Below are 57671 nucleotides of genomic sequence, written 5' to 3' on the forward strand. Positions count from 1 at the left end.
TCTACCTGTTCAACCACAGATAATTTAAAGGCCATTGGGTAATCACGCTGCGAGCGTCTGCGTCGCTTGGGCTCTACCTTTTCCATAATAGGTCTCCAATGTGTAAACCTATTTCAGGACGGGTCATTTCTTGAAAAAAAGCCCCTTAGTACTCTAAGGGGCTTTTGCTTTCTGAGCTAAAGGAGATTAGCGGTTTTCTTCAACCACCAATTTGTAGGGTTTGGTATCGGAGAAGATCTCATCTTTAAGCGGGTTGAGCTTGTGCTTGCGGATTTTGTAGAACTGATACACGAACAGTGCCACGTTCGCCACAAGAGCCACAAAGCTGGCAGCGAAGAACGCATTTGGATCGCGAGTTGCTGGAACCGGTGCAATCACATCAACAAACTGCGGTACGGACATAACAAACATGATCCACAGAGCTAGAGTGGCCGCGCGGTGCTGTAGCCACGCCCCTTTCTTAATAAAGAAGGCTGGGATAGTACAAGACAGCAATAGAACCACGCCGGCGTAGAAGGAGTGATCGGTAATGCAGTTGTAGGTATAAGCAAAGTTCCAAAGATCGTAAGCGATAATCCAAGCCCAGATCATATCTGGCCAGATCATATCTTTAGATTTATCTTTGGAGATCATAATACCAGCCCATCCGCAGATGGTAATAATATTAAGCAGACCAGCAATGCCGTTCATGATATTCCAAGAGCCGGACATCAGCCATAGGTTGTCAATTACTTCGCCATCCCAGGCTGCAAAAGTATAAACCTGGAAGTCTCGAAGGCAGGCTTCAAAAATATTTAAGGCCAGAATAAAGGCTGGGAACGCGAGCGCCCACTTATTTTTTTGCAGACTGGGTATGTAACGGATGGCCATGAAGCCCAGCGCACCAGCGAGAGCAGAATAGGTTTTCACCCAGTTAAACCAGTTGCCTGTACCGTATTCGTTGCCGGGAGCGGCGGTGGTAGGCCAAACGTAGATGGTTAATCCGATGGGAAGAATAAGGAATAGCAGTAAGCCACCCCACATGGTGGTACGGCCAAACTCATTGAGCGCCATCAGGGCGACCAAGACGGCAAATGCGATTGCCCAACCCTCAATACCGGGGACGTTATAGAAAAAACCCATAACTATTATCTCCAACTGTAAATGATGAGCCGCAATCATTTAAATATGGTTGAGAGAAATTAATCACTCGCGATAATAGTGAGTAATTAATAAGTTAGCCATATTTAGCGCAAGCGTACCCGCAATGGTGTGCCCATCGAATATATAACAATGTGTCGTGCTTCAAGTAAATAAGAAACCAAAGTGTTTCTTCGAATAATATTTAAGTTTTCAGGCGTTATAAAACTCTCAATTTGGTCATCCGATTCCGCATATTTAAAGTACGCTTGTTTGGATTATTTTTTATTGTGGCCGATCACATTTTTTACAACGAATAGAGTAATTGCTCTAGTTGTTGTGGTTCGACGTCTTCAACCAGTGCAGAGTTCTTCGGGGAGGCTCTTTGCCAGTGATTCCTTTCAACAGGGGCACCGAAGCGCAAAATCTGATACCTTAGCGCCCGCAATCCCGAGCCTTGTTGGAACCTCATGATTAAGATTTTGTTTGAAGATGAGCACCTAGTTGTGGTGCATAAGCCATCCGGATTATTGGTGCATCGAAGTTGGCTGGCTAAGCGAGAGACGGAGTTTGCCATGCAGATGGTGCGCGATCTCGTGGGCTGTCATGTATTCCCGCTGCATCGACTGGATCGGCCGACGTCAGGCATCTTGGTATTTGCAAAGTCGTCTGAGATCGCCAAATTGATGCAGCCCCAATTTACTGAACGAGGAATTGATAAGCATTATTTGGCGTTAGTGCGAGGGTATGTGAATGAGGCTGGGCATCTGGACTATCCGCTGAAAGAGGAGTTGGACAAGATTGCCGATGCACGGGCGGATCAGGACAAGGAACCGCAAGAGGCGGTGACTGACTATTGGCCGTTACACCAAGTTGAGCTGCCTTTTGCTGTGGGCCGTTATCAAACCAGCCGCTACTCTTTGGTGGCCATGAAACCGTTGACGGGACGCAAGCATCAACTTCGGCGGCATATGGCACACCTTCGCCATCCGATAATCGGTGATACCACCCATGGTGACGGTCGACACAATAAGTTTTATCGAGAGCAGTATCAGAGTCAGCGTTTGTGGTTGATTGCCAAAGCGCTCTGTTTTGATCACCCGGTCAGTGGTGAACGTATCTCTATCGAAACTGATTTAGAGCAGGAGTGGATCACCCTGTTCGAGCAGTTTGGATGGTCCACCGAGCAGTCTGGCTATCAAGTGTTGAAGATGGGGCTAGCTGGGCTCTGAACGGATGCCGATAATTTTACGCACTTTCGGCTGATGTTCTGAGCTGAAGTAGCTTAAACGCCTGACTCTCTGACGCTTTAGATGGAATTTGTGGTGCTGGCGACGTGTGCGTTGGCGATACTGCATTTGGGCTCCCAAGAGGTTCGTATTGCGCCGTTACGGGGCATACAGTAAGGTGGAATTTGGATTTTATCAAGTCATTAACAGGTAAGTTTTTATGGCGAAAATCAGCCTTGTGGTTGGCTCCGTTTACGGCGGCGCAGAGGCGGTTGCTCAGCAGCTGCAATCGGCATTAGATCAGGCAGGACATCAAGCATCCATCAGTGATGCACAAACGGCAACATCACTGGTCTCTGAGGCGGCCGACGCTTGGTTGGTCGTCACTTCCACCACCGGCAGCGGTGATCTCCCTGATACCATTTTGCCGTTATTTCTGTCGTTGCAGTCCGAATTTCCTATGTTGCCTGACTTAAAGTACGGTGTGGTTGCTTTAGGAGACTCGAGCTACGGCGACACCTTTTGTGGTGGTGGCCGCCAATTTGGCCAACTGCTGGAAGAGCTGGGCGCAAAGGAGTTGTGTCCGCTTTTGACCATCGATGCTTGTGAGCATTTTGATGGGGCTCCGGTTGCGCTAGAATGGCTTCCGAATTGGTTAACTCAACTACAACAACAAACAACCAAAGTATAATTTTATGCCTCAACAGTGGTTCCCGAACCTTCAACGCATCGGCAAAGCGCTGATGGTGCCAGTGGCGGTACTGCCAGCCGCTGGTTTGCTACTCGGGCTGGGAACCAGTCCTCTTGAGTTCTTTCCTGATCTTCTTCAAGGGGTGATGTTACAAACCGGTACCGTCATCTTCCAGCTTCTGCCGATGTTGTTTGCCATCGCACTGGCCCTCTCTTTCTGTTATCACGACGGCTCCGCGGCCATCGCGGCGGTGATAGGTTACGGAGTGCTGTTGGCAACCATGTCGGTGTTCGCACAAGCCTATGATTTTGAAACTCAGGCCCTACTTGGGTTTGACACCCTCAATACGGGCGTCATTGGCGGGGTGCTCAGTGGCGGATTGACTGCGCTGGTGTATCGGCGCTTCTATCGAGTTGAGTTGCCGGAGTGGCTGGCGTTTTTCTCTGGTCGCCGCCTCGTTCCTATGGTTAACGTTATCGCAGCGATTGCCCTTGGGGCTTTGCTGTCTCAGCTGTGGCCTTGGATGGAAGTGGCCCTTGAGCAGTTCTCTCATTGGGTACTCTACCAACATCCAAAGTTTGCATGGATGGTTTACGGCATGGTGGAGCGATTGTTGATTCCGCTGGGGCTGCACCACATCTGGAATGTGCCGTTCTTCTATGAGGTCGGGCAGTTTACGACGAACACTGGTGCGGTCATACAAGGGGAAGTTGGGCGCTTTCTCGCCGGAGATCCGTCAGCGGGCCATCTGGCTGGTGGTTACTTTATCAAGGTGTGGGGGCTGCCTGCGGCCGCCCTCGCGATGTGGCGCAGCGCCGATACCAAACAGCAGCGGCAAACCGCAGGAGTGATGTTGTCGGCAGCGCTAACCTGTGCCATTACCGGGGTAACCGAGCCGGTTGAGTTTGCGTTTCTGTTTGTAGCACCGCTGTTGTATCTGCTTCATGCGGTGTTGACTGGGGTGGCCTACTTGATTGCCATCAACGTTGAGTTTCATCATGGCTTGGTATTTTCTCAAGGATTATTAGATTTCTCCCTGTTCTATCACTTAAGCCGAAACACCCAGTTCTTTTGGATTCTAGGTCCGTTCTATGCCGGTATCTATTTTCTGGTATTTCGGTTTGCCATCATGCGCTTTAACCTACCAACCCCTGGGCGCACATCCCATCGCCCAACTTCACCAACCAATGCCAGTCAAATTGTCACCGCTTTGGGAGGTCGAGAGAACTTGTTAGAGATTGACGCCTGCCTGACTCGTTTGCGGATGAAGGTGAAAGACGTGGAACTGGTACAGCAGCAACATCTGATTGGCCTTGGGGCGAAAGGGGTCGTTGTGATTGGCAAGGGCGTTCAAGTGGTCTTTGGCCCCAAAGCGGAACGCCTTAGAGCCGAAATCATGTCTTTATCGTCCGTAGACCGAGTGTAGCGGGGAGTTTACTCCGTGTACCACACTTCGTATTTTGGCTGAGTCATGGCGATATCGGTGATGGACACTTGTCCTCGATAGTAGCGAGTTCGCACGTAACTGGAGATCTTAGTTGCACCATAGCTTTCTGCGAAGCTGGCGACGTCTTCCCCATTACAAACTAGCTTGGGTAATACCCGATATGGGTTGACTCGATAAGTTCTCATTGCGTTCCTAAATTGCACTTTGCTGTTGGTGAGCGATGCTTTACAGGTTTCAATTAGTGATTGTTCCATTGCTGGAGTGAATTTCGCTTGAGCAGGGAAGGCAAACAGTGCCGCAACGGCAAGCGTAGTGAGCATTTTCATAGTGACGTCCTTAGTGGCTAACGTGATCAAGGATCGTCAATAAGCATGGCGGAGCTTGCCGAAGAGGAAGGTAACAAAGGGTTAGAGAGTGTGTCTCTGAGCTTTGGGATGTTTAGCTCAAATACTAAGGCTTGAATCGACGGGCGTTTAAAATGCTTAAATGTGTCTATGCTGAAACAAAAACGGCCGCACTGCGGCCGTTTTCTGGTGTAGCGGCTTACTCTGCGCTACGTAGCAGCTCGTTGATGCCAACTTTACTGCGTGTCTTTGCATCCACCTTTTTCACGATGATTGCGGCGTACAGGTTGCAGTCGCCACTGGAGGATGGAAGGGTGCCCGATACCACTACGGAGCCTGCTGGTACGCGGCCGTAATGAATCTCACCAGTCTCACGGTCGTAGATGCGGGTGCTCTGGCCGATGTAAACGCCCATAGAGATCACTGAGCCCTCTTCAACGATTACCCCTTCTACCACTTCGGAGCGTGCACCGATAAAGCAGTTGTCTTCGATAATGGTTGGGGCTGCTTGCAGTGGCTCTAATACGCCACCGATACCAACACCGCCGGACAGGTGGACGTTTTTGCCGATTTGAGCGCATGAACCAACGGTGGCCCAAGTGTCTACCATGGTACCTTCATCAACGTAGGCTCCAAGGTTAACGTAAGAGGGCATCAGTACGGTGTTCTTGCCGATAAAGGCGCCTTGACGAACGGTGGCAGGCGGAACCACTCGGATGCTCTCTTCGCGGAAGCGAGCATCGTCATAATCGGCAAATTTCATCGGTACTTTGTCGAAGTAACGGGTTTCTGCACCATCCATGACTTGATTGTCGAACAGGCGGAATGACAATAGCACCGCCTTTTTCAGCCACTCATTGACCACCCATTTACCGTCTTTCTTTTCAGCAACACGGGCCTGCCCTTTATCTAGCATGTCTAGCGCCTGTTTTACGTCGGCGATAAGCTCGGCGTTGGCGTTAGCAGGGGTAATGTCAGCACGCAGTTCAAATGCAGCCTCAATCCGTTGTTGCAATTCGGTCATCGAATGAATCCTCAGAGTGTTAGTCAATATCTAATGCTTGGGTCAGGTTAGTTCTAAATTCCTGTTGTTGGCTTTCCGATAGTGCAGTGCCGTCGCTGTTGGCGAGTAGGAACAGATCTTCCGCTTTCTCACCGACGGTGGTGATCTTGGCGGCGTGAATGGTTAATCCACAACTATCGACGACTTGACCTACGCGCGCCAGCAAACCGGGGGAGTCTAATGTCAATAATTCGACCATAGAGCCCTGTTTACGCTTACCGGGGAGGAAATTAACCTGAGTACGAACCTTAAACTGTCGCATACGCCTTGGCAATGGCCGTGAGCGCAGTTTTGTTGGTGCAGGGGACAGCAGGGTGCGAATCAGGCTATTACGTATGCTGTTGATGCGTGATGGGTGATTCACCGGGCTGCCATCCTGCTCTAGGATGATCAGGCTATCGAGGGCAAAGCCATCCTTAGTGGTGAATAACTGAGCGTCATGCACTTGGACGTTTTTACCATCAAGTAGCGCCATAATGGCGGCGAATAAGCCCGGCCGGTCAGGGCAGTAGATAAACAGCTCAGTGCCGCCGCTGACCTGATGATCGGTGACTTCGATGATGGGCTGGTTGTCAGAACGCTCCATCAGCGCTTGGGCGTGCATGCTGATCTGCTGTGGGTTAAACCGCAGGAAGTAATCGGCACTTAGGTGCTCCCAGATGGGGCCGATGTTTCCATTGTCTAGCCCTTGCTTAGCCAACAGACTGAGGGCTTTGTTCTGGTTTTCGCGGATTTTTGCGCGGGTATCCACTGGTTTTTCAAGGCCATTGAGTAACATCCCTCGGGTGCTCTGATACAACTGGCGCAGCAGGGAGCCTTTCCAGTTGTTCCACAGGTTGTCGTTGGTGGCGCAGATGTCGGCGACGGTCAAGCAGTAGAGATAGCTTAGGCGAGTGCTGTCGCTGACCACTTCAGCAAAGGCTTTGACCACATCAGGGTCGTTAATGTCTCGCCGCTGAGCGGTGACTGACATGATGAGGTGATTGCGTACCAACCAGGCGACTAGTCGCCCATCGTGGTCATTGAGGCCGTGCTGCTGGCAAAATTGCAAGGTGTCTTCTGCGCCCAGTTCACTGTGGTCACCACCTCGTCCCTTGGCGATGTCGTGGAAGATGGCGGCCAGCACCAGCAATCCCTTTTTCGGAAGTTGGTCGATAAGCACGCTACCAAGAGGGAAGATCTCTTTATGGGCTGGGTCGGCAAAGCGCTCAATGAACTGCAGCAATCGATGGGTGTGTTCGTCCACGGTGAACGCGTGGAACAGATCAAACTGCATCTGGCCAACAATCTTTTTCCACGGCTTAAGGTAACTGGCCATGATCCCATGACGGTGCATCAGTGATAGGGCTTTGATGCCGTTGGGGTGGCGAAGAATCAGCATAAATTGACGTCGGCACTCCGGCAGATCGCTCAGAGGGTGCTTCAATTTGCGGCGAAGGTTCCGCAGCAAACGTAGGGTGGGGGCAGCCACGATGGTGATTTCTGGATCCGATGCCGCATGAATAAACAGCGTGAGGATGTTCTGCGGCTGTTCGAAGACGCCATCGTGTTTGGCGTTGATGTAGCGACCGGCTTTCTCAAAGTGGTCATCGAGCTCGACGACCATGTCATCGTTGACCATTTGTGGCAGCGCACTGCGCTTAAACAGTTGCAGTAGCATCTGATTCAGCTCTCGTACCGCACGAATGGTGCGGTAATAACGTTTCATCATCTGCTCTACGGGCAACTGAGTGCCTTGTTTATACCCCAACAGTTCCGCCACCTTGGGCTGGTGATCAAACAGCAATCTGTCTTCGGCACGACCGGCGGTGAGATGCAGGGCGAATCGAACTCGCCATAAAAAGTCGCGACAGGCATTCAGCTCCTCAAGTTCCTCTTTGGTCAAGAAGTCGTGGGAAACCAACTCAGCCAAACAGGAGGCATTGAAGTGACGCATTGCCACCCAAGTGATGGTTTGTACGTCTCGTAAACCGCCGGGGCAAGATTTGAGGTTGGGCTCCAGATCAAAGGCGGAGGACTTTTGATGTCTGGCTCGTTGTTCGTCTCGCTTGGCGACATAGAAAGGCTCCAGCGGCCAAAAGTCAGGGACGTCCAAGCGGGCCAACAGTTGTTGATACAGGGCGGCGTCACCACAAACCAGCCTCGATTCCAGCAAGTTGGTAGCGATGGTGATGTCACCCATGGCCTGCTCAAAGGTCTCTTCGACGGTTCGAACTGAATGGCCCACGTCCAATTTGCAGTCCCATAAGATGGTCAGAAGTTGCCCTAGTGCGGCTTCGGTCTCTTGAGAGCATCGCTCTTCAGTCAGTACCAGCAGATCGATGTCGGAGTTTGGGTGTAGCTCGCCTCGGCCATAGCCGCCAACCGCTACCAATGTGGCGGAGCACTCCCCCAGAGCTAGGTGCTGCCAAAGCTGTTGAAGTAGGGCGTCGATCTGTCCGGCACGTTCGGCCAACAACACGCCGATGCTTTCACCATCGATAAAACGCTGTTGCAGTTGTTGTCGATGTTGTTGTAACTGCTGCTTGAGTTCAGCTGGAGAGGGAAGGGTAGTTGAAGGCTTCATGCCGAATGCTGTCCTAATAAAAGGGCTCGCCAAGCGAGCCCCAATTTGAATTAGCTGTGAGAGATTACGCGCTCTAAGGTTTCATCGCTGCGAAGGGTCAATACCTCGACGCCATCCTCGGTTACCAGCAGAGTGTGTTCCCACTGAGCTGACGGTGCACCATCTTTGGTGGTCACGGTCCAGCCGTCTTTCTTATTGAGCTTACAGCGGTAATCGCCGGCGTTGATCATCGGCTCAATGGTAAAGCACATGCCCGCTTTCAGTTCTAGGCGAGCGCGATTGCGATAGTGAACAATCTGTGGCTCTTCGTGGAACTTCTCGCCAATGCCGTGTCCGCAGTAGTCGCGAACCACTGAGAAACCCTCTTTTTCAGCCATTGGCTGAATGATGGCGCCAATTTCGCTCATGCACAGGCCAGGGCGAATCTGGCGAATGGCGGCGTACAGGGATTCTTGAGCCACCTCAACCAGCTTCTTGTTGCGCGGTGGCGTCTGGCCAACGATGAACATCTTGGAGGTATCGCCGTGGAAGCCATCTTTAATGACGGTGATGTCGATGTTAACGATGTCTCCCTCTTTCAGTTTTTTATGGGAAGGGATGCCGTGGCAAACCACTTCATTTACTGAGATGCAGGTGGACTTCGGGAAGCCGTTGTAATTCAGTGGCGCTGGAATGGCGTCCTGTACTTCGGTGATGTGTTTGTGGCAGATGGTGTTTAGCTCTTCAGTGGTCACGCCCTTCTTTACGTGAGGGCCGATCATCTCAAGTACTTCTGCAGCCAAACGGCCTGCGACGCGCATCTTTTCAATCTGTTCCGGAGTTTTAATTACAATGGTCATTGGTCTACTCTGTTATACGAATTTGGTGTGCTGAGAACCGGGCGCAAAGTTGAGCTTTGTAAGCCAGTATGGTATAAAGCGCGCCGACTCCGTTGTCTCGTGAACGAACTCGTGGCTTTAAGGCTTTCGATTCCCAAGCGAACAATGGGGCTTATTATATCGTTAATTTGTATTTAAACCACACACGTATCGGCACATGGTCCGGGGTGCCCCTCGGGGTCGGATTATGGGATGCGTGGAGGCTTAACCCCAAACATTATTGAGGAATATCATGGCAACTGTATCCATGCGCGACATGCTGAAGGCCGGTGTGCACTTCGGTCACCAAACCCGTTACTGGAACCCAAAGATGAAGCCTTTCATCTTCGGTGCTCGTAACCGTGTACACATCATCAACCTAGAATCTACCGTTCCTATGATGAACGACGCTCTGGCTTTCCTGGGCAACGTTGCTTCTAAGAAAGGTAAGATCCTGTTTGTAGGTACTAAGCGCGCTGCTGGTCAGAGCATCAAAGAATCTGCTCTGAAATGTGACCAGTTCTACGTTGACCACCGCTGGTTGGGCGGCATGCTGACCAACTGGAAAACCGTTCGTCAGTCCATCAAGCGTCTGAAAGATCTGGAAGCTCAGAGCCAAGACGGTACCTTCGAAAAGCTGACCAAGAAAGAGGCGCTGATGCGTACTCGTGAAATGGTTAAGCTGGAGAAATCTCTGGGCGGTATCAAGAACATGGGCGGCCTGCCAGACGCGATCTTCGTAATCGACGCTGAGCACGAGCACATTGCTATTAAAGAAGCTAACAACCTGGGTATCCCAGTTGTTGCTATCGTTGATACCAACTCTAACCCAGATAACATCGACTACGTTGTTCCTGGCAACGACGATGCTATCCGCGCTATTCAGCTGTACACCGGTGCTGCTGCTGAAGCTGTTATTGAAGGCCGTGGTCAAGACCTGGCTGTTCAAGCTGAGCAAGACGGTTTCGTAGAAGCTGAATAAGCCATAATAAGGCGTGAGTTTACTCGCCCCTTATTAACCAAAAAGTTATTGGTTAACAGGGGCCTTTGTGGCCCCTGTTTTTTTACGCATTTAGACGCAAGTCATAGAGGAATTGGACATGGCAATTACCGCTGCCCTGGTAAAAGAGCTGCGCGAGCGCACTGGCGCTGGCATGATGGATTGTAAGAAAGCCCTGGTAGAAACCAACGGTGACATCGAGCAAGCTATCGAGAACATGCGTAAGTCTGGTCAAGCGAAAGCCGCTAAGAAAGCTGGCCGTATCGCTGCTGAAGGTGTGATCATCGTTAAGCAAGAAGCTGGCCTGGCTGCACTGGTTGAAGTGAACTGCGAAACTGACTTCGTAGCTCGCGACGAAAGCTTCCTGGCTTTCGCTAACAAGGTTGCTGAAGTTGCTCTTGCTGGCAAAATCACCACCGTTGACGCTCTGAACGCTGCTGACCTAGACGGCATCACCGTTGAAGAAACCCGTGCTAACCTGGTTGCTAAGATCGGTGAGAACATGGCTGTACGTCGTGTTGTTCTGGTTCCTGGCGAAAACCTGGGTGCTTACATCCACGGTGGCAAAATCGGTGTTGTTACTTCACTGGTTGGTGGTACTGAAGAACTGGCTAAAGACATCGCAATGCACGTTGCTGCGTCTAACCCACAGTTCGTTAAGCCTGAAGACGTAGACGCTGAAGTTGTTGCTAAAGAGCGTGCTATTCAGGTTGAGATCGCTGTTAACTCTGGCAAGCCTCAAGAGATTGCAGAGAAGATGGTTGAAGGTCGTATGAAGAAGTTCACCGGTGAGATTTCTCTGACTGGTCAGCCTTTCGTTAAAGACCCATCCATGAACGTTGGCAAGCTGCTGAAAGACGCTGGCGCTGACGTAGCTACTTTCATCCGTCTGGAAGTAGGTGAAGGTATCGAGAAAGCTGAGGAAGATTTCGCAGCTGAAGTTGCAGCTCAAATCGCAGCAGCTAAAAAGGCTTAAGCCTTAGATAACCTTTGATACAGACCGCGGCTCTCGTCGCGGTCTTTTAGCATTCAGGATAGAGAAAATATGAGCACCAATCCAAAACCTGCATTTCGTCGCATTCTATTGAAACTCAGTGGTGAAGCTCTTCAAGGTGAAGAGGGCTTCGGCATTGACGCCAAAGTACTGGACCGTATGGCCCAAGAGATCAAAGAACTGGTAGAGCTGGGTATCCAAGTTGGATTGGTAATTGGTGGCGGTAACTTATTCCGTGGCGAAGGGCTGGCAAAAGCCGGCATGAACCGCGTAGTGGGCGACCACATGGGCATGTTAGCCACCGTGATGAACGGTTTGGCCATGCGAGATGCACTGCACCGTGCGTATGTGAACGCCAGACTGATGTCTGCCATCCCACTAAATGGCGTGTGTGATAACTACAACTGGGCGGAAGCCATCAGCCTGTTGAAACAGGGCCGAGTGGTGATCTTCTCTGCGGGTACCGGTAACCCATTCTTCACTACGGATTCGGCGTGCTGCCTGCGCGGTATCGAAATTGAAGCCGATGTGGTACTAAAGGGAACCAAAGTGGATGGGGTTTATTCCGATGACCCGGTTACCAATCCGGACGCCGTGAAGTATGATAAAATCACCTACAATGAAGTTCTTGAAAAAGAACTGAAAGTGATGGATTTGTCGGCCTTTACTTTGGCCCGCGATCATAATCTGCCATTGATGGTCTTTAACATGAATGAACCTGGTGCATTGCGCCGGGCGGTGATGGGCGAAGCCAACGGCACCCTGATCACCAACGAGTTGTAAATTAATCGAATTCGATTGAATTGAGTTGACACCGTAAGGAAGTTCACCGTGATTAACGATATTAAAAACGACGCCGAAGCGCGTATGCAAAAAAGCGTAGAAGCGTGCCGTAGCCAGATGGCTAAGGTTCGTACTGGACGCGCACACCCAAGTCTGCTGGACACCATCGTGGTTTCTTACTACGGCGCTGACACACCGCTGAAGCAGGTCGCTAACATTTCGACTGAAGATTCACGTACTCTGGCGGTAACTGTATTTGACCGCACCATGATCCAAGCCGTTGAGAAAGCGATCATGGCGTCAGATCTGGGTCTGAACCCTAACTCTGCCGGTGCGACCATCCGCATTCCTCTGCCACCACTGACCGAAGAGCGTCGTCGCGATTTGGTTAAGGTAGTGCGCGGTGAAGCGGAAAACGGTAAAGTGGCGATTCGCAACATTCGCCGTGACGCTAACTCTGACATCAAAGACCTTGAGAAAGAGAAAGAGATTGGTGAAGACGACGCTCGCAAGGGCGAAGATGAGATCCAGAAGATCACCGACAAGTACGTTAAAGCGGTTGACGTTGTGCTGGCAGAAAAAGAAGCCGAGCTGATGGAGATCTAAGCAAACGCCTTAGTTTGCTAGTGAAACAACGCCGCGTTTAGATATACTACGCGGCGTTTTTAATTTTTAAGAAGTGGGAAAAGTTACCTCTATGTCCGAGCTATTGGATCTACCACCGACCTCAGTGCTACCAAAGCACGTTGCTATCATCATGGATGGTAATGGCCGCTGGGCAGAGTCAAAGGGCAAACCACGAGTGTCTGGTCACCGTGCTGGCGTAAAGTCGGTTCGTGAGGCTGTGGCATTTTGCCGAGAGCAAGGGATTGAGGTATTGACGCTGTTCGCATTTTCCAGTGAAAACTGGCGCCGCCCCGAGCGGGAGGTCGCATTGTTAATGCGACTGTTTATGACAGTGTTGTCCCGTGAAGTAAAATTGCTACAAAGCAATGATGTGCAATTGCGAGTCATTGGTGACGTTTCAGGTTTTAGTCCGAAATTGCAATCTCGTATCGAAAAAGCACAACAACAAACCAAAGATTGCCAAGGCCTTGTCCTAAATGTCGCTGCTAATTATGGCGGTCGTTGGGATATGGTCCAAGCCTGTCAGCAGGTGGCTCAGGCAGTAAAGTCTGGGCAGATGGACATTGAGCAGATTGACGAGCAAAGCGTCACTCAGCTATTGACCATGTCCGATCAACCGGAGGTTGATCTACTCATTCGAACTGGTGGCGAACAGCGCATCAGTAACTTTGTGCTGTGGCAAGCGGCTTATGCTGAGCTGGTATTCAGCTCCGTGCTGTGGCCCGATTTTGGTCCAGAGGCATTCAGTCACTGCGTGACCGAGTTTTGCAGTCGCCAGCGTCGTTTTGGCCAAACCAGTGCACAAGTTGAGTCCTAACCGACACAAAATAATAACGAACACTAACTAGAGGCTTTTTTTTTGCTTAAGCAACGAGTTTTAACTGCCGTCTTACTCCTTCCCGCAGCCTTGGCTGCCATTTTTTTGTTGCCGCCTTTGGGCTTCGCAGCAGTGATTGCAGGAGTGATGTTATTGGCCGCGCGAGAATGGGGCAGCTTTATTCAGCCTAATCAGCCTCTGGTGTCTTTCAGTTTTACCCTCTCCATTGGTGCTCTTATTGCCGCACTAGGATTCATTCTTCCCATCGATACGCTTTGGCATCAAGGCCAACTTCACCCTCTCGCTAAGGGCATTCTGCAGGTCGGCGCTGTGTGGTGGGCCGTGGCGCTGGGTTTGGTGATTACTTACCCGAAAAGCCAGTCAATATGGCGACAAAATCAGATGTTAAAGGCGGTCTTTGGCCAACTCACTTTGATCCCTGCTTTTGTCGCTATGGTAGTGCTGCATAGCTTCCCTGAAGGTAAAGGCATCAGCGGTGCGGCCTTAGTGCTCTCTGTTTTCCTAATCGTTTGGGGAGCCGATACCGGCGCGTACTTCTTTGGTAAAGCCTTTGGAAAGCACAAGATGATGCCTAATGTTAGCCCAGGCAAGACCCTTGAAGGTCTGGGGGGCGGACTTTTGGTGTGCGCGGCACTGGGCGTTGCCGGTTGGCATTACCTGCCGAATAATGGTCTAGCCGTCGTGATTGCCGTGGTGCTTATTACCGCCCTCTCTTCGGCATTGGGTGACCTTTCTGAGAGCATGTTTAAGCGCTGTGCCAAAATTAAAGACTCTGGAAGCTTGCTGCCAGGGCACGGCGGAATTTTAGACCGAATTGATAGCATTACCGCTGCGATGCCGGTATTTGCTCTGCTTTACCTTTATTGGTGGATCTAACTATGCAGCGACTGGCGTTGTTTGGAGCGACTGGCTCTATTGGTTCCAGTACTCTGGATGTTGCCCATCGTCACCCTGAGCACTATCAGGTGGTTGCCGTTACTGCCCACAGTAACTGGCAGGCGATGGTTGATATCTGTACCAAGTTTTCGCCCCAGGTGGCGGTGATGGTAGACGAGCAGGCTGCTAAACAGCTTGAAGCCGCTTTGGCTGGAAAGGTGAACACTCAAGTCTTAGCCGGTGAGGCCGCCTTGATTGATGTGGCCGAAATGCCGGAAGTAGATACCGTGATGGCGGCCATTGTTGGCGCCGCAGGGTTGAATTCGACCCTGGCTGCAGTTCGTAAAGGTAAACGTATTTTACTGGCCAACAAAGAGGCGCTGGTGGTGTCTGGGCGCATCTTTATGGATGCGGTCACCGAACACGGAGCCACTCTGCTTCCGGTGGATAGTGAACATAATGCCATTTTCCAGAGCCTGCCTGACGCGGTTCAGGCAAGCCTTGGGCACTGCAATCTGGCTGCTAATGGTGTGTCTCACTTGCTGCTGACCGGCTCTGGCGGTCCGTTTCGTACTCGAGACTTAAACACATTTGACCAGATCACCCCTGCCGAGGCCTGCGCTCACCCTAATTGGAGCATGGGTCAGAAAATCTCGGTCGATTCCGCCACCATGATGAACAAAGGGTTGGAGTACATCGAGGCTCGCTGGTTATTTAATGCGGCTCCCGAGCAGATTCAAGTGGTGATTCACCCGCAGAGCGTGATTCACTCTATGGTTCAGTACCATGACGGTTCGGTTTTGGCTCAAATGGGGCAGCCAGACATGCGAACGCCCATTGCCCACTGCATGAGTTACCCCAATCGAATTCACTCTGGTGTGGAACCTTTGGATTTCCTCAAGGTCGGACAATTAACCTTTGAAGCGCCAGATTTTGCTCGTTACCCCTGCCTACAGTTGGCAATTGAAGCCTGCAATCAGGGACAGGAAGCAACCACTGTGGTGAACGCGGCCAACGAGCAAGCTGTAGCGGCATTTCTCAAGGGACAGATACGATTTACGGATATCGCACGGGTGAACCGCTTCTGCTTAGAACGCGCTGAGTTGGCTCCACAGACGGAGTTGGCGGCGTTGGCAGAACTGGACAAGCAAGCTCGTGCCTTGGCCGATGGCTGGATTGCTAGGGGAGCATAATGCTGCAATTTTTATGGAGTCTGGGTGCGTTCGTTGTTGCACTTGGGATTCTGATAACTATCCACGAATATGGCCACTTCTGGGTGGCCAGACGCTGTGGCGTCAAGGTGGAAAAGTTTTCCATTGGCTTTGGTAAAACCCTGTGGAGTCGCAAAGACAAACAGGGAACGGAATACACCTTAGCGCTTATCCCTTTAGGTGGATACGTTAAGATGCTGGATGGCCGAGTGGACGATGTGCCGCCGCAGTTGGCTAACCAGGCGTTTAACAACAAAAGCGTGTGGCAACGTATTGCTATCGTCGCAGCTGGTCCTATCGCTAACTTCCTGTTCGCTATCTTTGCCTTCTATCTGATGTTTTTGATGGGCGTGCCATCCGCCAAACCGGTGATTGGCGAGATTCTTCCCAACTCCGTGGTATCGTCGGCACAGGTGGAGCCTAAGAGCATTATCACCCACGTGGGCGATCGCCGCACTCAGGATTGGGAAGCGGTAAACCTGTCGATGGTGGAGTACATCGGCAATGAGTCGATGTCGCTGACTTTGCAAACGCCTTCGGGCCAGACACAAACGCTTCAATTGGACCTGAACCAGTGGCAGGTAGAACCGGATAAAGAAGCGCTGTTTGTCAGCCTTGGCATCCAGCCTTGGCGCCCGGCGATCACCAATGAGCTGGCTCAGGTGATTGAGGGCGGTGCAGCAGCTAAGGCCGGTCTTCTGGCGGGCGATAAGCTCATTGCCATTGATGGTAAGCCATATCACAGCTGGGAATCACTCGTAGCTCAGGTGGAAGCCAGTGCCAACAAGCCGATGGTATTTACGGTTCAGCGCGACTTTAATAGCCTAGATATCGACGTCACCCCGAAACCTGGCGAAAATGCTTCGGGTGAAACCGTTGGGCAGGTCGGCATTGCGCCATTGATGGAAGCCTATCCAGATAAGTATCGTATAGACCTGCAATATGGCCCTATCGATGCGGTTGGACCTGCGCTAAGCCGAACCTGGCAACTCATGGAGTTAACAGTAAAAACTATCGGCAAGCTGTTTACTGGTGACCTTTCGGTCAGTAACCTAAGTGGTCCTATCTCCATCGCTCAAGGAGCGGGGAGCACCGCAGGATTTGGTTTGGTGTATTTTCTGGGCTTTTTGGCTCTGATCAGCGTCAACCTCGGAATTATCAATCTTTTGCCTCTACCTGTATTGGATGGCGGGCATTTGATGTACTTTACGGTGGAGTTAATCACCGGAAAGCCGGTACCAGAACGTATTCAAGATTTTGGTTATCGCATTGGCTCGGCCTTGGTGTTGATGCTGATGATAATTGCTATCGTCAATGACGTAGCGCGACTGTAGGCCCAAGGAATAATAAGAATCTTCGTCTATGAGACTGAATAAAGTTATGGCATCGATGGTCTTCATCGGTGCAGCCGTATCGGCACAAGGGCAAGCTGCGGGCTTTGATGCATTCGTAGTGGATGACATTAAAGTGGATGGATTGCAGCGAGTGGCGCTGGGGGCAGCGCTACTGAACTTGCCTATTAAGGTCGGCGATCAGGTGGATTCCGTAAGCCTGCAGCGTGCGATTAAATCTCTTTACGCTTCTGACAACTTTGAAAATATTGAAGTGCTTCGCGAAGGCGACACACTGATTGTTAAGGTCAAAGAGCGTCCAACCATTAGCAGCATTGTCTTTGATGGCAACAAAGATATTGAAGATGAGCAACTGCAAGAGAGTTTGGATGCATCTAGCATTAAGACCGGCGAACCCCTTGATAGAACTCTGTTGACCGAAATTGAAACCGGCTTGCAAGACTTCTATTACAGCGTTGGTAAGTACAACGCTAAGGTGGAGGCTCAGGTGGTTAACCTGCCTCGTAACCGCGTTGAATTGAAGCTGAAGTTCACCGAGGGTGATGCCGCGGAAATTCACCAGATCAACATTGTTGGCAACACCGTGTTTTCTGATGAAGAGCTCATCGAACTGCTGGAGTTAACCGACTATGTTGCTTGGTGGGATTTCTTTGGTCAGCGCCGCTACCAAAAGCAGACGCTAGAAGGTGACCTTGAGTCGCTAACCTCCTATTACAACGATCGCGGTTACCTGAAGTTTAAGGTGGAATCCACTCAGGTGGCCATGACTCCAGATAAGACCGGGCTGTACGTTACCATCAACGTCGATGAAGGCGAGCAGTACACCGTCAAAGGCGTCAACCTAACTGGCGATCTTCTGGGTAAAGAGGAGACGTTGGAAACGCTGGTACCGATCGAAGATGGCGAGATGTACAACGGCGGTGAAGTGACCTTTACCGAAGAGTTGCTGGGCAAGTTCCTTGGTCGTTATGGTTACGCCTACCCACGGGTAAGCACCTATCCTGAGATCGATGAAGAAAACAAGCAGGTTACTCTAAACATCAATATCGATCCGGGTAAGCGCATCTATGTGCGTAACATCGGCTTCGAAGGCAACACCGTTACCAAAGATGAAGTTCTGCGTCGTGAGATGCGTCAGATGGAAGGGGCATGGCTAAACAGTCGTTCTGTCGAGCTGTCTAAAGAGCGTTTGAACCGCCTAGGCTTCTTTGAAACCGTTGAGTCTGAAACCACGCCAGTACCGGGCAGTGATGATCTGGTCGATGTGGCGTTCAAAGTGAAAGAGCAGCCATCGGGTTCATTCAACTTTGGTGTGGGCTACGGCACCGAAAGCCAGTTGAGCTTACAGCTTGGCGTAACCCAGAATAACTTCTTGGGTACGGGTAACAGTGTTGGTATCAATCTGAACAACAACTCATATCAGAAAGACGTCAACCTTTCCTATCGTGACCCCTACTTCACCAAAGACGGGGTGAGTGCCGGTGGTAACATCTACTGGTCCGAGTTTGATGCAGACGAATATTACCTAGAGTCCTATAAGAACAACTCTTATGGTATTGGTTTTGATATGTCTTGGCCGGTGAATGAATACAACCGCTTGGGTCTGGGCATCTCCTACCGTCATAACGAACTGTCGGAAGTGTCTCCATACCAGCAGGTGATCACCTTCTACAGCATTTATGGCGACCCAACCAACTCTGGCAGTAAAATTGCCTTTGATAACTTTGAGCTGAGCGCCAACTGGACTCGAAGCACTTTGAACCGAGGCATGTTCCCAACTGCGGGTAACAATCAGAAGTTGTACCTGAAAGCCACGGTACCAGGTTCTGACATCCAGTACTTTAAGGCCAGTTTCGATACCAGCTACTACTACCCGTTTGATCGCAACCATAATTGGGTGTTCTTGACTCGAGGTAAGTTAGGTTATGGTAATGGCTATGGTGACTACAAAGGTCAAGAGAACGTGTTGCCGTTCTGGGAGAACTTCTACGCCGGTGGTTCCACCGTGCTGCGTGGCTTCAAAACCAACTCCGTTGGCCCTCGAGCATTCTACCTGACCGGTGACGGTACGCCTTGTATTCCAGATCCAAATGGTGGCTTTGGGAATTGTAATCTGCCTGGGAACCCTGATACGGTAGCCATCGATACTGGTAGTTCCATTGGTGGTAATGGTATTGCGACCATCAGTGCAGAGTTGATCGTACCGACCCCATTCTTGGATGAGTCGTACAAGAACTCGGTACGAACCAGCCTGTTTGTGGACGCCGGTAACGTTTGGGACACTGAGTTTGATTACGACAGCTATCGGACACTGCCACAGACTGAGTTTGATAAGATTCAGGATTACAGTGACCCGATGCGGATCCGAGCTTCGGCTGGCTTGTCGGTTCAGTGGGTTTCGCCTATGGGCCCTATGGTATTTAGCCTAGCGAAACCACTTAAGAAATATGATGGAGACGAAAGTGAAGTGTTCTCCTTCAATATCGGACGTACTTTCTAAATCAATAACCAAAACGATTGGCTATTAAAAAAATAGAGGATAGACACTTGAAGAAGTTAATAACCGTAGCGTTGATGATGGCAGCAATGGCGCCTTCCGCTTGGGCAGAGAAGATTGGTGTGGTTGATATGCGTGCGGTAATGTCTCAACTGCCTCAAGCTGAGGCGATGATGCAAGGCCTGCAAAACGAGTTCTCTGAGCGCGTTGCAGCGGTACGTAAAATCGAAACTGAGCTGAAGTCTCTGGCTGAAAAGCAGCAAAAAGACGCGCTATTGATGACCGACGATCAGAAAACAGAACTGAGCCGTCAGCTTGAAAGCCTGAATGCAGATTACCAGTTGAAAGGTAAAGCACTGCAGGAAGACATGAAAAAGCGTCAAGCTGAAGAGCAGCAGAAACTGCTGATTAAAGTAGATACCGCCATCAAAGCGGTAGCGGCTGCGGGTGAGTATGACGTTATTCTTCAGCGTCAAGCCGCCGTGTTCGTTAAAGAAAGTGCTGATATTTCTGCTAAAGTTGTTGAAGAAGTAAGCAAAGGCAACTAATTAAATGACCTACAAAACCCTCACGGAGCTGGCGGAGTTCGTCGGTGCCACCGTGAAAGGGGATGGTGACACTAAGGTGGCCCGCGTGGCCACCTTAGAAAATGCCACTCCAGAACAGATCGCATTCCTTGCTAATAGCAAATACCGCCATCAGTTACAGCACACCGCCGCAGGGGCGGTGATTTTGTCTGCAGCGGATGCCGAAACCTACGGCGGAAACGCCCTCATTGCAGACAACCCTTACGTTTGCTTTGCCAAAATTGCCCAACTGCTCGATATTACCCCCGCTCCCGCAAGTCAGATCCATCCTAGCGCCGTGGTCGATGACACCGCGGAATTGGGACAGGGCGTGAAGTTGGGTGCCAATGTGGTAGTGGAAGCTGGGGCAGTAATCGGTGACCACGTGGAGATTGGTGCTGGCAGTGTTGTCGGCCAAGGTGCTCGCATTGGTAAAAACAGCCGCCTTTGGGCTAACGTAACCCTGTACCACGGAGTTGAACTGGGCGAGCAGTGCATCGTTCATTCCGGCGCCGTGATCGGCTCTGATGGCTTTGGCTATGCCAATGAGCGAGGCACTTGGATTAAGATCCCTCAGATTGGCAGCGTTATCGTCGGCAACCGAGTCGAGATTGGTGCAAACACCTCCATAGACCGAGGTGCCATCGACGACACCATTATCGAAGATGGGGTTATCATCGATAACCTGTGCCAAATTGCCCACAACGACATCATTGGTGCCAACAGTGCCATTGCTGGCGCCACGGTAATTGCAGGTAGCACCAAAATCGGTAAGTACTGCGTCATTGGTGGTAACACCGCCATTGCTGGACACATCGAGTTGGACGACGGCGTTCAGGTTACCGGCATGAGCCGAGTGACTAAAGGCTTGAAAGCTGGGGTTTACTCCTCAGGCTCGCCAATTGAAGACAACAAGTCTTGGCGTCGTAACTCTGTTAGAATGCGTCAATTGGACGATATGGCGCGACGCCTAAAGGCGTTGGAAAAGCAACTGCCAGATCCGAAAAGTAAGTGATTTGATTTGGAGACTACCTTGTCTGAGCAACTAAATACTATGGAGGTCAATGAGATCCTCCAACACCTTCCCCACCGCCACCCTTTTATGCTGGTTGACCGGGTACTGGACTACACCCCTGGTGAGGTACTGCATGCTCGCAAGAACGTCACCTACAACGAACCCTTCTTCCCAGGGCACTTCCCAGCTGCCCCGATTATGCCGGGTGTACTGATTCTGGAAGCCTTGGCCCAAGCGTCGGCCATTCTGGCGTTTAAGACCTTTGGTAAGAAGGAAAACGAACTGTACCTGTTTGCTGGTGTGGATAATGCCCGCTTCAAGCAGCAGGTGGTACCCGGTGATACTTTGGATCTTCATGTGGAGTTCATCAAAGATCGTCGCGGTATTGGATTTTATAAAGCGCATGCCAAAGTGGACGGCAAAGTGGTTTGTTCTGCCGATCTGATGTGTGCCAAAAGAGAGGCAAAATAACGTGATCGATTCTCAGGCGATAGTTCATCCCGACGCCGTTATCGGTGAGAATGTGACCATTGGCCCATTCAGCGTCATCGGTGCAGGTGTGGTGATCGGTGATAACAACTGGATTGGGTCCAACGTTGTGATTAAAGGGCCGACAACCATTGGTTCTGGCAACAAGTTCTTCCAGTTCTCCTCCATCGGTGAGGAGTGTCAGGATAAGAAATACGCTGGTGAAGCCACTCGCTTAGAGATTGGTGACAACAACGTATTCCGTGAGTGTTGCACCGTGCACCGTGGCACCATACAGGACGAGGGTCTGACCAAGATCGGCTCTGGTAACCTGTTTATGGCATACACCCACGTGGCTCACGATTGTGTGGTGGGTGACAACGTCATTCTGGCCAACAACGCTTCTATTGCGGGTCACGTTCACGTTGGCGACCACGCCATTTTGGGTGGCATGACCGGCGTACACCAGTTCGTAAAAATTGGTGCCCATGCCTTTACTGCCGGTTGTTCATTGGTGCTGCAAGATGTGCCTCCGTACGTGATGGCCTCTGGCCAGAGCGCGGTGCCTCGTGGTATCAACAGTGAAGGCTTGAAGCGTCGTGGTTTCAGCAAAGAAGCGGTGTCGGCGATTCGCAAAGCCTATAAGCTGTTGTATCGCAGCAGCTTGACCACTGTGGAAGCGCTGCCGCAACTGCGTGAGTTGGCTGAAGAGCATGACGAAGTGGCTTTCTTGGCAGACTTTGTTGAGCAGTCCAGCCGTGGCATCGTGCGCTAACGATGCCGAGTCGGTGCCACAGCCATTTGAGGCGGTGGCACCGGTTTACGCCGTTATTGTCTCTTTGATTGCGGCGACACCCTGTTCCCCTAACTCCTCAAATTGACACTGTCATGGCTACCCAAAGCACCCAAATCTCAACCACCCCCCTAACCATAGCCATTGTCGCTGGAGAGCTTTCTGGCGATATCTTAGGTGCCGGCTTGATGGTCGCCATCGTAAAGCAACATCCAAATGTCGAGTTCATCGGCATCGGTGGCCCCAAAATGCAGGCCATCGGCATGGAAAACCTAGCCGATATGGAAGAGTTAGCGGTGATGGGATTGGTGGAAGTGCTGGGGAATTTGCCAAAAATCCTGAGCATTAAACGCAATCTGGTTGCCACCTTGAGTGAGCGAAAGCCGGATCTCTACATCGGTATCGACGCTCCAGACTTTAACCTGCGAGTTGAAGCACCGTTAAAGGCCAAAGGCATTCCTACGGTGCACTACGTCAGCCCGTCGGTGTGGGCATGGCGCCCTAAACGTATCTTCAAGATTGCCAAAGCCACCAATCTGGTGTTGTCACTGCTGCCATTTGAGAAAGCCTTTTACGATGAGCATCAGGTGCCTTGTCACTTTGTTGGCCATACCCTTGCCGATGAGGTGCCACTGCAAAGTCCCCAAGCTGAAGCGAGAGAGGCGCTGAGTATTGCCCAAGGGCATCAAGTACTGGCGCTGCTGCCAGGAAGTCGCGGCGGTGAGATGGGGCGACTGTCCCCCGAATTTCTGAAAACCGCCGAAGGCCTCAAACGGCGCTTCCCTGAGCTGGAAATTGTGGTGCCACTGGCTAACCAAGCCCGCCGGCAGCAGTTTGAAACCATTAAATCAGAATTGGCCCCAGAGCTAGAGCTGACCCTAGTGGATGGTCAGTCTCGCACTGTGATGGCCGCCAGTGACGTGATTATGCTGGCATCGGGCACCGCGACGCTGGAGGCGATGCTGGTGAAGCGTCCAATGGTGGTGGCGTACAAGTTGGCGCCGCTAACCTATCGTATCGCCAAACGGTTGATGACCATCAGCCGTTACAGCTTGCCAAACCTATTGGCGGGTCGAGATCTGGTGCCAGAGCTCATTCAAGATGAGTGCACCGCAGACAACCTGATTACTCAGGTGAGTCACTTCCTAGAGAGTGACAACAGTGAATTGATTAATACCTTTACCCAGATGCACCAAGAGCTGCGTCTGGATGCCTCCAAGCAAGCAGCGAAAGCCGTGCTGGAGCTGATTGGAGTGAACTCATGATTGAGATGATTGCAGGCGTTGATGAGGTGGGCCGCGGCCCATTGGTTGGTGATGTGGTCACCGCCGCTGTGATTTTGGATCCCGACAACCCCATTGAGGGGCTGCGCGATTCTAAAAAGCTGTCTGAGAAAAAGCGCGAAGCCCTGTTTGTGGAGATTCAAGAGAAAGCCTTGGCTTGGCATGTTGGCCGCGCCAGTGTGGCAGAGATTGATGAACTGAATATCCTCCATGCCACCATGTTGGCGATGCAGCGCGCCGTGGCTGGCCTAAACGTGACGCCAACCTTAGTGAGGGTAGATGGAAATCGCTGCCCAGACTTTGGCGGCTTAGCCGCGGAAGCGCTGGTCAAGGGCGACGACAAAGAGCCCGCCATCAGTGCCGCCTCAATTTTGGCTAAAGTGGTTCGCGACCGAGAGATGTTGGAGTTGGATGCTCAATTTCCCGATTACGGCTTTGCCCAGCACAAAGGCTACCCAACCAAGGTGCACCTAGAGCAGCTAGCAAAACTTGGCGCCACCCCACATCATAGAACCAGTTTCAGACCGGTGCGCCGCGCACTGGGGTTGGAGTAATCCCGTACCATGGCCGATCCTAAATTTGTGCACCTGCGGGTGCATTCTGATTTCTCTATGGTGGATGGCATGCAGAAGGTGGGGCCCATTGTGGCTCGGGCCACCGAGATGGGCATGCCTGCCATTGCCATCACCGATCAGACCAACCTGTGTGGTTTGGTGAAATTCTATGGTGGTGCTCATAAGAGCGGCATCAAACCAATTATTGGTGCCGACTTTTGGCAGATCTGTCCCGAACTGGATGACATGCAGTGCCGCCTGACGGTGCTGGCGATGAATAACGAAGGTTATAAGAACCTGACGCTGCTGATCTCCAAAGCTTATCTGCGTGGGCATGTGAATCATCGTCCGGTATTAGACCGCGAATGGCTGGCAGAGCACGCCGAGGGACTCATTTTGCTCTCCGGCGCCAAAGATGGCGATATCGGTCAGGCGCTGACGAAGGGCAACACCAAGGTAGTGGATCTGCTGGTGGAGTTTTATCAGCGTCATTTTCCTGATCACTACTACCTTGAGCTGGTTCGAACCGGCCGTGCAGGGGAGGAGACCTATCTGCACCGTGCGGTGGAGTTAGCTGATCAGGTTGGCTTACCTGTGGTGGCCACCAACGAGGTGGTGTTCTTAGATGAGATTGACTTTGGTGAGCACGAGATTCGGGTCTGTATTCACGACGGCTTTACTCTAGATGATAGCCGCCGGCCTCGACTCTACTCAAAAGAGCAGTACCTGCGTAGTGAAGATGAGATGTTGGAGCTGTTCTCTGACATCCCGGAAGCGCTGGAAAACAGTGTTGAGATCGCTCGGCGCTGTAACGTCACCGTACGCTTGGGCGAATACTTCCTACCGGACTTTCCAACGGGCGACCTTAAAATCGAAGACTACCTGATTAAGGTGTCTGAAGACGGCCTTGAGGAGCGTCTGGAGTTCCTGTTCCCAGATGCTGTCGAACGTGCTGAAAAGCGCCCTGAGTATGACGAGCGTCTTAAGGTCGAACTTGAAGTAATTAACAACATGGGGTTCCCTGGTTACTTCTTGATCGTAATGGAGTTTATCCAGTGGTCTAAGGACAACAACATTCCGGTAGGTCCTGGGCGAGGCTCAGGTGCCGGTTCTTTGGTGGCTTACGCGCTGAAGATTACCGATCTGGATCCATTGGAATACGACCTGCTGTTCGAACGATTTTTGAACCCAGAGCGGGTATCCATGCCCGATTTCGACGTCGACTTCTGTATGGATCGACGGGATGAGGTGATTGACCATACCGCCGAGCTCTATGGCCGTGATGCGGTATCTCAGATCATCACCTTCGGTACCATGGCGGCCAAGGCGGTGATTCGAGACGTAGGTCGAGTATTGGGCCACCCATACGGTTTTGTGGATCGTATCTCCAAGCTGATCCCGCCGGATCCCGGCATGACGCTGGCCAAAGCCTTTAAAGAGGAGCCTGCACTGCCTGAGCTGTACGACCGCGATGATGAGGTGAAAGCCCTCATTGACATCGCCCGTAAGCTAGAAGGGGTTACCCGAAACGCCGGTAAACACGCTGGGGGCGTGGTAATTGCCCCAACCACCATCACTGACTTTGCGCCGCTGTATTGTGATGACACCGGTGGCAACCCGGTGACCCAGTTCGACAAGAACGACGTGGAAACCGCCGGTCTGGTGAAGTTTGACTTCTTGGGCCTTCGAACCCTGACCATCATCCAGTGGGCGCTGGATATGGCCAATCCGGCGTTGGCGGCCGAGGGCAAAGACCCAATTCGCATCGAAAGCATTCCTCTGGACGATCAGCCATCGTTCGACATGCTGCAGCGCTCGGAAACCACCGCCGTATTCCAGCTGGAATCTCGCGGCATGAAGGATCTGATTAAGCGCCTGCAGCCGGACTGCTTCGAAGATATGATCGCACTGGTGGCCCTGTTCCGTCCGGGGCCGCTGCAATCGGGCATGGTAGATAACTTCATCGACCGTAAGCATGGCCGAGAAGAGGTGTCCTACCCAGATGCCGAGTATCAGCACGAGTCGTTAAAAGAGATTCTTGAGCCCACCTACGGCATTATTCTGTATCAGGAACAGGTGATGCAGATTGCTCAGGTTCTGGCGGGCTACACCCTGGGTGGCGCAGATATGCTGCGTCGAGCCATGGGTAAGAAAAAGCCTGAGGAGATGGCCAAGCAGCGGGGCACCTTCCGAGAAGGGGCGGAAAACAACGGTGTTGACGGCGATTTGGCGATGAAGATCTTCGATCTGGTGGAGAAATTCGCTGGATACGGATTTAACAAATCCCACTCCGCTGCCTATGCTTTGGTGTCCTACCAGACTCTGTGGATGAAGCGGCACTATCCGTCATACTTTATGGCGGCGGTGATGTCGGCGGATATGGACAACACCGATAAGGTGGTGACTCTAGTGGACGAGTGTGAGCGCATGGGACTGACCTTGCTGCCACCGGACGTCAATATGGGCCTGTTCAAGTTCAACGTTAACCAAGATAAAGAGATTGTTTACGGCATCGGTGCTATCAAGGGCGTGGGTGAAGGCCCGGTAGACGCCATCTTGGAAGCCCGTGAAGCCGGTGGCGAGTTCAAAGACCTGTTCGATTTCTGCAACCGGGTGGATCTGAAAAAGGTTAATAAACGCACGATTGAGAAGCTGATCATGGCCGGCGCCATGGACAACTTAGGCCCACATCGCGCCGCGATGATGGCCACTCTAGAGCAGGCGGTAAAAGCGGCGGGACAAAACGCTCGTAACCAAGCCCAAGGGATGATGGACCTGTTTGGGGATTTGACCCCTGAGCCGGGACAAGCGGATCACGCCTTTGTGAATGTGCCCCATTTCCCTGATAAAGTTTGGCTGGACGGTGAGCGGGAAACGCTTGGCCTCTACCTAACAGGACACCCGATCAATCAGTACCTTAAAGAGATTAAGGGCTGGACCTCTGGTAGGCTTAAAGATGTGGTGCCTACCGGTCGCGGTAAAGTGACGAGAGTAGCAGGGTTGGTGATTGCGGCGCGGGTAATGATCACCAAGCGCGGCAGTAAAATGGGCATTCTAACCCTGGATGATAAGAGCGGTCGCCTTGAGGTGATGATGTTCGCAGAAGGGGTAGAAAAGTACCAAGATCTGTTGGTTAAGGATAAGATATTGATTGTTGAGGGAGAGGTCAGCTTTGATGATTTCTCCGGTGGCAATAAAATGTCTGCCAAAGAGGTACTCGACATCAGCCAGGCCCGAGAAAAGTGGGCCAAAGGGGTGACCTTGACGCTGGATGCCGAGCAGCTTAACGAAACCAAGCTTGAGAAGGTTCGAGCCCTGTTAAGCCAACATAATCAAGGCAGTTGCCCTGTACAGATAGCATTCAATCGCTCCGATGCCACGGGCACCTTGCAGTTGGGGAGAAACTGGCAAGTGCGCCCCGATGATGAGCTGTTGCTGGAGTTAGCAACGCTATTCGGAGCAGATAAAGTAACCATGACCTATTAACGAGTGCCAAGTGGCACCGAGCGGTGAACCTATTATGAGCCTGGATTTTTTAGAATTTGAACAGCCGATTGCTGAGCTGCAAGCCAAGATTGACGAGCTAAAGAACGTCAGCCGCAGTAATGAGCTCGACTTGGATCTGCATGACGAGATTCGTCAGTTGGAGGAGAAACGCGAAACCCTGATTACTAAGGTGTTCGCCGATCTTGGTCCTTGGCAGGTAGCGCAGATGGCTCGCCATCCGCAGCGTCCTTACACTCAGGATTACATCAACCAGATGTTTACCGAGTTTGATGAGCTGTGTGGTGACCGCGCTTTTGCCGACGATCCAGCCATTGTTGGCGGCACCGCCCGTCTTGATGGCATGCCAGTGATGGTGATTGGCCACCAGAAAGGGCGTGATACCCGTGAAAAGGTGCGCCGTAACTTCGGTATGCCTCGCCCTGAGGGCTATCGTAAGGCCCTGCGCCTGATGGAGATGGCAGAGCGCTTTAATATGCCGATCATCACCTTTATCGACACCCCTGGAGCTTACCCTGGCGTAGGCGCAGAGGAGCGTGGTCAAAGTGAAGCCATTGCGAAAAACCTCAAGGTGATGTCTGGCCTGAAAGTACCGGTCATCTGCACCGTGATTGGAGAGGGCGGCTCTGGTGGTGCACTGGCCATTGGTGTTGGCGATCGCGTTAACATGCTGCAGTACTCCACCTACTCGGTGATCTCCCCTGAAGGCTGTGCCTCCATTTTGTGGAAAGACGCTGCGGAAGCGCCAAAGGCGGCGGAAGCCATGGGCATTACCGCCTCCCGTCTGCACGAGCTTGGTTTGGTTGATACCGTCGTGGCTGAGCCGAAAGGCGGTGCCCACCGCGATATCGAACTGATGGCTCGCCAGCTAAAAGAGCAGATTCTTAATGATCTTGCTCTGCTTAAGAACCTGGATGTTGACACCATGATGGAACAGCGCTTCGAGCGATTGATGGGGTATGGCTATTGCCGCTAACCGCCATTGAAGCCGAAGTTCGAGCCGCATTAGCGGCTCACCTTCAAACTGGGCGCCGCGTGGTACTGGGGTACAGCGGCGGCGTCGATTCTGAGTTGCTGGCTTTTCTCCTTTCCAAACTGCAGCCGGAATTTCCTCACAATTCGTTTCTGCTGGTTCATGTTCACCACGGTCTTTCTCTGTCTGCTGACCACTGGACAGCCCACTGTCAAAGGCGTGCTGAGCACTACAAGATTCCCATTGTTATCGAATCGGTCAAGGTTGAGTCTGGCCCTCGCATCAGCATTGAAGCGGCGGCGCGAACCGCTCGCTATGATGCCTTTGCTCGCCACCTTGATGATGGTGATCTACTGCTTACCGCACAGCATCAAGACGATCAGGTGGAAACCCTTCTGCTGGCGCTAAAGCGGGGCAGTGGCCCTCAGGGTTTGGCGGCGATGCCGAAATCGAAACCATGGCGACAGGGGACACACCTAAGGCCACTGTTGTCGATAACTCGAGCCCAAATTGAACAGGCAGCAAAGCTTGCGGAACTGTCTCATATCGAAGACGACAGCAACGATGATCTGCGGTTCGATCGCAATTTTCTTCGTCATCAGGTGGTGCCTGAGCTTAATCGCCGCTGGCCTGGATTTAGTTCCAGTGCGGCTCGAAGCGCCGAGCTCTGTGGAGAGCAGCAGCAGCTCTGTGATGAGTTAGCTCAGTTGGACTTGGCTAAACTGGAGGTATCGGGCGCGCTAAATCTCAACGCGTTGTCCGCTTTGTCATCCTCCAGACAACATAATGTGGTTCGATATTGGTTAAGGCAAAATCAGGTTACTGCCCCGAGCCGAGCCAAGATGATGCAGATGAAGCAGTTTTGGCAGGCGCGAACTGATGCCCAGCCAGAATTGATGCTGGAAGCGGCGATATTACGCCGATATCAAGACTGCCTCTATCTGATTCACCTGCCTGAGCCCAATGGCCTTCAAGGTGAGGTTGAGACCATTGATGATCTCACCCAGCCTAGATTGTTGGCCAACGGAGAAGCGTGGCAATTCCTCGAAGCTGAACAAGGGCTTCGGGTGCGAATGCCTACAATGCAAGAGAGGGTCAGCGTGCGTTATGGGCTACCTGGGCGGCTTAAGGTGTCCCCTAGCTATCGTAATGGTTCCCGGGAGCTGAAGAAGGTTTGGCACGAGTTAGGGGTGCCTCCTTGGCGGCGGTCTCAGGTGGCAATGCTGTTTTATGATGACGAACTGATTGCGGCTCTGGGATATTGGGCCAGTGACAAGGCGCTTGTGAATCAAGGTGTTGGCCTTAGAATAGAACAATAGACAATCACGGTCGGCGACACAGGAGTGGGCATAACGCATGGAACATGGTGGTTTAATTCCGATTTTGCTATTGGCGCTGGTGGCCATCGCTTTGCTCGTGTTGAGTCGGCGACTGCGTTTGCCGGTGATTCTGGCTTGGCTGGTGACCGGCCTGATTGCCGGTGAGCAAGGCTTTCATTGGTTAGGCAGCCATGAAATTGCCTTGATGGCAGAAGTGGGCATCGTGTTTTTGATGTTCTCCCTCGGATTGGAATTCTCCCTCCCTCGCCTTTGGGCCATGCGCAGCCGAGTGTTTGGCCTTGGCAGTTTACAGATGGTGGTGACCCTGCTCGGTGCCTCATTGACCAGTTGGGCTTTCGGGTTGGACGCTCGAGCCGCCTTTGTCTGCGGCGGTGCCATCGCCCTCTCTTCGACCGCCATTGTGCTCAAACAGTTGGATGAGCAGGGCTGGATCAATAAGCGTCATGGCGAGTTATCGGTGTCGGTGTTGTTGTTTCAGGATCTTGCGGTGATTCCGCTGCTGATTGTGATTCCACTGCTAGGCTCAGACAGTGGCGGCAGCGCCCTGGCCTTTGAGCTCTCGTGGGCCCTTCTCAAAGGAGTCGGTGCCTTCGCACTGTTGCTCAGTTTAGGTGGCTATCTGCTGCCGAAAATCTTTGATGAGGTGGCTCGCTCTCGTTCCGATGAACTGTTCGTGTTAACCACCTTGGCGGTGGCGTTGGCGACCGGCTTTGTGACCCTCTCCTTGGGACTCTCCATGACCTTAGGAGCGTTTTTGGCGGGCATGTTGCTTGGCGAGAGCCAATATCGGCAGCAGTTGGAAGCGGACATTCGCCCCTTTCGCGATCTGTTGATGGGGCTGTTCTTTGTCTCAGTGGGCATGTTGCTGGATCCGTCGGTGCTGATGAACCAGCTGCCGCTCTTACTGGGATTGCTGCTATCGGTGATGTTGTTTAAGGCTCTGGTGATATGGGGCTTAGCGGCATTGACTGGAGAGAAATCCAAAGACGCGCTGGCCACCGGCATCTGCTTGGCGCAAGTGGGCGAGTTTAGCTTCGTATTGATCGCACTGGCCGTGAAGTGGGACGTATTAGAGCGGGATCTGGCCAACTTGCTGGTGATGACCGGGGTGGCGTCGATGGCCTTAACGCCGACATTGGTGGATCGCTGTCTGGAACTGGCCAAAAAAGTGCTGGGGCAGGGGGAAAACTTCCGTCAAGATGAGGAGCAGGAGCTTGATCTGGCAACCAAGGATCATGTGGTGCTGCTGGGGTATGGCCGCGTTGGCCAGACCATTGCCCGGTTTTTGAAGCGGGAAAAGATGCCATTTGTGGCGGTGGATCTGGACCCCATTCGAGTTCGAGAGGCTCGCAGTGGTGGCGAGCCGGTGATCTACGGTGACGGTCGTCGTCACGCCATTTTGGATGAGGTTGGCTTGGCTCATGCGAGGCTGGTGGTGGTCACTTACGATAATCGCCGCGAGATCTTCAATCAGCTGGATTGCATTAAATCCTTAGCGCCGAACATTCGAGCTCTGGTCAGGACTCGGGACGACTCCACTTTGGAGGCACTGGAAAAAGCCGGCGCCGATCAGGTGATTCCTGAGAGCCTGGAGGGCAGTTTAATGTTGGTATCTCAAGTACTGTATCAACTTGGGGTGCCGCTACCGCGAATTTTGCTTCGGTTGGAGCGAGAGCGTCGGGACCGCTATCGAATGCTTCACGGTTTCTTTGGCGGTGAAGACCTACAGCCGGACCGTAAAGTGTTGCATGCGGTGACCTTAAGCGACAATGCCTGGGCCCTGGGTCACTTTGTGGTAGAGCTGCCGCTGAGTCATTGGCACGTTGAGCTTGATGGCATTAAACGCCAAGGCAAAGAGTTGGAGTTTGTACCAACTACGCGTTTGCAGCATGGTGATACCCTGCTGTTGCAAGGGACACCGCGTCAAGTTGAGTTGGCGGAGCGGGCACTACTTGAGGGCCACTGAGTCTCAACGGGCAGATCGAAGAACAGTTTCATCTGCCGCTGCTTCTCTATGGCATCTCGAAATCCAAGCTCGATAAGCTCCTGACAATACTCCCCTTCAAACATCAGATAGCTCAATAGGCTGGACTCGCTGCTGTCATCCACACCGATAAACTTCAGTAAGGTTCGAATTCCTTTAGGAAGTTTGTCGTAATGACGTAGGGCGATGGCATCCAAATTTTCAGATGGTTTAATGGTCATGGTTTCCACCGTGGTTAGGGGCTGCATGACTCGGCGTTCATGGGGGATCAGTGCCAGTGACGCATTGATGCGTGCAACTCGCTCCAGATCTGAGCTAAGGGCATCGGAGAATACCGCATCCAGCAGGTGACCTGTGATGACGCCGCTATTGGGCGCTCGCCGACCTGGAACTGGCTCACCTGGGCTTTCTAAGTTGATGATAAAAATGCGTTTTGCGCCTAGGTGAATGGGGGCGCTTAGGGGCGATAACTGGTGCACTGCGCCGTCGCCATAGTGCTCGTTACCGATAAGCACCGAGGGAAATACCAGAGGAATGGCGGAAGAGGCCATTAAGTGTTCAATGCTGATGGTGGTCGGTATGCCTTTTCGGCGGTGACGTTGCCAGGGAGCGATGTGTTTTTGCCCCTGATAAAAGTTGACGCAGCAGGGCTTACGGTAGCTGGATGCCGCGATGGTCAGCGCATGAAGTTGGCCGCTGTCGATGTGGCGCTCTATCTTCTCAAGGGGCAATACTCGCTCCATCAGTGTTTTTAGAGGAGCATTATCCAGTAGGCAAGGCGCAACATTAGGGTCTTTACGGTGAGTTACCTGATGGGCGACGGTTTTTATGATTGGCCACAGGTCGGCATAGTACACTTGATCGCTGCTGAAGTTTCGCCATATCCACTCCAGCTTTCTGATCCCTTTATGGAAGGCTCCCGCATAACAAGCCAGTGCCGCAGCGTTGATGGCGCCAGCGGAGGTGCCACACAGGATCGGAAACGGCAGGCCATGATTCCTTGGGTAGAAGCTGGCTAAGGCTTTTAAGACTCCGATTTGATAGGCGGCTCGACCACCACCACCGCTTAGTTGCAGTGCCCAAAGAGGGGGCTTTATTTCGTCCATGGCATCCCTGTATAAGCATCTGATTGGAATAAGAATTGATTAATATACGTATGCTGTTTCAAGTATAGGACAGACGCCGCATCTGGTTGATACAAACTGAGATGCGGGTATAATTAAATATACAAACTTGAATGTATTTAAGGTCGGTCAATGATATTTGGGTATTTGATGTTTCAGCCTAAGCTGTATTTCATTGTGAGTGGGCTCATGGTTTTTGCTCTAGCCTTGTTGTCTGATCAGATCGTTCGTTGCCAAACCAAGAGAGAGTGTCATGGCTAGAAAGACCAAGGCTGAGGCGGAGAAAACCCGCGAACTTCTGCTAGACACCGCATTGAAATTGTTCAGTGAAAAAGGGGTCGCCAATACGACCCTCGCTCAGATCGCCACGGCTTGTGGCATGACTCGCGGCGCCATCTATTGGCACTTTGATGATAAAGCAGCAATGCTGCATGCGATGTTTGAGAGCTCCATTACGCCGGAGATGCAGCGTATTTGGGATTTGATTGGCGATGAAGGCGCAGATCCTATCAATACGCTACTGGAAGCTACTTGGGTATTTTGGTCGGAGCTTCGTAGAGACAGTAACTTGAAGCAGGTGATGATTCTTTATAATCAGGCTGAGCAGATTCCTGAGCTGTGTGAAAAGCTGGATGAGCTGCATTGCCAAGAAGACTCCCACATTCGTCAGGTGCTGAGTTTGGCGAAATCGAAGGGGCTTTTGCACTCGCAAATGTCCGTGGACAGTGCCGTTATCGCTTTTTACAGCTTCCACATGGGGTTTACCAATCTGGTGTTGCGTCCTCGAAGCAGTACGCGGCATATGGATGTCGAGCAGGTCTTTAAAGAGATGATTGCCGGCTTTGAGCGCAGTATCCGAGCCTAACCAAGCTATTTGAGACAAGAAAAAAGGGTTGGCAATTGCCAACCCTTTTTGTATTCACACCTAGTGCGATTACAGCTTCGCCATTAGGCTGTCCATCAGTTGGTCGATGGCCACCTCTTCTTTGCTGCCATCGTTACGAGATTTGATCTCAAACGCGCCAGCGTCGATGCCACGCTCGCCAATGACCACGCTGTATGGGATCCCCATCAGCTCTGCATCGGCAAACATCACCCCAGGGCGTTCTTTGCGGTCGTCAAACAGCACGTCTACGCCAGCGGCTTGCAGGTCGGCATACAGCTTCTCGGCGGCTTCCTGAACGCGGTGAGATTTGTGCATGTTCATCGGCACAATCACCACTTGGAATGGGGCAATGGCAGCCGGCCAGATGATGCCGCGATCGTCATGGTTTTGCTCGATAGCGGCGGCTACGATGCGAGATACACCGATACCGTAACAGCCCATAACCAGCGGCTGGGCCTTGCCATTTTCATCCAGAACGGTGGCTTTCATGGACTCAGAGTACTTAGTGCCCAACTGGAAGATGTGGCCCACTTCGATGCCGCGAGCGATCTTCAGGGTACCTTGACCACATGGGCTAGGGTCGCCTTCGACGACATTACGCAAGTCGGCCACCTCTGGTAGCGCTACGTCACGCTCCCAGTTGATGCCAAAGTAGTGCTTATCGTCGATGTTGGCACCAGCGCCAAAGTCGTTCAGGGTCGCGACGGAGCGATCGATGATTAGCGGCAACTTCAGATCGATTGGGCCAAGAGAGCCCGGTCCTGCACCGATGGCGGCACGAATCTCTTCCTCGGAAGCAAAGGTCAGCGGCGTTGCCACTTGCGGTAATTTTTCCGCTTTCACTTCGTTTAGCTCATGATCGCCACGAACCATCAGTGCCACCAGTGGGGCGTCACACTCTTCGCTGGCTTTGACAATCAAGGTCTTGACGGTCTTTTCAATGGCCAGTTCGAACTGCTCAACCAGTTGATCGATGGTTTTGGCATTGGGGGTATCCACCAGAGTCATCTCTTGAGTGGCGCTGCCGCGTTCGCCCTGTGCCAATGCTTCTGCTTTTTCGATGTTGGCGGCGTAGTCAGAGCCTGTCGAGAACACCACGGCGTCTTCACCGGTATCGGCAAGAACTTGGAATTCGTGGCTCAGCGCACCACCGATGGCACCGGTGTCCGCCAATACTGGGCGGAATTCCAGACCCATACGCTCCAACACACGGCAGTAGGCAGCGTGCATATCGGCATAGGTTTGATCCATGGTTGCTTGATCCAGATGGAAGGAGTAGGCGTCCTTCATCAGGAATTCGCGGGAGCGCATCACACCGAAGCGAGGACGAACTTCATCACGGAATTTGGTTTGGATCTGGTACAGGTTCAGTGGCAGCTGTTTGTACGACTTGATCTCGTTGCGAACGATGTCGGTAATCACCTCTTCGTGGGTTGGCCCCAGAACGAAGTCGCGATTGTGGCGATCTTGGATACGCAGCAGTTCCGGTCCCATGTCATCCCAGCGGCCGGTCTCTTGCCAAAGATCGGCGGGCTGAACCATGGGCATCAGGGTTTCTACCGCGCCAGCGCGATTCATCTCTTCACGTACGATGTTCTCAACCTTCTTAAGCACCTTAAGCCCTGTGGGCAGCCAGGTGTACAGGCCAGAAGCAAGTTTGCGGATCATACCGGCACGTAGCATCAGCTGATGACTAACGATCTCGGCATCGGAAGGAGTCTCACGCAGTGTGGAGACCAAGTAACGGCTGGTTCTCATCAATAAAGTCCGTGAAAAAAAAGGTAAGCGGATATTCTATACCCATGCGCCCCATGAATACAGCTCCTTGGGGGGGATGAGCGTATCAATCCTAGGGTTTTCGTTGATAAAGGCACATCGTCGATTTTTCGTCGTCGAGGCGTTTACCATCTTGAGATCTCAACTCAGCTAATTGGTTGAGAGAGTGTTAATTAAAGCGAAGTTTGAACGTTTTTTGTGATATTAATAGGAAAAAGTCGGCATAAAGGGCAAAAATGATGAAAAGTCGATTTTGGGCCATCACTGCCATGATTGTCGGGGTATTATCTACCGCTTGGTTAAGTGTACAGCTGTATCAGAGTGAGCAGCGGGCCTTAGAGCGGGATTTTGAGTACTTTGTAGAGAATCAGGCGCAGTTGATCCATTGGCGTGTGGAAGCATCAATGTCGGTGCTGTATCACCTGTCGACACTGTACCAAGGCAGTGACAGTGTAACCGAGGTTGAGTTCGCCAATGTGGCTGATGGCATTTTGGCTCGCCATCGAGAAATTACCGCACTGGAATGGGTTCCGAAGGTGGAACACGACCAAAGGCAAGCTTTAGAGCAGCAGCTGCAACAAACCTACACCGCATTTACTTTCGTGGATCTTCAACAAGGGCAGCGCGTAACGGCAGCGCCTCGAGACAGCTATTTGCCGGTCTATTACCTAAGACCCTTAGCGAATAATGAGGAGCGCTTTGGTTTAGATCTGGCTCAGCAGCCGCACCACGCTGACGTGCTTAAGCAGGCGATGATGTCGGGTTCGTTGTTAATAAGTCCTGTGCATCGAGATGCTGAGGGCGGACGTCATATTGAGGCGGTGCTTCCCATCTACCACAGCCTGCCCCTAACGGAATCCAGCAGAGAGCCGCTGCTGATGGGGTTTGTCATTGGCGTCTTTGATATTGATCTGCTGCTCAGAGAAACCATCGCCGGTGGTCAGGGGTTGTATATCGATTATGAGATCGTGGATCGCACCGAAGCCGATGGCTATACGGTGTTAAACCTTGCCAATTCGCTGTCCAAAACTCAGACCTATCGTGAGGTTGAACTGGGGGAGTTGGGGCAACGCAGCTGGTATCTGCTTGCTCGGGCCAATTCGCTATTTTTTACTTCCCAGCGCAGTATTAACCCGTTCATTGTGGCCGTTGGCGGCATTGTGGCGCTGTTGGCTTGTGGCAGCTTTTTATGGCAAAGCCGACGTCAAAACAAAGAGATTGAGCAGTTGGTTCAGGCTCGCACCGAAGAGCTAAACCGAGTTAATCAGCAGTTGACTCGTCAAAGCCTCACCGATGGCCTAACTCAGATCGCCAATCGCCGTCAGTTCGATAATTGGCTCAGTCAGGAGTGGGAAAGTGCTCGGCGCACTAAGAAAACCATTACCCTATTCGTGATGGACGTCGATAACTTTAAGGACTACAACGATCGTTATGGCCACCTTGCCGGTGATCGGGTGCTTAAGAAGATTGCCCGCATGCTCAATAGCCAGCTGAATCGCCCTCGTGACCTGTTGGCGCGTTATGGTGGTGAAGAGTTTGCGGCCGTGTTACCTGAAACCGGGAACAAAGCGGTTAAATTTGCGGATAGCTTACGAGCCATGGTAGAGGCGCTGGGGATTCCCCATGAGGGCTCTGACGTCTCAGATTCAGTGACCATCAGCATCGGGGTTGCGACCATGGTGCCGGAGCTGGATCAAACCCCAGAGCAGTTCTTCGAGCTTGCGGATCAGGCGCTGTATCGAGCCAAGTCACAGGGACGAAACTGCGTGGCGTACCACAATGAGCAGCAGGGGGCGTTGGCAACCTTGGGTTGATACCGCTAACTGAGTAAAGCGCGCTATACTGGCGCGCTTTTTTGTTTTTGAGGTGGATGAATGAGCTCTCAGGATAAGCCTTGGCGAAATTACAGCGCGGAAGAGATTCAAGCTCAGCATAAACAGCGGCTTAACTTTATGCCGTGGTTGTACTGCCGCCTTAAAGCCAAGCAGATGGCGTGGGCAGGGCCTTGGCAGCAGGAGCTGCAGCAAAAACTCTCAGCGCTGGAGACCATAACCTTTGGTCAGCACTGTTTTGTGGGCGAGCCTGCTCGGCTGTTCGCGGAACCGGGTCGAGACATCACCATCGGCGATCGAACCCATATCGCCGCAGAGGCGTTTATTCATGGCCCTGCTCGCATTGGTGCTGATGTTGGCATCAATCATGGTTGTAGTCTTGATGGCGGTCGTGGGGGCATTGAGATCGGCGATGGCTGTCGATTGGCAGCTGGGGTGAAGATCTACGCCTTTAACCATGGTATGGCTGCCAATGCCATGGTGCATGAGCAGCCGGTAACAAGCTTGGGCGTCAAGTTAGGCAAGGACGTGTGGCTTGGCACCAATGTGTGTATTCGAGATGGCGTTAATATTGGTAATCACGCGGTGGTTGGCATGGGCAGTGTGGTCACCGCTGACGTTCCTGAGTATGCCATTGTGGCGGGTAACCCCGCCAAAGTGATTGGGGACCGCCGCCACAAGCCCGATTATCATCCTGGTTAACGATGGTTAAAGGTGGCGAATCGGGTTGACGGCAATAATATGGTTGACTCCCTGTTCAACACGCCAGCGAAGATCGAACTGGTGCAGCTGAACCCCGTACTCGCGCTCGTCGTTGTCTTGTTGGCGATACCCTGGGCGCGGGTCTTGCGCCAAAACTTGTTGAGCCAATTCACTAAACCCAGGACAGGCTAGCTCTGCCGCTGTCATCTGCTGCTTAGCCTGATCACTGATGGTCATGGTTAGGCTCTTGGGTGGTTCATCCGCATAGCCGCCGCTGGCATCCGCCAAGGAGTCTGAGTAAGGGATGTAGGGCTTGATGTCGTAGATTGGGGTACCGTCCAGCAGATCGATGCCTTCTACCTCGAGGTAGTGCTGACCATTGTCGACGCCAATGCCTTTGAGCTTTACTGCCGACATTCCCAAACCGTTTGGCCGGAAGGTCGCTCGAGTCGCAAATACCCCCACTCGGGTGTTGCCACCAAGGCGTGGTGGGCGCACCGTGGGTTTCCAACCTTGAGCCAGATTCTCGTGAAAACTGAAGATCAGCCACAGGTAATCAAATTGCTCAATGCCTCGAAGCAGGTCGGGGTTGTTGCACTCCCCTTGAAGCATTAATCGGCCCACGGCCGCGGGCACCAGTCTTGGTTGGCGAGGAATAGCAAATTTCTGCTTATAGGGTGAGTGGCAGATTGCCACTGGGCTTATTTCAAGATTCATGAATCACTAGGGCCTTGGCAATGCACATGACTGCACTGTGACATTGTTGGTCTGATTCTAGGTTGATGCACTCTTTCACCCAGATGGCGTTGGCTCCCATGTCAGCGGCTTGTTGACGTAAAAGGGTTCGTGCTTCAGCGGCATCCGCAGGCGCTTGGTTGGCCTGCTCTTGACAGCTGGTGGCTTCAATCAAGCCTAAGTCACGCTTCGCTGCTAGCGCCGATTCGGCATCAATCAGCTTAACTGAGCCCGCCTTGAAGTAATCGTCAATGGCATCGCCATCCAGATTAGAATTGAAACTGTAGTTGGCGCCGCAGCCTACAAGCAGTGGCAACAGCAGCCAAGGAATGAGAGTTCGCATCGGATCGTTTCCCTATAAATGAAGCGGTCAGTGTAACACAGCCCGCATTTAGCGGGCTGTGTTGGCTGAGGTGAGTCTTACTGACCTTTTTGCTGGTACTTTTGATAGAGCTGATTGTGGCGGTTATCCAGATCAATCTGTCGGCCGTCTATATAGATGGCGTCAATCTTGGCTTGGCCCATGTCCAACAGGTCTCCGTCACTGACGATGACGTTGGCCCGAAACCCTTGCTCCAATGCCCCCATGTCGGTAAGCCCCATGATCTGTGCGGGCTGATAGGTGATCGCCTTCAGGGCTTCGTTGGCATCCAGACCATTGGCGGCGGCATAACCGGCTGCAAATGGCAGATTTCGACTGTCCCAGCTGCCTGGGTAAGCCAATGCTAGGCTGACGCCAGCGTCTTGAAGCAAGCTGGGAATGGTAAAGGGCAGGTCGAAGGCTTCGTGACGACGAAGCGGCAAGCCGTTGGCGTGGGTATAAACCACAGGCACCTGCTGGGCCACGAGCTGTTCGGTCAGGCGGTAGCTGTCGTAGCCACCGATGATCACCAGTTTGAGTCGATACTGCTGAGCCAGTTGCAGTGCTTGTTCGATCTGCTGCTGGCGGTCGGCATGAACGTACAGATTGATTTTGCCGTCAAACAGCGACTTCATTGCCAGCCAGCGCCGATCTTGTTTCTCTCGGCTCTGTTGGTTTTGATAATAGCCGTAGGCATCGGCAAAGGCTTGATGCAGCTCATCTAATGCTTGCTGCTGTACCTCTTTCTGTTGCTGCTGGCGTTTCTCATTAGTGGGGTGAAGCTTGAGTTCTGGCCAATACAGATGGAGGCCATCTAAAGGCTTCACCATGGCATCTTCAATGGTCCAGGCATCGAGGTTCAGCACCGAGGATTGCCCAGCCAGCATCTCACCGTGAGGGGTAATCTGAGCATGGGTGATGCCGTTTGAGCGTACCGTGGGAATCAGTTCAGAGTCCGGGTTGTAGGCTTGTACCGCATCGATTTGTGGATTGGTGCTGCCCACTTCATATTGATCCACCGTTGAGCGCACCATGCCGATCTCTTGTAGGCCTAATGTGCTGGCCATGGAGATAAGACCTGGGTAAACCCGCTTTCCTGAAGCGTCAACGACGATCGCGCCTTCAGGAGGGGTCAGTGGCGAGCCGATTTTCGCAATTCGACCATCGACCATCAGCAGGTCGGTGTCGGGCAGGGTACCTTGGGTGACCGTGTGCAGCGTGCCGCCTTGAATTAAGATGGCCTGACTTTGAGGTGCCGCCGGAATCAAGGTGGTTGCATATGAGGCCCAGCTAAGGACCATTGTTGCCAAAAGAATGAGTTGTTTCATGGTGGCTGCCCTTAGTGACTATGCTGGTGGTTGTGATGGTGGATCAAGCTGTCGCAATGCCAGAGAGGCTCTGGCTCTGGGGCGAGCTCCTCGCCCACGTCACCGGACAGATTGCTGGCCATCAGTTTTTGCAGTAGCGCTTGATATTCATCGTGAGCGGCCTTGCGTTGCAACCGGTCTTGATCGCGGTCGAACCGACGCACGCCATCGACCCAGGTGGATTCCACTTTGGCGTAAACCGATAGTGGCGCTTGATCCCAAAGCACCAGATCCGCCTGCTTACCCACCTCTAATGAGCCAGTGAGCTCATCCACTTTGAGCTGCTTAGCGGGATTGATGGTAACCATCTTTAGGGCATCTTCTGCGGACATATCGCAGTACAGCATCGATTTTGCCGCTTCTTGATTGAGCTTGCGGATCAGGTCGGCACTGTCAGAGTTGATGCTGGTGTTTACTCCTTTGCTCTGCATTAAACAGGCGTTTTGTGGAATGGCATCGTACACCTCAAATTTGTACGCCCACCAGTCGGAGAAGGTTGACGCGGTAGTGCCATATTCTGCCATCTCATCGGCGACCTTGTATCCTTCCAAGATGTGAGTGAAGGTTTGCACGTGGAAGCCTAACTCTTGAGATAAGCGCAGCAACATCAAGATCTCCGATTGTACGTAGGAGTGCACGTGGATATTACGGCTGCCTTCAAGGATCTCAATTAGGGTTTCCAGGCGCTCATTGGGGCGAGGTGCTAGGGCGTTACGTTTGCTGCGGCGACTGAGATCGTCATAAGCCAGCAGGGCGGCTTTGTGCTCTTTGGCGGCGCTAAATTGATCCGTCAGGTAAGCTTCGACGCCCATCCGAGTTTGCGGGAATCGGGAAACGTAGTTGTCTCCCCAATTGCTCTGTTTGACGTTTTCACCGAGGGCAAACTTAATGCTGGCTGGTGCTTGGGTAAATTTCAGTCCCTGCTCATCTTCACCCCAGCGCAGTTTAATTATCTGTGATTGGCCGCCAATGACGTTGGCACTGCCATGCAGCAGTTGAGCAGTGGTGACACCACCAGCCAGAGCGCGATAGATGTGGATGTCTTCAGCATTTAGAGCATCCCCAATGCGTACCTCGGCGGTGTTGCTATCGGAAGCCTCATTGACCCCGCCGGTAATGGCAATGTGACTATGTTCATCAATGAGCCCAGGGGTGAGGTGTTTGCCTGAGGCATCGATCACCGTAAAACCGGATGGGGTTGAGAGATCATTGCCCAACTCGATAATTTTGCCCGCTTCAATGATGATATCGGCGTTGCTCATGACGCCATCGTCGGCAGAGGTCCAGATGGTGGCGTTTTTGATGTGAACCGATTCCGCGCTTAATGGTGCCGTGAGGCCGGACTCGTTATTGGGCCAACTGCTGCGGCTAATCAGAGTTTTGGGCGCAGGCTCTGACGCGGCGTCTTTGGACTCATTGGTCGATTGGCTAGCCATCAATTCGAATTGATGAACTTTGCCATTGGCATCGATAAGTTGACCAAAACTGCGCGCAGCAGAAAAGCTGGCGTTGAACTGGCCAATACCACTTAGCCCCAGCGCTTCCATTGCAATGAGCCCCTGCAACTGACCAAACTGCCAATTGAGATTCTCGAGGGCGATGTTGGTATCTCCCTGCTGAAGCTCTGCACTAAGATCGTCGCTGGTTAGGTCTAGGTTCAGCTTTAACGCGTTACCATTGAGTGTCAGTTGGTAGCTGTCCTGAAGCCCTTGAGTACTGGCACTGCTGCTGAGCTGAGGTCGACCTTGAATGTATATCTGTTCAATTTCGCCGTCGGTAAACAGGTTACCTGAAGCGATCACCAGATCGGCGCGATAGCCTTCAGCCAATTTGCCAGTAAAACTGCCGATGCCTGCATACTTGGCTGCGTTGGTGGTTAATGCGGCTAACGCGGTGTCTTGTGGTAAACCATGTTGAATGGCCGTTCGTAAACGAGGCCAGAACTTTTCGCTATCAATGCCGTGCTGAGTAATAGCAAATGGAATACCTGATTTAGCAACTAGAGCTAAATTAGCTGGGCTTCGTTCCCACTGGCGGAGTTGAGTTAAGTTAATTTCCAAACCCGAGGCTAATTCAGGTTTACGTGCTTGAGTCAGAGGTAAAATCAATTGAGCATCTTGTAACTCATTTAAACGCTCATACTCTAAGCCGGTTCCCACGAGAATGGGTGAGGAATGAAAAGGAGCTAACACCGCCAGCGCTTTCGGTAGATGGTTAGTGTTTTTAACTGAAAATATAACACGCTGATTACCAAAGTGTGACAAACTCTCCAGTGATTGGTTTAGTTCTGGCTTTTGATTACCGGTTTGTTGTTGCTGATACCAACGCGCATCTTTTAATGTTTGTCGAATTAGTGCGATGCTTCCCATTAGGGAGCTAGGATACTCTTGTTCAGAACTTCCTTTACTAAAAGAAAGAAATTGTGCTCCCTCGACAGGGTATATCAGTTCAGCGGTTGGGTCCTTGGATAAGGATGCACTGAGTGATTGTCCCTGAAATATTCCGTCAAAATGACTCGACTGAACCGAAGTGAATCCATTATTGACCCAAGATGTCGCTATATCGGTATCGGCTTTAAAGTAAGGCTGCCATTTCATATCGGCATGAATGGCTCGGTTTTGAATCTTGGCTCCCGGTAATTCCGCCAAATAGTGTGGGCCGTCACCCTCATATTCGGAATATTGCCAGTCGATACCGTAACTGGTGTAGGGGTCGATAAAACCTGGGTAAACAATCTTGTTATCTAGGTTTATTTCTAATGATCCCTTAGGGATTTCATTGCTATCAGAAATAGATAAAATCTTTTTATTTCTTATGGTTATGCTAGCGTTATGTAACGTTTTTCCCGGAGACAGCATCAGGGTAGCGTTGCTGAAGGTGATGAAGTTGTCGCTATTATTGGCGATGGCTTCGATACGCTGAGTAGGAGAGGCCCAGCCATAATGGCTGACTGTTAGGGCACACGCCAACAGAGTTAAGGGTCTCAAGGTTTGAGTGTATGGCATCCATTTTCCTTTATTGTTATTCCTGAGCGGCATACATTATCTCTACATACTCTTAACACATCAAATAAGCTTCAAGAGTTCAGGATAAAAAAAGGCTGCCATTGGCAGCCTTAGACTAGTTCTTTGTAACTAAATATTAAATTAGGAACTCTTCTAGAGAGCGACCCTGATCCAATTGTTCTTTGATGGCTTTTGGAGTACGGCCTTGGCCGGTCCAAGTAATCTCTTCGCCGTCAACAACAATCATATATTTAGGTGGGCGAGGAGCACGCTTTTTACGTGGTGCACTGCCTTCTAATGCATTTAATTCGTCAACGCTAATGCCATCTTCCGCAAGCTGCTTACGAATGGCTTCAATTTTAGCGATACGTTCAGCTTGGGCTGCTTGCTCTTCGGCAGCTTCAGCTTCGCGATCATCAGCAATTTTTTGAAGTTTAGCGATAACGTCTTGCAGTTCGTCTAGTTCTAGCTCTTTAACTTGAGCTTTCAATCGACGACCGTGAGTTAGAATTTCTAAGAAATCAGCCATGGTGGTTAAACCCAATTTGAAGTGTTTATTTAAGTCGTGTTTTAGATTAGCACGCTGATTTTAATTTGTCTTGAGTAATAATTAATAAATTACACTTTAGAGAATAATCAATTGCTACTATCCATGACAATTACAGCTAATCAAAGTTCCATACTATTAATATCAAAAAGTGAATAATTGATCTTTGAGCTGATTGCTGCGTAAAAAATCACCATCAGGCTCCGTTTATCAGGTTGACGTTTACGTCAACAGTAATTAGAGTGGACTTTAATGTGATGTGTCAAATCAGGCAGTAAACAAAGGACGTACTATGAAAATTTTAGTTCCAGTAAAGCGCGTCGTAGACCCTTATGTAAAGGTGAGGGTTGCTGCGGATGAAAGTGGCGTGGACCTAGCAAATTTGAAGATGGCCATTAACCCTTTCTGTGAAATTGCTGTAGAAGAAGCTGTGCGACTCAAGGAGAAGGGGCAAGCAGCGGAAGTGATCGTGGTATCAGTTGGGCCTAAGGTGGCTCAAGAGCAGCTGCGTACCGCGATGGCTTTAGGGGCCGATCGTGCCATCTTAGTTGAACATGACCAAGAACTAGCGCCGCTTTCTATTGCTAAGGTACTAAAAGCCATTATCGACAAAGAGCAGCCAGGTCTGGTGTTGTTTGGTAAACAAACCATTGACGGCGATAACAATCAGACGGCACAGATGACCGCCGCGTTGGCAAAAATGGGTCAAGCAACGTTCGCTTCTACTATAGATGTAGAGGGAGAGCAGGTTACTGTGGCTCGAGAGATCGACGGTGGTATTCAGACTCTGAGCATCAAACTGCCTGCGGTGGTGTCTGCCGATCTACGATTGAACGAGCCCCGTTACGCTTCACTGCCTAACATCATGAAAGCCAAGCGCAAGCCGTTGGAAACCGTATCCGTCGACGATTTGGAAGTGACTCTTAAATCTCACCAAAACACCTTGAAGGTAACTGCCCCAGCTGAGCGTAGCGGCGGCGTAATGGTGGGCTCTGTGGAAGAGTTGGTTGAAAAGCTAAAGAATGAAGCGAAGGTGGTCTAATGGCGATTCTAATTATTGCGGAGCTGGATAAGCAGTCTCTAAGTGTTGAATGCGCCAAGGCCGTTGGCGCAGCATCTAAGATTGGTGGTGATGTTCATCTGTTGATTGCTGGTGATCAAGTTGCATCTGCCGCGGAACAGGGCGCAGCCTTAGCTGGAGTCACAAAGGTGCTGGTGGCCGACAATGGATGCTATCAGCATCAGTTGGCTGAGCCGATGGCGGATCTGATTGTGGATCTGGCGTCTGATTACTCACACATCATTGCGGTGGCCAGTGCCAAAGGCAAAGACATCTTGCCTCGGGTCGCGGCTTTGTTGGATGTGGCGCAGCACTCGGATCTGGTGGCCATCGAGTCTGAGGATACCTTCGTTCGTCCTATCTATGCAGGCAATGCCTTGGCAACGGTGCAGAGCTTGGATGCCATTAAGGTATTGACCATTCGTGGTTCGGCGTTTGATGCCGTGGCCGAGCAAGCTCCTGCTGCCATCGAAGCGGTAGACATTGTCAAAGAGAACACTCTGAGCAGCTTTGTCAGCGAAGAGTTGGTTCAGTCTGAGCGTCCAGAATTGGGGGCAGCCCGCGTGGTGATCTCCGGTGGTCGAGGTCTGGGAAGCGGTGAGAACTTCGCCATCATCGAAGCGCTAGCTGACAAGTTGGGCGGTGCCATCGGCGCATCTCGCGCAGCCGTTGATGCGGGTTTTGTGGCCAACGATCTTCAGGTTGGTCAAACCGGTAAGATTGTGGCACCTGAGCTTTACATTGCCGTTGGCATCTCTGGCGCCATTCAGCATTTGGCGGGCATGAAAGAGTCTAAGGTGATTGTGGCGATCAACAAAGATCCCGATGCGCCCATCTTCCAAGTGGCGGATTATGGCCTAGAGGCGGATCTGTTTGAGGCTGTTCCAAAGCTAACTGAGCTGCTATAAATGTGAGGTAACTCACAAAATGGCGGCATCTGCTGGTCAAGTGAGGGGCACTTGCGGGTAGAATGCCGCCTTCGTATTTTGATGAATACGGTTACCGCTAGGTAGAGGCGCATCGCCTATCAGTAGATCGGAAGAGGTTGATACCCTTTGAGGCCGATTGAAAGGAGTCGATGCCGAAGTGGCTGAGCCATCGAACTCAGTTGCTGGGGTTATTCTTAATAGGAATGACACTGCCATAGTAATCTCCGACAGGATGTTGGAATGCTTGATTTACTATGGAGCGCTACTGAAAGGACGGTGGTCTATTATGTCCCCCCTCGATCTTCGATCGTGTCAGTTGCCTCCATCGCCAACTAAAAAGAAAAGATTTGACGATGGCTTTATTAACTTACGCCGACTCGGCGCTGTCTCTGTTACCTCCTGTGATTGCGATTGGCATGGCCATCGTAACGCGAAAAGTCCTGTTATCCCTGGGTTTGGGGATCGCCATTGGTGTGCTAATGCTCACCGGTTTTGCTCCTATGGAAGCCGCTAGCAATTTAGGTGGCCGCGTTCAGGGGTTATTTTGGAGCGAAGGGGCTCCCAGCGCTTGGAATTTGTACACTCTAGGTTTCCTATTATTGCTGGGGGTGATGACCGCCCTTATTTCGGTATCTGGAGCCACTCGAGCGTTTGCTGACTGGGCTCGCCAGCGCATCCGCTGTGGCCGCGATGCCAAGCTGATGACCATCGCCCTTGGGGTGGTGATCTTCATCGATGATTATTTCAATACCCTAGTGGTGGGCTCTGTCGCTCGTCCGGTGACTGACCATTATCAGGTCTCCCGCGAGAAGCTGGCGTACTGTATCGACTCAACCTCTGCGCCCATCTGCGTCATTTCGCCGATCTCCTCTTGGGGCGCATACATCATCGCCTTGATTGGTGGGTTGCTCACTACCCATGGAGTCACTGATATTGGCTATTTGAGCGCCTTTATTCAGATGGTTCCCATGAATTTCTATGCGGTGTTTGCGTTTGCGCTATTGCTGGCGGTGGTCTATTTCGGTCTTGATGTAGGCCCCATGGCTCAAGCGGAGCAGCGGGCTCGCCGCGGTCAATTGTGGGATGAAACCAAGGGAGCTCCTGCCGGGGAAGAGCTGGATCTGCCGGAAGCCGATAATGGCCGAGTATGGGGCCTGTTGGCACCGATCGGCTTTTTGATTCTACTCACCGTTACCATGATGCTCTACTCCGGTGGTCAAGCATTGGCTGCGGACGGCAAGTCGTTTAGCGTTATCGGTGCATTTGAAAACACCGATGTGGCTTGGTCACTGTTCTATTCTGCTTTGGCTGGCGTTCTGTTTACTGCCGGTTACTGTTTGCAGCAGCGAGTGCCGGTGGGTTATATCGTCAAGGCGCTGTTCAGCGGTCTGAAGTCGATGATGCCAGCTATCTACATCCTGCTGTTCGCTTGGACCATCGCCGGGGTGATCAGTGATATGGAAACAGGTAAATACATGGCGTCCATGGCTCAAGGCAATCTGCCGACGTGGAGTCTGCCCGCACTGCTGTTTTTGCTCAGCGGTTTTGCGGCCTTTGCCACCGGGACCAGTTGGGGAACCTTCGCCATCATGTTGCCTATCGCAGCCAACATGGCTGAAGCGGTAGAGATCACCATGATGTTGCCTATGTTGGCGTCTGTCTTGGCTGGGGCGGTATTTGGCGATCACTGCTCACCCATCTCTGATACCACCATTTTGTCTTCCACAGGGGCAGCCTGCCACCACATCGATCACGTGACCACCCAGCTGCCTTATGCGGTGATGACCGCCATCATCTCTTTGGTTGGCTACCTGGTACTCGGCATTACCGGCTCCACCGTTGCGGGCTTTGCCTGTGCCAGTGTGGCTTTGGTGATTGTGGTGACGTTGTTGAAGCGTCGCTGTGAGCCTTCTTGCCAATAAGTTGGCTGAGAGTGTGATGTAGCTTCGGGGGGCCAAATGGCCCCCCGCGCATTGGTGGCAGCCTAGGGTGCTTTTCGGTAGACTGGCGCCACCAAGACAACGGAGGAATAACGTGGCTCAGCTCTATTTTTACTATTCGGCAATGAATGCTGGAAAATCCACCTCACTTTTGCAATCGGCCTACAACTACCGCGAGCGAGGCATGGAAGTGCTAGTGATGACCGCTGGCCTTGATGATCGCTACGGCATCGGCAAAGTGACCTCTCGAATAGGGCTTACCTCCGATGCCCTTATCTATCGTAAGGAAGACGATCTGATTGAGATGGTGTGTAAAGAACATGAGCAGAAGCCGGTTAACTGCGTCTTGGTGGATGAGTGTCAGTTTCTCACCAAAGATCAGGTACGCCAATTGACCTACCTAGTCGACAAGATGGACATTCCGGTGCTGTGTTACGGCCTGCGTACCGATTTCCAAGGTGAGCTATTCCCCGGTGCTCAGTATCTGTTGGCTTGGGCTGACAAATTGGTGGAACTGAAAACCATCTGCCACTGCGGTCGCAAGGCCAATATGGTGGTGCGGTTAGATGGCGAAGGTAATCCCGTCAAAAATGGCGATCAGGTTCAGATAGGCGGTAACGACAGCTACGTGTCGATGTGTCGCTTACACTATCGTGAACTGGCTTGGGACTGAGACTGCTTATAATACCATCCTGAATAAATATCTGGTCATTATTGCTTGCCTAAATCGTTTCACTCTTCGTTGCGAGACTTGTTGTTAGAGCCACTAGCATCGGCGTCTCGCGTATTGATTGAAACGATTTATTCGGCGCACTAGATAGATCACTTACTTAATCAGAATGGTATAACTAGGCCAGTGCATTGAACTTTTTTCATATTCGAACTGGATAATCGCTAAACCACTGCTACGCTTAAGTTAATGTGATCATCCTTAGCTAGCGTAGAGTGTGTTGCCGGACGTAGTTTCCGGCTTTTTTTTGCCTGAAATTCGTCATGGGAGTGGTGCTGAAGTAAAGGAATAACTTGGAGTTAAAGTCGTGAAGCGGGGGGAAGTGAGAGTCGATAGGTGAAAGGGTCGAGCGAGGTAGGTCGGCATCCTTGCCGTCCAGGTGGTGTTCAGAGTTAGCGAATGTTGGCAACCAACTCTTTAATTTGAGCGCGTAACCAGCGGTTGGCTTTGCTCTCTTCAAGTTTCGCGAGGTAGGTCAGATACAGCGGAATCTTAGGCAGTTCAAAAGAGATGTTCAGTGGTGCCAAATTGAACTGGCTGCCGTAGTGTTCCCACAACCATTTACTGATTACCACAACCCCATCAGATTCTTGCGCCATCATCATGGCATTGAATGGGTTGTTGGTGTCCATTATCACGTCACGGTCATCTACTTTTGTGTGCTGCATGCGTTCAAATACGCCAATCTGACCTGGCGCGTAACGGAAGTGGCGCAGTCCAACGAAAGTATCTCGGTCAATCTCTTTGTTCTGTGCTGGATGGCCTTCGCGAGCCAGAGCAATGAGTTCGGTAGAGTAAAGCAGCTCTTGCTTGATGCTGGCCATGGCGAGTTTTGAGGTCACCAAGCATACGTCGTTGTTGTCAATCTGCAGGCTGTCGATGATTCGAGAATCTTCCTCGATAAGGCCATAGATAGAGAGGCTGAGCTGGCTATTTAATACTTCAATGTGCTTAGCAAGTGGGTGCAGCATCTCAAGATCCAGCACGTGGTTAGCGGCGATGCGGAATCGACGCTTGCTGGTGGCTGGATCAAAGTCACTCAAACTCTCTACACCATCCTGAAGCAGGTCCAGTGCAGCATTGACGTAGTTATAGAGCTCCATGGCGTAATCAGTGGGCTCTAAACCTGTGCTGGTGCGAGTAAAAAGAGGGTGGTTGAAGTACTTACCTAGCTTTGTCAAAGATTGGCTGACCGCACTTGGGGTCACATTGAGTTTGCGCGCCGCCTTGCTCAAACTACCGGTAAACACCACCGCACGAAATACGATTAACAATCGTATGTCGATGGAGTCAAAGTCATGGGTTAAAACTGGCATGTCGCGCTCCATATTGAAGTAGCTAATTTCAAAGATTAGAAACAGTTTAGTTGATTGGATAGATGGGTGTTCTGCTAATGCAGACGAGTGATGAAACTCACTTAAAAATCACAACTCGTACAGAGTAACTGCAGGATTTTAGTGAACGTGAGTATCTATGAGAACTTATTCTGATTTTGTGATCAATTTCAAATAAATGTTTTTTGGTTGGGGGTTTTTGCAGCGGTTTTGGCATTGAAAATCTACCTAGTTAGAGGTAGGTGCGGGACGCTCCCTACCACAACTATTGGGTTTTGAATACTAGCGCTCTAGCTCCGGTAGATGTTTAAACTGCGTTAACGACTCTGGGTTAGATAATGCATCGGTATTGTTGACCGATTCGCCATGAATCACTTTTCTTACCGCCACCTCAACCAATTTGCCCGACAGGGTTTTCGGAAGGTCTGCCACTGCAATGATTTTTGCTGGCACATGCCTTGGGGTGGTGTTGCTGCGAATCTCCAATTTGATCTGCTGTTTCAACTCTTCATTTAGCTCAAACCCGGGCTTTAACACCACAAACAGCACTACCCGTACGTCATCTTGCCAATTCTGACCAACGGCCAAGCTCTCCTGCACCGCATCAATCTTCTCCACTTGGCGATAGATCTCGGCGGTACCGATGCGAACCCCTCCGGGGTTGAGAACCGAATCACTGCGGCCATGGATAATGAGTCCACCCTGCTCAGTGTGCTCGGCATAGTCTCCATGTGCCCACACGTTATCAAAGCGATTGAAGTAGGCATCTTGATAGCGACTGTTATCTGGGTCGTTCCAAAAGCCGATGGGCATGGATGGAAACGGTGTGGTGCATACCAGTTCACCTTTACCGCTGGTGACAGCCTTGCCTGCATCATCGAAAACCTGCACGTCCATCCCTAGGCCTAAGCACTGCAACTGGCCTCGATACACCGGCTTAATGGGGTTGCCTAGGGCAAAGCAGGAGACGATGTCGGTGCCACCGGAGATGGAGCTTAAGCACAGATCATCTTTTATATGACGATAGACAAAGTCAAAACCCTCGTGGGCCAGAGGTGAACCGGTGGAGAGCAGGGCTTTGATATGAGGCAGTTTATGCTGACTCGCCGGGTGGTATTCCGCCTTTTCCAGTGCCGCAATGTACTTGGCGCTGGTGCCAAACACGCTGACCTCCTCCTGCTCAGCCAGTTGCCATAACACGTCTGGACCTGGGTGAAAGGGGCTACCATCGAATAGCACCAAGGTGGTACCACAGGCGAGGCCGGAAACCAACCAGTTCCACATCATCCAGCCGCAGGTGGTGAAGTAGAACAGTACGTCCTGACGTGACAGATCCGTATGCAGGCGGTGCTCTTTCAGGTGCTGCAATAAGGTGCCGCCAGCACCATGGACAATGCATTTTGGCTTGCCTGTGGTGCCGGAGCTGTAAAGGATATAGAGGGGGTGGTTGAACGGCAGCTGGGCAAACTCGATATGGCGAGCGCCGTTGCCCACGGCTTCAGACCAGCTGATGCCGTCAAGCTCAATGTCTTCTGGCAGCTCATCAAAGGCTGGCACCACAATCAGCTGTGCGAGCGCATCTAAACCTGCGGCGATGGCGGCGACCTTATCGCGGCAATCGATGATCTTGCCGTTATAGCGATAGCCGCTGGCGGCGACGAGCACCTTAGGTTTTATTTGGCCGAAGCGGTCGATAACGCCATTGAGGCCAAAGTCTGGCGAGCATGAGCTAAAGGTGGCTCCAATGCTGGCACTGGCTAGCATGGTTACCACGGTCTCGATGCGGTTGGGCATAAAGGCGGCCACACGATCGCCAACTTGCACCCCTTGAAGCTTTAGGTGATGGGCCAGCTTAGCCACTTGGTGATACAAGTCATTGTACGACAACGCTTGCCGCTGACCCGCTTCATCTCGGTAGACTAAGGCGATGCGATCGTCGCTATGACGCAGCAGGTTCTCGGCGAAGTTAAGCTTGGCATCGGGAAAAAATTGAGCGCCAGGCATCTTGTCTTGGTGGATAAGACCGCGCTCGCCCATCTCTCCCAATACCCCAAACTGCTGCCACACCTGACGCCAGAACAGCTCAGGCTGATCCACGCTCCAGCGGTGTAGTTGGGGGTAGTCTTCCAGCTTCAGGCACAGCTCTTTATTGATATGACGACGAAACTGTGTCATTTGGCTGGCGTCGATGCGAGCCTGACTGGGCTGCCACAAGGGCGTGGAAACGGATGAGGTAGTCATGACACACACTCCTTGTGTTGTTGCTTGTGTTGTTTAGCGAGTATGGCCTGAGCCACTTTGCTTTGGGGGGCTTTATTGAGCTGCTGGCAGATATGATTGCCGGCAATGATGAGTCTTTCCAGATCAACGCCAGTATCCATGCCTAAGCCGTGTAGCATGTACACCAGATCTTCGGTGGCCAGATTGCCACTGGCTCCAGGAGCGTAAGGACAGCCGCCAAGACCGGCTACTGCGCTGTCGATGCGGCGAACGCCCAGATCCAAGCAGGCCAAAACGTTGGCTAGGGCTTGGCCGTAAGTATCGTGGAAATGCAGTGCTAATGCCGACACGGGCACCCGCTCGGCTACGGCGGCCACCATCGCCTTGGCTTTGGCTGGGGTGCCTACTCCTACGGTGTCCCCAAGGGAGATCTCATAGCAGCCCATCTGGTATAGGCGCTCAGCCACGTCGGCGACTTTGGGTATCTCAATCTCGCCATCGATTGGGCAGCCTAAGGTGCAGGAAACGTAGCCTCGTACCGGAAGTTTCTGGGCACGGGCAGCGGCCATCACTGGCTCAAACCGAGCCAAAGATTCGGCGATGGAGCAGTTGATGTTGCGCTGACTGAACCCCTCAGAGGCTGCGCCAAACACCGCCACTTCGTCGGCCTGGGAAGCCACTGCGGTTTCAAACCCTTTCAAGTTAGGGGTTAGGGCAGAGTAACGAATGCCGCTCCGACGTTCGATTCGCTGCATCAGCAGATCGGCATCGGCCATCTGAGGCACCCATTTAGGAGAGACAAAACTGGCCGCCTCAATGTGGGTTAGCCCAGTATCAGAGAGTAAGTTAACCAGCTCGATGCGCTGCTCTAGGGTGACCGCAGGCTCATTCTGCAGGCCATCTCGAGGGCCAACTTCGATGATCTCGACGTTGTCGTTCATCAGGCCTCCTCAGCTAGGGCTTCCAGTGCCACTAGCTCTGCGCCATCGTTAACTTGAGCGCCGCCAGCGTAGGGCAGCGCCGTTACCTTACCTTTAAAGGGCGCACTGATGGTGTACTCCATCTTCATTGCTTCCATCACCAGCAGAGCTTGACCGGCGTCAACAACGTCATCAACCTGACACAGTAGTGACACCACGGTGCCATTCATTGGCGCCTTAAGCTCATCCATGCCACCCCCTTCAGCCTGTTGTCCCAGATGTTTCACAGGTGACAAGGTTAATGGCCCATGGCGTAAAAACAGCGTCAAGCTGTCGCCCTGATCTTGGCAGTGCCAGTGACGAAGATGACCATCGTGCTCAATGCTGATTCGATCTTCGATGAGGTTTAGGGTGATCCCGTGGCCTTGGTAAGTGAAGTGAGGCCAGCGCCCCTGAAGTGCTATCTGGTACTGCTCACCATGTTCATCTTCAAGGTGGTGCTTGGTCTGAGGGGGCTGGTTAAGGCGAAAGCCCTGAGTCTCAGTATTGAGCCCGTGAGCGGCGAGAGACAATAGGCTGTCGCTCGGTTTGGGCCGACTCAGCAAGGCGGCGGCAGCGATGACCGCCAATTGGCGCTCATCATCCTTGGCAAACAATGCCTCTCGATTGCGTTCGATAAAGCCGGTATCCAGAACGGCATTTCGAAAATCACCGTGATCGATGATGGCCCGCAAAAAGGCCAAATTACTGGTAAGCCCTGCGAGTCGGGTCTGCGTTAACCCCTGACTTAAGCGAGACAGCGCTTGGTTGCGGTCGCTGCCAAAACTGATGATCTTGGCGATCATCGGATCGTAGTGACTGCTGATGGCATCGCCGGCCATAACGCCGGTATCCAGTCGCAAGTTATCTGGAACTTCGAATTGGGTCAGGGTGCCCGTTGCGGGCAGAAAGTCTCGCTCTGGGTCTTCTGCATACAGGCGCACCTCGACACTGTGGCCTTTGACCTCTATCTGCTCCTGAGTCAGAGGCAGCGGCTCACCACTGGCCACCTTAAGCTGCCAATGCACCAGATCTTGGCCGGTCACCAGTTCAGTGACCGGGTGCTCTACCTGCAGGCGGGTGTTCATCTCCATAAAGTAGAAGCGGCCTTGAGGGTCGAGCAGAAACTCCACGGTACCGGCGCCGCGGTAATGGATGGCCTGCGCCGCCTTTACCGCTGCGGTGCCCATCTCTACTCGCAGGGCATCGCTTAGGCCTGGGGCGGGCGCTTCTTCGACCACTTTTTGGTGGCGGCGCTGCACCGAACAGTCGCGGTCAGACAGATACACACAGTTGCCGTGGGTGTCGGCGAACACTTGAACTTCCACGTGGCGAGGCGCAGCCAGATAGCGCTCTAGCAGCAATTGGTCATTGCCAAATGCAGAGGCCGCTTCCCGGCGTGCAGTGGCCAAGGCGGCGCTCAGTTCACTGGCCTGCTCAACAATGCGCATCCCTTTACCGCCGCCACCATAGGCGGCTTTCACCAGTAGCGGATAGCCTATTTTCTCGGCTTCCTCGGTGAGTTTGGCATCGGATTGGTCGTCGCCGTGATAACCGGGCAGCATGGGGACGCCAGCTTGCTCCATGATCACCTTAGCGGCGCTCTTAGAGCCCATCTTTTGGATGGCATCGGCAGTGGGGCCAATAAACTGGATTCCGGCCTGTTCACAGCCTTGGGCGAATTCTGGGTTTTCCGAGAGGAAGCCATACCCTGGATGGATGCCATCCACACCATGGCGTTTGGCCAGCTCAATGATCTCATCGCCCTTTAGGTAGGACTCAGTGGCGGCAGCTGGGCCGAGCAGCAGGGCTTCATCTGCCATCAATACGTGCTGTGCACCTCGGTCGACGTCGCTGTAAACCGCCACGGTCGCAACCCCGAGTTGCTGGCAGGTTTTTATCACTCGACAGGCGATCTCGCCGCGGTTGGCAATCAATACTTTAGTTAACATCCTGACTTTCCTTGGAGTGGCCCTTGTCTTGGTTATTGGTCTGAACCCAGTTCGGGGTGCGCTTTTCGAAAAATGCCCCTAATCCCTCTTGGCCTTCATCGGAGACTCGAAGCTGGGCGATGGCGCTGGAGGTAAGATCCGCCAACGGCTCATCAAAAGGGTGACCGTCAATCTGTTTCAATAGGCTTTTGCAGGCCTGCATCGCTTTCGGGCCGTTGGCGGTGATGGTGGCAATCATCTGCTCAGCATCTTGCTCGAGGTTATCCGTGAGCTCATGAATTAGCCCGAGCTTCAGTGCGGTTTCGCTATCAAAGCGTTCGGCGGTCATCATGTAGCGACGGGATTGGCGCTGGCCGATGGCTCTGGCAACAAAGGGGCTGATGACCGCAGGAATGAGCCCCAGTTTGACCTCGGACAGGCAGAACCGCGACCGTGGTGTCGCCATGGCGATGTCGCAGCAGGCGATAAGTCCTAGGGCGCCGCCGAACGCCGCACCATCCACCAGAACTAGGGTGGGAGAGGGGAAGGCGTCGAGGCGATGCATCAATCTCGCCAACTCTTTGGCGTCACTGAGGTTGTGCGCTTCGCTCATCTTGGCTTGGCTTTTCATCCACGCCAGATCGGCGCCGGCGGAGAAGTGCTTGCCATTGGCTCGCAGTACCAGCAGTTGTGGTGGCTGAGCTTCCAGCTGAGCCAGTGCCCCATTGAGCTCCGCAATCATGGCATCGCCGAAGGCGTTGTGCTTCTCTGGTCGATTGAGGGTCAAGGTGGCGACCCCGCCCTGTTGCGTCAATTGAATCTGTTCAAACATGGCTTACATCCTAAACACACCAAATTGGGTCGGTTGCACCGGAGCGTTCATGGCGGCGCTTAACGCCAGCCCCACCACTTCACGGGTTTGCGCTGGGTCGATGATGCCGTCATCCCACAGCCTGGCACTGGCGTAGTAGGGATGCCCTTGGCGTTCATACTGGTCGACGATTGGCGCTTTGAACTGCTGCTGAGCCTGTTCACTCCAGCTCTCGCCTTTGCGTGCTAGGGCGTCGGATTTCACCTGCGCCAACACGTTGGCGGCTTGTTCGCCACCCATGACCGAAATGCGGGCGTTAGGCCACATCCACATCATGGTGGGGTCATAGGCGCGGCCGCACATGCCGTAGTTGCCGGCACCGTAACTGCCACCGATGACCACGGTGAATTTGGGCACTCGGGCACAGGAGACCGCCGTCACCAGCTTGGCACCGTGTTTGGCGATCCCTTGGTGTTCATACTTTTTGCCCACCATAAAGCCGGTGATGTTTTGTAGGAACAGCAGGGGGATGTTGCGCTGACAGCACAGCTCGATGAAGTGAGCGCCCTTCAGAGCCGATTCGGAGAACAGAATGCCGTTGTTGGCAATGATGCCAATGGGGTGGCCGAAGAGTTTGGCAAAGCCGCACACTAACGTGGCGCCATAGCCCGCTTTGAACTCATCGAAGTCGGAGTCATCCACAATGCGAGCGATCACCTCTCGCACTTCGAAGGGCTGTTTTAGGTTGTCGCCGACGATGCCGTACAGCTCTGCGGCGTCATAGCGGGGAGGTTTGACCGCCTCCAGTGGCGAGTGCTGAGCCTTGTGGTGATTGAGGCGCGCCACACTTTGGCGAGCCAGTTCGATGGCGTGACGGTCATCGTCGGCCAGATGGTCCGCAACCCCTGAGATCTGGGTATGAACGGCGCCGCCACCAAGCTCTTCGGCGGTCACCTCTTCTCCGGTCGCCGCTTTCACCAGTGGCGGTCCACCTAAGAAGATGGTGCCTTGCTCTTTGACGATGATCGACTCGTCGGCCATTGCCGGCATGTAGGCACCACCGGCGGTACAAAGCCCAAGCACCACCGCAATTTGTGGGATGCCTTTGGCGGACATATTGGCTTGGTTAAAGAAGATGCGGCCAAAGTGGTCTTTGTCTGGGAACACCTCATCCTGCCTCGGCAGGAAGGCGCCGCCGGACTCCACCAAGTAGATGCAGGGCAGGTGGCACTTATCGGCAATCTCTTGAGCTCGAAGGTGCTTTTTTACCGTCAACGGGTAGTAGGTGCCGCCTTTTACGGTGGCATCGTTGGCAACAATCATGCACTCAATGCCACTGACTCGGCCAATACCGGCAATCACACCGGCGGCAGGAACTTCATCTTCGTAGCATTCAAACGCCGCCAGTTGGCTGATCTCAAGGAAGGGGGCGCCGGGATCCAGTAGCT

The 57671-nt window shown here is 52.3% G+C and carries 47 protein-coding genes and 1 riboswitch (1 of these 48 running past the window's edge); of the genes, 29 read left to right on the forward strand and 18 right to left on the reverse strand.

The features are described from left to right. Window positions 1-186: 186 nt before the first annotated feature. A complete protein-coding gene (locus FCL42_RS18405) occupies window positions 187-1122 on the reverse strand; it encodes a DUF5692 family protein (protein WP_136864901.1) in 936 nt (311 codons plus the stop codon). Between the two features lie 467 nt (window positions 1123-1589). Here FCL42_RS18405 and truC point away from each other — a divergent pair, with 467 nt between their 5' ends. The 3 genes from truC (at window position 1590) to FCL42_RS18420 (ending at window position 4465) form a co-directional block, all read left to right on the forward strand. After that, window positions 1590-2351 (forward strand): tRNA pseudouridine(65) synthase TruC, encoded by a 762-nt coding sequence (gene truC / locus FCL42_RS18410; protein WP_136864902.1) that lies wholly within the window; start codon window positions 1590-1592, stop codon window positions 2349-2351. 217 nt (window positions 2352-2568) lie between these two features. Then, window positions 2569-3039 (forward strand): flavodoxin, encoded by a 471-nt coding sequence (locus FCL42_RS18415; RefSeq protein ID WP_136864903.1) that lies wholly within the window; start codon window positions 2569-2571, stop codon window positions 3037-3039. Window positions 3040-3043: 4 nt separating this feature from the next. Beyond that, on the forward strand, window positions 3044-4465 hold the full coding sequence (locus FCL42_RS18420) for a PTS transporter subunit EIIC (RefSeq protein WP_136864904.1): 1422 nt from the start codon (window positions 3044-3046) through the stop codon (window positions 4463-4465). Window positions 4466-4473: 8 nt separating this feature from the next. Here the strand turns inward: FCL42_RS18420 and FCL42_RS18425 are convergent, their stop codons facing one another. The 4 genes from FCL42_RS18425 to map form a co-directional block, all read right to left on the reverse strand. After that, on the reverse strand, window positions 4474-4812 hold the full coding sequence (locus FCL42_RS18425) for a DUF3718 domain-containing protein (RefSeq protein WP_136864905.1): 339 nt from the start codon (window positions 4810-4812) through the stop codon (window positions 4474-4476). A 217-nt stretch (window positions 4813-5029) separates the two neighbouring features. Next, window positions 5030-5854 carry a 2,3,4,5-tetrahydropyridine-2,6-dicarboxylate N-succinyltransferase gene (gene dapD / locus FCL42_RS18430; RefSeq protein ID WP_136864906.1) on the reverse strand — a complete coding sequence of 275 codons (825 nt, stop codon included), beginning with the start codon at window positions 5852-5854 and terminating at the stop codon, window positions 5030-5032. Between the two features lie 19 nt (window positions 5855-5873). Then, complete coding sequence (glnD, locus tag FCL42_RS18435; protein WP_136864907.1) at window positions 5874-8459, reverse strand: [protein-PII] uridylyltransferase; 2586 nt, start codon at window positions 8457-8459, stop codon at window positions 5874-5876. A gap of 50 nt (window positions 8460-8509) precedes the next feature. After that, window positions 8510-9298, reverse strand: a complete 789-nt coding sequence (gene map, locus FCL42_RS18440; protein ID WP_136864908.1) for a type I methionyl aminopeptidase — start codon at window positions 9296-9298, stop codon at window positions 8510-8512. A gap of 271 nt (window positions 9299-9569) precedes the next feature. On the opposite strand from map, the gene rpsB reads away from it, so the two are divergent. The 19 genes from rpsB to FCL42_RS18535 all read left to right on the forward strand — a co-directional run bounded on the left by rpsB (window position 9570) and on the right by FCL42_RS18535 (window position 31956). Then, the gene (rpsB, locus tag FCL42_RS18445) at window positions 9570-10298 is read left to right on the forward strand and encodes a 30S ribosomal protein S2 (RefSeq protein WP_136864909.1); all 729 of its coding nucleotides are present in this window, start codon (window positions 9570-9572) and stop codon (window positions 10296-10298) included. A 118-nt stretch (window positions 10299-10416) separates the two neighbouring features. Then, window positions 10417-11292 (forward strand): translation elongation factor Ts, encoded by an 876-nt coding sequence (gene tsf / locus FCL42_RS18450; protein ID WP_136864910.1) that lies wholly within the window; start codon window positions 10417-10419, stop codon window positions 11290-11292. Window positions 11293-11361: 69 nt separating this feature from the next. Continuing rightward, on the forward strand, window positions 11362-12093 hold the full coding sequence (gene pyrH / locus FCL42_RS18455) for a UMP kinase (protein ID WP_136864911.1): 732 nt from the start codon (window positions 11362-11364) through the stop codon (window positions 12091-12093). A 48-nt stretch (window positions 12094-12141) separates the two neighbouring features. After that, the gene (gene frr / locus FCL42_RS18460; RefSeq protein ID WP_136864912.1) at window positions 12142-12699 is read left to right on the forward strand and encodes a ribosome recycling factor; all 558 of its coding nucleotides are present in this window, start codon (window positions 12142-12144) and stop codon (window positions 12697-12699) included. Between the two features lie 91 nt (window positions 12700-12790). Continuing rightward, window positions 12791-13537 (forward strand): polyprenyl diphosphate synthase, encoded by a 747-nt coding sequence (gene uppS, locus FCL42_RS18465; protein WP_136864913.1) that lies wholly within the window; start codon window positions 12791-12793, stop codon window positions 13535-13537. A 42-nt stretch (window positions 13538-13579) separates the two neighbouring features. Next, window positions 13580-14434, forward strand: coding sequence for a phosphatidate cytidylyltransferase (locus FCL42_RS18470; RefSeq protein WP_136864914.1), 855 nt, complete (start codon window positions 13580-13582; stop codon window positions 14432-14434). Window positions 14435-14436: 2 nt separating this feature from the next. Further along, the gene (gene ispC, locus FCL42_RS18475; RefSeq protein WP_136864915.1) at window positions 14437-15627 is read left to right on the forward strand and encodes a 1-deoxy-D-xylulose-5-phosphate reductoisomerase; all 1191 of its coding nucleotides are present in this window, start codon (window positions 14437-14439) and stop codon (window positions 15625-15627) included. Then, window positions 15627-16979 (forward strand): sigma E protease regulator RseP, encoded by a 1353-nt coding sequence (gene rseP / locus FCL42_RS18480; protein ID WP_136864916.1) that lies wholly within the window; start codon window positions 15627-15629, stop codon window positions 16977-16979. Before ispC ends, rseP begins: the two co-directional genes overlap by 1 nt. Before the next feature lie 28 nt (window positions 16980-17007). Beyond that, the gene (gene bamA, locus FCL42_RS18485; RefSeq protein ID WP_136864917.1) at window positions 17008-19497 is read left to right on the forward strand and encodes an outer membrane protein assembly factor BamA; all 2490 of its coding nucleotides are present in this window, start codon (window positions 17008-17010) and stop codon (window positions 19495-19497) included. A gap of 74 nt (window positions 19498-19571) precedes the next feature. Beyond that, window positions 19572-20042, forward strand: a complete 471-nt coding sequence (locus tag FCL42_RS18490) for an OmpH family outer membrane protein (protein ID WP_136864977.1) — start codon at window positions 19572-19574, stop codon at window positions 20040-20042. A 4-nt stretch (window positions 20043-20046) separates the two neighbouring features. Next, complete coding sequence (lpxD, locus tag FCL42_RS18495; RefSeq protein ID WP_136864918.1) at window positions 20047-21075, forward strand: UDP-3-O-(3-hydroxymyristoyl)glucosamine N-acyltransferase; 1029 nt, start codon at window positions 20047-20049, stop codon at window positions 21073-21075. A gap of 18 nt (window positions 21076-21093) precedes the next feature. Continuing rightward, window positions 21094-21546: a 3-hydroxyacyl-ACP dehydratase FabZ gene (gene fabZ, locus FCL42_RS18500; RefSeq protein WP_136864919.1), complete on the forward strand. Its 453-nt coding sequence runs from the start codon at window positions 21094-21096 to the stop codon at window positions 21544-21546. Window position 21547: 1 nt separating this feature from the next. Next, window positions 21548-22318 (forward strand): acyl-ACP--UDP-N-acetylglucosamine O-acyltransferase, encoded by a 771-nt coding sequence (lpxA, locus tag FCL42_RS18505; RefSeq protein WP_136864920.1) that lies wholly within the window; start codon window positions 21548-21550, stop codon window positions 22316-22318. A 113-nt stretch (window positions 22319-22431) separates the two neighbouring features. Then, window positions 22432-23601, forward strand: coding sequence for a lipid-A-disaccharide synthase (lpxB, locus tag FCL42_RS18510; RefSeq protein ID WP_136864921.1), 1170 nt, complete (start codon window positions 22432-22434; stop codon window positions 23599-23601). Further along, window positions 23598-24173 (forward strand): ribonuclease HII, encoded by a 576-nt coding sequence (rnhB, locus tag FCL42_RS18515; RefSeq protein ID WP_136864922.1) that lies wholly within the window; start codon window positions 23598-23600, stop codon window positions 24171-24173. Before lpxB ends, rnhB begins: the two co-directional genes overlap by 4 nt. A gap of 9 nt (window positions 24174-24182) precedes the next feature. Beyond that, window positions 24183-27659, forward strand: coding sequence for a DNA polymerase III subunit alpha (gene dnaE, locus FCL42_RS18520; RefSeq protein ID WP_136864923.1), 3477 nt, complete (start codon window positions 24183-24185; stop codon window positions 27657-27659). A gap of 34 nt (window positions 27660-27693) precedes the next feature. Continuing rightward, window positions 27694-28653 carry an acetyl-CoA carboxylase carboxyl transferase subunit alpha gene (accA, locus tag FCL42_RS18525; RefSeq protein WP_136864924.1) on the forward strand — a complete coding sequence of 320 codons (960 nt, stop codon included), beginning with the start codon at window positions 27694-27696 and terminating at the stop codon, window positions 28651-28653. Then, a complete protein-coding gene (tilS, locus tag FCL42_RS18530; RefSeq protein ID WP_136864925.1) occupies window positions 28644-29969 on the forward strand; it encodes a tRNA lysidine(34) synthetase TilS in 1326 nt (441 codons plus the stop codon). The genes accA and tilS overlap by 10 nt, the downstream gene beginning before the upstream one ends. 37 nt (window positions 29970-30006) lie before the next feature. Next, window positions 30007-31956, forward strand: coding sequence for a monovalent cation:proton antiporter family protein (locus tag FCL42_RS18535; RefSeq protein ID WP_136864926.1), 1950 nt, complete (start codon window positions 30007-30009; stop codon window positions 31954-31956). Here the strand turns inward: FCL42_RS18535 and FCL42_RS18540 are convergent. Continuing rightward, the gene (locus FCL42_RS18540; protein WP_136864927.1) at window positions 31914-33080 is read right to left on the reverse strand and encodes a patatin-like phospholipase family protein; all 1167 of its coding nucleotides are present in this window, start codon (window positions 33078-33080) and stop codon (window positions 31914-31916) included. The two genes, FCL42_RS18535 and FCL42_RS18540, sit on opposite strands and share 43 nt — an antisense overlap. Window positions 33081-33351: 271 nt before the next feature. On the opposite strand from FCL42_RS18540, the gene FCL42_RS18545 reads away from it, so the two are divergent. After that, the gene (locus FCL42_RS18545) at window positions 33352-33963 is read left to right on the forward strand and encodes a TetR family transcriptional regulator (RefSeq protein ID WP_136864928.1); all 612 of its coding nucleotides are present in this window, start codon (window positions 33352-33354) and stop codon (window positions 33961-33963) included. A gap of 69 nt (window positions 33964-34032) precedes the next feature. Here the strand turns inward: FCL42_RS18545 and FCL42_RS18550 are convergent, their stop codons facing one another. Then, window positions 34033-35742: a proline--tRNA ligase gene (locus tag FCL42_RS18550; RefSeq protein WP_136864929.1), complete on the reverse strand. Its 1710-nt coding sequence runs from the start codon at window positions 35740-35742 to the stop codon at window positions 34033-34035. A 257-nt stretch (window positions 35743-35999) separates the two neighbouring features. On the opposite strand from FCL42_RS18550, the gene FCL42_RS18555 reads away from it, so the two are divergent. Next, the gene (locus FCL42_RS18555; protein WP_169308451.1) at window positions 36000-37574 is read left to right on the forward strand and encodes a sensor domain-containing diguanylate cyclase; all 1575 of its coding nucleotides are present in this window, start codon (window positions 36000-36002) and stop codon (window positions 37572-37574) included. A gap of 60 nt (window positions 37575-37634) precedes the next feature. Beyond that, entirely contained in the window at window positions 37635-38294 is a 660-nt protein-coding gene (locus tag FCL42_RS18560) for an acyltransferase (protein WP_136864931.1), read from the forward strand. A 6-nt stretch (window positions 38295-38300) separates the two neighbouring features. Here FCL42_RS18560 and tsaA read toward each other — a convergent pair whose 3' ends face one another. The 5 genes from tsaA to FCL42_RS18585 form a co-directional block, all read right to left on the reverse strand. Beyond that, the gene (gene tsaA / locus FCL42_RS18565; protein WP_136864932.1) at window positions 38301-39011 is read right to left on the reverse strand and encodes a tRNA (N6-threonylcarbamoyladenosine(37)-N6)-methyltransferase TrmO; all 711 of its coding nucleotides are present in this window, start codon (window positions 39009-39011) and stop codon (window positions 38301-38303) included. Then, window positions 39001-39372 (reverse strand): Rcs stress response system protein RcsF, encoded by a 372-nt coding sequence (gene rcsF / locus FCL42_RS18570; protein ID WP_136864933.1) that lies wholly within the window; start codon window positions 39370-39372, stop codon window positions 39001-39003. The genes tsaA and rcsF overlap by 11 nt, the downstream gene beginning before the upstream one ends. Window positions 39373-39449: 77 nt before the next feature. Further along, entirely contained in the window at window positions 39450-40718 is a 1269-nt protein-coding gene (locus FCL42_RS18575) for an amidohydrolase family protein (protein ID WP_136864934.1), read from the reverse strand. An 11-nt stretch (window positions 40719-40729) separates the two neighbouring features. Beyond that, complete coding sequence (locus tag FCL42_RS18580) at window positions 40730-43762, reverse strand: amidohydrolase family protein (protein ID WP_136864935.1); 3033 nt, start codon at window positions 43760-43762, stop codon at window positions 40730-40732. A gap of 136 nt (window positions 43763-43898) precedes the next feature. Beyond that, complete coding sequence (locus FCL42_RS18585) at window positions 43899-44291, reverse strand: H-NS histone family protein (protein ID WP_136864936.1); 393 nt, start codon at window positions 44289-44291, stop codon at window positions 43899-43901. Between the two features lie 310 nt (window positions 44292-44601). Between FCL42_RS18585 and FCL42_RS18590 the strand changes: the two genes are divergently transcribed. The 4 genes from FCL42_RS18590 to FCL42_RS18605 all read left to right on the forward strand — a co-directional run bounded on the left by FCL42_RS18590 (window position 44602) and on the right by FCL42_RS18605 (window position 48911). Further along, window positions 44602-45351, forward strand: coding sequence for an electron transfer flavoprotein subunit beta/FixA family protein (locus tag FCL42_RS18590; protein ID WP_136864937.1), 750 nt, complete (start codon window positions 44602-44604; stop codon window positions 45349-45351). Continuing rightward, the gene (locus tag FCL42_RS18595) at window positions 45351-46277 is read left to right on the forward strand and encodes an electron transfer flavoprotein subunit alpha/FixB family protein (protein ID WP_136864938.1); all 927 of its coding nucleotides are present in this window, start codon (window positions 45351-45353) and stop codon (window positions 46275-46277) included. Before FCL42_RS18590 ends, FCL42_RS18595 begins: the two co-directional genes overlap by 1 nt. 94 nt (window positions 46278-46371) lie before the next feature. After that, window positions 46372-46571: riboswitch (Lysine riboswitch) on the forward strand. An 80-nt stretch (window positions 46572-46651) separates the two neighbouring features. Beyond that, window positions 46652-48220, forward strand: a complete 1569-nt coding sequence (locus FCL42_RS18600; RefSeq protein ID WP_136864939.1) for a Na+/H+ antiporter NhaC family protein — start codon at window positions 46652-46654, stop codon at window positions 48218-48220. Between the two features lie 112 nt (window positions 48221-48332). After that, the gene (locus tag FCL42_RS18605) at window positions 48333-48911 is read left to right on the forward strand and encodes a thymidine kinase (RefSeq protein WP_136864940.1); all 579 of its coding nucleotides are present in this window, start codon (window positions 48333-48335) and stop codon (window positions 48909-48911) included. A gap of 449 nt (window positions 48912-49360) precedes the next feature. Here FCL42_RS18605 and FCL42_RS18610 read toward each other — a convergent pair whose 3' ends face one another. The 6 genes from FCL42_RS18610 to FCL42_RS18635 all read right to left on the reverse strand — a co-directional run. Beyond that, window positions 49361-50284: a LysR family transcriptional regulator gene (locus FCL42_RS18610; RefSeq protein WP_169308452.1), complete on the reverse strand. Its 924-nt coding sequence runs from the start codon at window positions 50282-50284 to the stop codon at window positions 49361-49363. 300 nt (window positions 50285-50584) lie between these two features. Continuing rightward, window positions 50585-52543 (reverse strand): acetoacetate--CoA ligase, encoded by a 1959-nt coding sequence (locus tag FCL42_RS18615; RefSeq protein ID WP_136864942.1) that lies wholly within the window; start codon window positions 52541-52543, stop codon window positions 50585-50587. After that, window positions 52540-53463 carry a hydroxymethylglutaryl-CoA lyase gene (locus FCL42_RS18620; RefSeq protein WP_136864943.1) on the reverse strand — a complete coding sequence of 308 codons (924 nt, stop codon included), beginning with the start codon at window positions 53461-53463 and terminating at the stop codon, window positions 52540-52542. The genes FCL42_RS18615 and FCL42_RS18620 overlap by 4 nt, the downstream gene beginning before the upstream one ends. Further along, a complete protein-coding gene (locus tag FCL42_RS18625; protein WP_136864944.1) occupies window positions 53463-55433 on the reverse strand; it encodes an acetyl/propionyl/methylcrotonyl-CoA carboxylase subunit alpha in 1971 nt (656 codons plus the stop codon). The genes FCL42_RS18620 and FCL42_RS18625 overlap by 1 nt, the downstream gene beginning before the upstream one ends. Further along, window positions 55423-56244, reverse strand: a complete 822-nt coding sequence (locus FCL42_RS18630) for an enoyl-CoA hydratase-related protein (RefSeq protein WP_136864945.1) — start codon at window positions 56242-56244, stop codon at window positions 55423-55425. The genes FCL42_RS18625 and FCL42_RS18630 overlap by 11 nt, the downstream gene beginning before the upstream one ends. Before the next feature lie 3 nt (window positions 56245-56247). Then, window positions 56248-57671: the 3' portion of a carboxyl transferase domain-containing protein gene (locus FCL42_RS18635; protein ID WP_136864946.1), read on the reverse strand. The gene runs 184 nt beyond the window's last position; 1424 of the gene's 1608 nt are visible here — the last part of the coding sequence; the start codon falls outside the window, past its right edge; the stop codon is at window positions 56248-56250.

It is taken from the genome of Ferrimonas aestuarii (assembly GCF_005116665.1).
Lineage (GTDB): Bacteria > Pseudomonadota > Gammaproteobacteria > Enterobacterales > Shewanellaceae > Ferrimonas > Ferrimonas aestuarii.

Coding starts and splice junctions, on each gene's coding strand:
- ispC (WP_136864915.1), top strand. CDS start 14,437: ATGCAGCGACTGGCGTTGTTTGGAGCGACTGGCTCTATTGGTTCCAGT.
- lpxD (WP_136864918.1), top strand. CDS start 20,047: ATGACCTACAAAACCCTCACGGAGCTGGCGGAGTTCGTCGGTGCCACC.
- map (WP_136864908.1), bottom strand. CDS start 9,298: ATGACCATTGTAATTAAAACTCCGGAACAGATTGAAAAGATGCGCGTC.
- rpsB (WP_136864909.1), top strand. CDS start 9,570: ATGGCAACTGTATCCATGCGCGACATGCTGAAGGCCGGTGTGCACTTC.
- tsf (WP_136864910.1), top strand. CDS start 10,417: ATGGCAATTACCGCTGCCCTGGTAAAAGAGCTGCGCGAGCGCACTGGC.
- FCL42_RS18550 (WP_136864929.1), bottom strand. CDS start 35,742: ATGAGAACCAGCCGTTACTTGGTCTCCACACTGCGTGAGACTCCTTCC.
- accA (WP_136864924.1), top strand. CDS start 27,694: ATGAGCCTGGATTTTTTAGAATTTGAACAGCCGATTGCTGAGCTGCAA.
- FCL42_RS18620 (WP_136864943.1), bottom strand. CDS start 53,463: ATGAACGACAACGTCGAGATCATCGAAGTTGGCCCTCGAGATGGCCTG.
- FCL42_RS18590 (WP_136864937.1), top strand. CDS start 44,602: ATGAAAATTTTAGTTCCAGTAAAGCGCGTCGTAGACCCTTATGTAAAG.
- FCL42_RS18540 (WP_136864927.1), bottom strand. CDS start 33,080: ATGGACGAAATAAAGCCCCCTCTTTGGGCACTGCAACTAAGCGGTGGT.
- dapD (WP_136864906.1), bottom strand. CDS start 5,854: ATGACCGAATTGCAACAACGGATTGAGGCTGCATTTGAACTGCGTGCT.
- lpxB (WP_136864921.1), top strand. CDS start 22,432: ATGGCTACCCAAAGCACCCAAATCTCAACCACCCCCCTAACCATAGCC.
- FCL42_RS18575 (WP_136864934.1), bottom strand. CDS start 40,718: ATGAAACAACTCATTCTTTTGGCAACAATGGTCCTTAGCTGGGCCTCA.
- uppS (WP_136864913.1), top strand. CDS start 12,791: ATGTCCGAGCTATTGGATCTACCACCGACCTCAGTGCTACCAAAGCAC.
- FCL42_RS18600 (WP_136864939.1), top strand. CDS start 46,652: ATGGCTTTATTAACTTACGCCGACTCGGCGCTGTCTCTGTTACCTCCT.
- FCL42_RS18615 (WP_136864942.1), bottom strand. CDS start 52,543: ATGACTACCTCATCCGTTTCCACGCCCTTGTGGCAGCCCAGTCAGGCT.
- FCL42_RS18580 (WP_136864935.1), bottom strand. CDS start 43,762: ATGCCATACACTCAAACCTTGAGACCCTTAACTCTGTTGGCGTGTGCC.
- FCL42_RS18625 (WP_136864944.1), bottom strand. CDS start 55,433: ATGTTAACTAAAGTATTGATTGCCAACCGCGGCGAGATCGCCTGTCGA.
- pyrH (WP_136864911.1), top strand. CDS start 11,362: ATGAGCACCAATCCAAAACCTGCATTTCGTCGCATTCTATTGAAACTC.
- glnD (WP_136864907.1), bottom strand. CDS start 8,459: ATGAAGCCTTCAACTACCCTTCCCTCTCCAGCTGAACTCAAGCAGCAG.
- truC (WP_136864902.1), top strand. CDS start 1,590: ATGATTAAGATTTTGTTTGAAGATGAGCACCTAGTTGTGGTGCATAAG.
- FCL42_RS18535 (WP_136864926.1), top strand. CDS start 30,007: ATGGAACATGGTGGTTTAATTCCGATTTTGCTATTGGCGCTGGTGGCC.
- FCL42_RS18630 (WP_136864945.1), bottom strand. CDS start 56,244: ATGTTTGAACAGATTCAATTGACGCAACAGGGCGGGGTCGCCACCTTG.
- FCL42_RS18420 (WP_136864904.1), top strand. CDS start 3,044: ATGCCTCAACAGTGGTTCCCGAACCTTCAACGCATCGGCAAAGCGCTG.
- FCL42_RS18405 (WP_136864901.1), bottom strand. CDS start 1,122: ATGGGTTTTTTCTATAACGTCCCCGGTATTGAGGGTTGGGCAATCGCA.
- dnaE (WP_136864923.1), top strand. CDS start 24,183: ATGGCCGATCCTAAATTTGTGCACCTGCGGGTGCATTCTGATTTCTCT.
- FCL42_RS18585 (WP_136864936.1), bottom strand. CDS start 44,291: ATGGCTGATTTCTTAGAAATTCTAACTCACGGTCGTCGATTGAAAGCT.
- tsaA (WP_136864932.1), bottom strand. CDS start 39,011: ATGAATCTTGAAATAAGCCCAGTGGCAATCTGCCACTCACCCTATAAG.
- FCL42_RS18425 (WP_136864905.1), bottom strand. CDS start 4,812: ATGAAAATGCTCACTACGCTTGCCGTTGCGGCACTGTTTGCCTTCCCT.
- rseP (WP_136864916.1), top strand. CDS start 15,627: ATGCTGCAATTTTTATGGAGTCTGGGTGCGTTCGTTGTTGCACTTGGG.
- FCL42_RS18545 (WP_136864928.1), top strand. CDS start 33,352: ATGGCTAGAAAGACCAAGGCTGAGGCGGAGAAAACCCGCGAACTTCTG.
- FCL42_RS18415 (WP_136864903.1), top strand. CDS start 2,569: ATGGCGAAAATCAGCCTTGTGGTTGGCTCCGTTTACGGCGGCGCAGAG.
- rnhB (WP_136864922.1), top strand. CDS start 23,598: ATGATTGAGATGATTGCAGGCGTTGATGAGGTGGGCCGCGGCCCATTG.
- FCL42_RS18595 (WP_136864938.1), top strand. CDS start 45,351: ATGGCGATTCTAATTATTGCGGAGCTGGATAAGCAGTCTCTAAGTGTT.
- rcsF (WP_136864933.1), bottom strand. CDS start 39,372: ATGCGAACTCTCATTCCTTGGCTGCTGTTGCCACTGCTTGTAGGCTGC.
- FCL42_RS18560 (WP_136864931.1), top strand. CDS start 37,635: ATGAGCTCTCAGGATAAGCCTTGGCGAAATTACAGCGCGGAAGAGATT.
- FCL42_RS18490 (WP_136864977.1), top strand. CDS start 19,572: ATGATGGCAGCAATGGCGCCTTCCGCTTGGGCAGAGAAGATTGGTGTG.
- FCL42_RS18610 (WP_169308452.1), bottom strand. CDS start 50,284: ATGCCAGTTTTAACCCATGACTTTGACTCCATCGACATACGATTGTTA.
- bamA (WP_136864917.1), top strand. CDS start 17,008: ATGAGACTGAATAAAGTTATGGCATCGATGGTCTTCATCGGTGCAGCC.
- FCL42_RS18555 (WP_169308451.1), top strand. CDS start 36,000: ATGAAAAGTCGATTTTGGGCCATCACTGCCATGATTGTCGGGGTATTA.